This window comes from Pseudomonas sp. RIT-PI-S, from assembly GCF_025642975.1.
In the GTDB taxonomy this organism is placed as follows: Bacteria; Pseudomonadota; Gammaproteobacteria; order Pseudomonadales; family Pseudomonadaceae; genus Aquipseudomonas.
Map to the genome: position 1 here is coordinate 680,672 of NZ_JANZKJ010000001.1, position 55,390 is coordinate 736,061.

General features: G+C 62.0%; 54 protein-coding genes and 8 tRNA genes (2 of these 62 cut by a window edge). 48 read left to right on the forward strand and 14 right to left on the reverse strand.

The genetic code is table 11. The features are described 5' to 3' along the window. Positions 1-206, forward strand: partial view of a 50S ribosomal protein L3 N(5)-glutamine methyltransferase gene (prmB, locus tag OGL93_RS03125; protein ID WP_263260905.1) — the end only. Its footprint begins 703 nt before the window's first position; only the last 206 of its 909 coding nucleotides appear in the window; its start codon lies beyond the left edge, outside the window; it ends in the stop codon at positions 204-206. Between the two features lie 478 nt (positions 207-684). On the opposite strand, the gene OGL93_RS03130 is transcribed toward prmB, so the two are convergent. Continuing rightward, a complete protein-coding gene (locus tag OGL93_RS03130; protein ID WP_263260906.1) occupies positions 685-1,482 on the reverse strand; it encodes a hypothetical protein in 798 nt (265 codons plus the stop codon). Between the two features lie 59 nt (positions 1,483-1,541). Continuing rightward, a complete protein-coding gene (locus OGL93_RS03135) occupies positions 1,542-2,510 on the reverse strand; it encodes a lysophospholipase (protein WP_263260907.1) in 969 nt (322 codons plus the stop codon). Positions 2,511-2,644: 134 nt separating this feature from the next. Between OGL93_RS03135 and aroC the strand changes: the two genes are divergently transcribed. From aroC to mtnC, 5 genes are read left to right on the forward strand one after another with little or no spacing between them, the layout of a single operon-like run. Then, positions 2,645-3,739, forward strand: a complete 1,095-nt coding sequence (gene aroC, locus OGL93_RS03140) for a chorismate synthase (RefSeq protein ID WP_263260908.1) — start codon at positions 2,645-2,647, stop codon at positions 3,737-3,739. A 25-nt stretch (positions 3,740-3,764) separates the two neighbouring features. Continuing rightward, complete coding sequence (locus OGL93_RS03145; protein ID WP_263261104.1) at positions 3,765-4,925, forward strand: MFS transporter; 1,161 nt, start codon at positions 3,765-3,767, stop codon at positions 4,923-4,925. Then, a complete protein-coding gene (locus OGL93_RS03150; protein WP_263260909.1) occupies positions 4,922-5,536 on the forward strand; it encodes a methylthioribulose 1-phosphate dehydratase in 615 nt (204 codons plus the stop codon). The genes OGL93_RS03145 and OGL93_RS03150 overlap by 4 nt, the downstream gene beginning before the upstream one ends. A gap of 26 nt (positions 5,537-5,562) precedes the next feature. Beyond that, complete coding sequence (locus OGL93_RS03155) at positions 5,563-6,108, forward strand: acireductone dioxygenase (RefSeq protein ID WP_263260910.1); 546 nt, start codon at positions 5,563-5,565, stop codon at positions 6,106-6,108. Positions 6,109-6,122: 14 nt separating this feature from the next. Then, positions 6,123-6,806, forward strand: coding sequence for an acireductone synthase (gene mtnC, locus OGL93_RS03160; RefSeq protein ID WP_263260911.1), 684 nt, complete (start codon positions 6,123-6,125; stop codon positions 6,804-6,806). 76 nt (positions 6,807-6,882) lie between these two features. Here mtnC and OGL93_RS03165 read toward each other — a convergent pair whose 3' ends face one another. Further along, complete coding sequence (locus OGL93_RS03165) at positions 6,883-7,161, reverse strand: DUF3509 domain-containing protein (protein ID WP_263260912.1); 279 nt, start codon at positions 7,159-7,161, stop codon at positions 6,883-6,885. 328 nt (positions 7,162-7,489) lie between these two features. Between OGL93_RS03165 and OGL93_RS03170 the strand changes: the two genes are divergently transcribed. The 5 genes from OGL93_RS03170 to OGL93_RS03190 all read left to right on the forward strand — a co-directional run bounded on the left by OGL93_RS03170 (position 7,490) and on the right by OGL93_RS03190 (position 12,101). Then, positions 7,490-8,017, forward strand: a complete 528-nt coding sequence (locus OGL93_RS03170; RefSeq protein ID WP_263260913.1) for an ankyrin repeat domain-containing protein — start codon at positions 7,490-7,492, stop codon at positions 8,015-8,017. Between the two features lie 89 nt (positions 8,018-8,106). Then, a complete protein-coding gene (locus OGL93_RS03175; protein ID WP_263260914.1) occupies positions 8,107-8,640 on the forward strand; it encodes a hypothetical protein in 534 nt (177 codons plus the stop codon). Between the two features lie 57 nt (positions 8,641-8,697). Beyond that, complete coding sequence (locus OGL93_RS03180; protein WP_263260915.1) at positions 8,698-8,895, forward strand: PLD nuclease N-terminal domain-containing protein; 198 nt, start codon at positions 8,698-8,700, stop codon at positions 8,893-8,895. 134 nt (positions 8,896-9,029) lie between these two features. Continuing rightward, positions 9,030-9,890, forward strand: coding sequence for a polyamine aminopropyltransferase (speE, locus tag OGL93_RS03185; RefSeq protein ID WP_263260916.1), 861 nt, complete (start codon positions 9,030-9,032; stop codon positions 9,888-9,890). 135 nt (positions 9,891-10,025) lie between these two features. Continuing rightward, a complete protein-coding gene (locus OGL93_RS03190; protein WP_263260917.1) occupies positions 10,026-12,101 on the forward strand; it encodes an LTA synthase family protein in 2,076 nt (691 codons plus the stop codon). A gap of 139 nt (positions 12,102-12,240) precedes the next feature. On the opposite strand, the gene OGL93_RS03195 is transcribed toward OGL93_RS03190, so the two are convergent. Beyond that, positions 12,241-12,447, reverse strand: coding sequence for an SEC-C metal-binding domain-containing protein (locus OGL93_RS03195; RefSeq protein ID WP_263260918.1), 207 nt, complete (start codon positions 12,445-12,447; stop codon positions 12,241-12,243). 5 nt (positions 12,448-12,452) lie between these two features. After that, the gene (locus tag OGL93_RS03200) at positions 12,453-12,938 is read right to left on the reverse strand and encodes an LEA type 2 family protein (RefSeq protein ID WP_263260919.1); all 486 of its coding nucleotides are present in this window, start codon (positions 12,936-12,938) and stop codon (positions 12,453-12,455) included. A gap of 89 nt (positions 12,939-13,027) precedes the next feature. On the opposite strand from OGL93_RS03200, the gene OGL93_RS03205 reads away from it, so the two are divergent. Next, positions 13,028-13,543 carry a hypothetical protein gene (locus OGL93_RS03205; RefSeq protein ID WP_263260920.1) on the forward strand — a complete coding sequence of 172 codons (516 nt, stop codon included), beginning with the start codon at positions 13,028-13,030 and terminating at the stop codon, positions 13,541-13,543. Here the strand turns inward: OGL93_RS03205 and OGL93_RS03210 are convergent. Both OGL93_RS03210 and OGL93_RS03215 read right to left on the reverse strand, forming a co-directional pair. Further along, on the reverse strand, positions 13,540-14,022 hold the full coding sequence (locus OGL93_RS03210) for a YchJ family protein (RefSeq protein WP_263260921.1): 483 nt from the start codon (positions 14,020-14,022) through the stop codon (positions 13,540-13,542). The two genes, OGL93_RS03205 and OGL93_RS03210, sit on opposite strands and share 4 nt — an antisense overlap. A 5-nt stretch (positions 14,023-14,027) precedes the next feature. Next, positions 14,028-14,519: a DUF6231 family protein gene (locus OGL93_RS03215; RefSeq protein ID WP_263260922.1), complete on the reverse strand. Its 492-nt coding sequence runs from the start codon at positions 14,517-14,519 to the stop codon at positions 14,028-14,030. 150 nt (positions 14,520-14,669) lie between these two features. Between OGL93_RS03215 and OGL93_RS03220 the strand changes: the two genes are divergently transcribed. From OGL93_RS03220 to OGL93_RS03235, 4 genes are all read left to right on the forward strand, one after another. Then, positions 14,670-15,404: an OmpA family protein gene (locus OGL93_RS03220; protein WP_263260923.1), complete on the forward strand. Its 735-nt coding sequence runs from the start codon at positions 14,670-14,672 to the stop codon at positions 15,402-15,404. Between the two features lie 64 nt (positions 15,405-15,468). Further along, positions 15,469-15,753: a DUF1145 domain-containing protein gene (locus OGL93_RS03225; RefSeq protein ID WP_263260924.1), complete on the forward strand. Its 285-nt coding sequence runs from the start codon at positions 15,469-15,471 to the stop codon at positions 15,751-15,753. Between the two features lie 78 nt (positions 15,754-15,831). Then, positions 15,832-16,434, forward strand: coding sequence for a DUF4823 domain-containing protein (locus tag OGL93_RS03230; RefSeq protein ID WP_263260925.1), 603 nt, complete (start codon positions 15,832-15,834; stop codon positions 16,432-16,434). A 10-nt stretch (positions 16,435-16,444) separates the two neighbouring features. Continuing rightward, positions 16,445-17,002, forward strand: coding sequence for a DUF1285 domain-containing protein (locus OGL93_RS03235; protein WP_263260926.1), 558 nt, complete (start codon positions 16,445-16,447; stop codon positions 17,000-17,002). Between the two features lie 9 nt (positions 17,003-17,011). Here OGL93_RS03235 and OGL93_RS03240 read toward each other — a convergent pair whose 3' ends face one another. From OGL93_RS03240 to OGL93_RS03250, 3 genes are all read right to left on the reverse strand, one after another. Beyond that, complete coding sequence (locus OGL93_RS03240; protein WP_263260927.1) at positions 17,012-17,389, reverse strand: hypothetical protein; 378 nt, start codon at positions 17,387-17,389, stop codon at positions 17,012-17,014. A gap of 126 nt (positions 17,390-17,515) precedes the next feature. Beyond that, positions 17,516-17,591, reverse strand: a tRNA-Asn gene (locus OGL93_RS03245). Between the two features lie 105 nt (positions 17,592-17,696). Continuing rightward, entirely contained in the window at positions 17,697-18,893 is a 1,197-nt protein-coding gene (locus OGL93_RS03250) for an amino acid aminotransferase (RefSeq protein WP_263260928.1), read from the reverse strand. 248 nt (positions 18,894-19,141) lie between these two features. Between OGL93_RS03250 and uvrB the strand changes: the two genes are divergently transcribed. The 9 genes from uvrB (at position 19,142) to OGL93_RS03295 (ending at position 25,564) form a co-directional block, all read left to right on the forward strand. After that, positions 19,142-21,157 carry an excinuclease ABC subunit UvrB gene (gene uvrB / locus OGL93_RS03255; protein WP_263260929.1) on the forward strand — a complete coding sequence of 672 codons (2,016 nt, stop codon included), beginning with the start codon at positions 19,142-19,144 and terminating at the stop codon, positions 21,155-21,157. 87 nt (positions 21,158-21,244) lie between these two features. Continuing rightward, positions 21,245-22,726, forward strand: coding sequence for a glutamate--tRNA ligase (gene gltX / locus OGL93_RS03260; protein WP_263260930.1), 1,482 nt, complete (start codon positions 21,245-21,247; stop codon positions 22,724-22,726). Positions 22,727-22,933: 207 nt separating this feature from the next. Beyond that, positions 22,934-23,009, forward strand: a tRNA-Ala gene (locus OGL93_RS03265). 67 nt (positions 23,010-23,076) lie between these two features. Then, a tRNA-Glu gene (locus OGL93_RS03270) sits at positions 23,077-23,152 on the forward strand. 50 nt (positions 23,153-23,202) lie between these two features. Then, positions 23,203-23,278: transfer RNA gene (locus tag OGL93_RS03275), tRNA-Ala, on the forward strand. A 42-nt stretch (positions 23,279-23,320) separates the two neighbouring features. Further along, a tRNA-Glu gene (locus OGL93_RS03280) sits at positions 23,321-23,396 on the forward strand. A 90-nt stretch (positions 23,397-23,486) separates the two neighbouring features. Further along, positions 23,487-23,936: a thioesterase family protein gene (locus tag OGL93_RS03285; RefSeq protein ID WP_263260931.1), complete on the forward strand. Its 450-nt coding sequence runs from the start codon at positions 23,487-23,489 to the stop codon at positions 23,934-23,936. Between the two features lie 5 nt (positions 23,937-23,941). Next, the gene (locus tag OGL93_RS03290) at positions 23,942-24,901 is read left to right on the forward strand and encodes a tRNA-dihydrouridine synthase (protein WP_263260932.1); all 960 of its coding nucleotides are present in this window, start codon (positions 23,942-23,944) and stop codon (positions 24,899-24,901) included. Between the two features lie 213 nt (positions 24,902-25,114). Further along, positions 25,115-25,564, forward strand: a complete 450-nt coding sequence (locus OGL93_RS03295; RefSeq protein WP_263260933.1) for an Hsp20 family protein — start codon at positions 25,115-25,117, stop codon at positions 25,562-25,564. A gap of 72 nt (positions 25,565-25,636) precedes the next feature. Here the strand turns inward: OGL93_RS03295 and OGL93_RS03300 are convergent, their stop codons facing one another. Together OGL93_RS03300 and OGL93_RS03305 are read right to left on the reverse strand one after the other, a co-directional pair. Continuing rightward, positions 25,637-28,546, reverse strand: a complete 2,910-nt coding sequence (locus OGL93_RS03300) for an EAL domain-containing protein (RefSeq protein WP_263260934.1) — start codon at positions 28,544-28,546, stop codon at positions 25,637-25,639. A 39-nt stretch (positions 28,547-28,585) separates the two neighbouring features. Continuing rightward, on the reverse strand, positions 28,586-29,464 hold the full coding sequence (locus OGL93_RS03305; RefSeq protein ID WP_263260935.1) for a LysR family transcriptional regulator: 879 nt from the start codon (positions 29,462-29,464) through the stop codon (positions 28,586-28,588). 163 nt (positions 29,465-29,627) lie between these two features. Between OGL93_RS03305 and leuC the strand changes: the two genes are divergently transcribed. From leuC to OGL93_RS03415, 22 genes are all read left to right on the forward strand, one after another. Then, on the forward strand, positions 29,628-31,061 hold the full coding sequence (gene leuC / locus OGL93_RS03310) for a 3-isopropylmalate dehydratase large subunit (RefSeq protein WP_263260936.1): 1,434 nt from the start codon (positions 29,628-29,630) through the stop codon (positions 31,059-31,061). Beyond that, entirely contained in the window at positions 31,058-31,696 is a 639-nt protein-coding gene (gene leuD / locus OGL93_RS03315) for a 3-isopropylmalate dehydratase small subunit (protein ID WP_263260937.1), read from the forward strand. The genes leuC and leuD overlap by 4 nt, the downstream gene beginning before the upstream one ends. Before the next feature lie 65 nt (positions 31,697-31,761). Further along, entirely contained in the window at positions 31,762-32,844 is a 1,083-nt protein-coding gene (gene leuB / locus OGL93_RS03320) for a 3-isopropylmalate dehydrogenase (protein WP_263260938.1), read from the forward strand. A 63-nt stretch (positions 32,845-32,907) separates the two neighbouring features. After that, positions 32,908-34,020, forward strand: coding sequence for an aspartate-semialdehyde dehydrogenase (asd, locus tag OGL93_RS03325; RefSeq protein ID WP_263260939.1), 1,113 nt, complete (start codon positions 32,908-32,910; stop codon positions 34,018-34,020). Between the two features lie 96 nt (positions 34,021-34,116). Continuing rightward, positions 34,117-35,118: an aspartate-semialdehyde dehydrogenase gene (locus OGL93_RS03330; RefSeq protein WP_263260940.1), complete on the forward strand. Its 1,002-nt coding sequence runs from the start codon at positions 34,117-34,119 to the stop codon at positions 35,116-35,118. Positions 35,119-35,193: 75 nt separating this feature from the next. Continuing rightward, positions 35,194-37,812, forward strand: a complete 2,619-nt coding sequence (locus OGL93_RS03335) for a FimV/HubP family polar landmark protein (protein WP_263260941.1) — start codon at positions 35,194-35,196, stop codon at positions 37,810-37,812. 58 nt (positions 37,813-37,870) lie between these two features. Beyond that, positions 37,871-38,740 (forward strand): tRNA pseudouridine(38-40) synthase TruA, encoded by an 870-nt coding sequence (truA, locus tag OGL93_RS03340; RefSeq protein WP_263260942.1) that lies wholly within the window; start codon positions 37,871-37,873, stop codon positions 38,738-38,740. A 63-nt stretch (positions 38,741-38,803) separates the two neighbouring features. Further along, positions 38,804-39,427, forward strand: a complete 624-nt coding sequence (locus OGL93_RS03345) for a phosphoribosylanthranilate isomerase (RefSeq protein ID WP_263260943.1) — start codon at positions 38,804-38,806, stop codon at positions 39,425-39,427. Between the two features lie 229 nt (positions 39,428-39,656). Next, positions 39,657-40,589 carry an acetyl-CoA carboxylase, carboxyltransferase subunit beta gene (accD, locus tag OGL93_RS03350; protein ID WP_263260944.1) on the forward strand — a complete coding sequence of 311 codons (933 nt, stop codon included), beginning with the start codon at positions 39,657-39,659 and terminating at the stop codon, positions 40,587-40,589. Then, positions 40,586-41,893 carry a bifunctional tetrahydrofolate synthase/dihydrofolate synthase gene (gene folC / locus OGL93_RS03355; protein WP_263260945.1) on the forward strand — a complete coding sequence of 436 codons (1,308 nt, stop codon included), beginning with the start codon at positions 40,586-40,588 and terminating at the stop codon, positions 41,891-41,893. The genes accD and folC overlap by 4 nt, the downstream gene beginning before the upstream one ends. Further along, complete coding sequence (locus tag OGL93_RS03360; RefSeq protein ID WP_263260946.1) at positions 41,877-42,533, forward strand: SPOR domain-containing protein; 657 nt, start codon at positions 41,877-41,879, stop codon at positions 42,531-42,533. The genes folC and OGL93_RS03360 overlap by 17 nt, the downstream gene beginning before the upstream one ends. A 121-nt stretch (positions 42,534-42,654) precedes the next feature. Next, positions 42,655-43,212 carry a CvpA family protein gene (locus OGL93_RS03365; protein ID WP_263260947.1) on the forward strand — a complete coding sequence of 186 codons (558 nt, stop codon included), beginning with the start codon at positions 42,655-42,657 and terminating at the stop codon, positions 43,210-43,212. 41 nt (positions 43,213-43,253) lie between these two features. After that, positions 43,254-44,759 (forward strand): amidophosphoribosyltransferase, encoded by a 1,506-nt coding sequence (purF, locus tag OGL93_RS03370; RefSeq protein ID WP_263260948.1) that lies wholly within the window; start codon positions 43,254-43,256, stop codon positions 44,757-44,759. A gap of 11 nt (positions 44,760-44,770) precedes the next feature. Then, a complete protein-coding gene (locus OGL93_RS03375) occupies positions 44,771-45,985 on the forward strand; it encodes an O-succinylhomoserine sulfhydrylase (protein WP_263260949.1) in 1,215 nt (404 codons plus the stop codon). Positions 45,986-45,990: 5 nt separating this feature from the next. Further along, positions 45,991-46,758, forward strand: coding sequence for an SDR family oxidoreductase (locus OGL93_RS03380; RefSeq protein WP_263260950.1), 768 nt, complete (start codon positions 45,991-45,993; stop codon positions 46,756-46,758). 93 nt (positions 46,759-46,851) lie between these two features. Next, positions 46,852-46,927 (forward strand) — tRNA-Val (locus tag OGL93_RS03385). 45 nt (positions 46,928-46,972) lie between these two features. Beyond that, positions 46,973-47,049: transfer RNA gene (locus OGL93_RS03390), tRNA-Asp, on the forward strand. Positions 47,050-47,142: 93 nt separating this feature from the next. Then, positions 47,143-47,219 (forward strand) — tRNA-Asp (locus OGL93_RS03395). A 118-nt stretch (positions 47,220-47,337) separates the two neighbouring features. After that, positions 47,338-48,285 carry a pca operon transcription factor PcaQ gene (pcaQ, locus tag OGL93_RS03400; RefSeq protein ID WP_263260951.1) on the forward strand — a complete coding sequence of 316 codons (948 nt, stop codon included), beginning with the start codon at positions 47,338-47,340 and terminating at the stop codon, positions 48,283-48,285. Positions 48,286-48,439: 154 nt separating this feature from the next. After that, entirely contained in the window at positions 48,440-49,219 is a 780-nt protein-coding gene (locus tag OGL93_RS03405) for an FKBP-type peptidyl-prolyl cis-trans isomerase (protein WP_263260952.1), read from the forward strand. A gap of 289 nt (positions 49,220-49,508) precedes the next feature. Continuing rightward, positions 49,509-49,958 carry a DUF1232 domain-containing protein gene (locus OGL93_RS03410; RefSeq protein ID WP_263260953.1) on the forward strand — a complete coding sequence of 150 codons (450 nt, stop codon included), beginning with the start codon at positions 49,509-49,511 and terminating at the stop codon, positions 49,956-49,958. Between the two features lie 195 nt (positions 49,959-50,153). After that, on the forward strand, positions 50,154-50,525 hold the full coding sequence (locus OGL93_RS03415; protein ID WP_263260954.1) for a hypothetical protein: 372 nt from the start codon (positions 50,154-50,156) through the stop codon (positions 50,523-50,525). Here OGL93_RS03415 and OGL93_RS03420 read toward each other — a convergent pair. Continuing rightward, positions 50,522-52,279, reverse strand: a complete 1,758-nt coding sequence (locus tag OGL93_RS03420; RefSeq protein WP_263260955.1) for a bifunctional diguanylate cyclase/phosphodiesterase — start codon at positions 52,277-52,279, stop codon at positions 50,522-50,524. The two genes, OGL93_RS03415 and OGL93_RS03420, sit on opposite strands and share 4 nt — an antisense overlap. A 107-nt stretch (positions 52,280-52,386) precedes the next feature. Next, complete coding sequence (locus tag OGL93_RS03425) at positions 52,387-54,462, reverse strand: carboxy terminal-processing peptidase (protein WP_263260956.1); 2,076 nt, start codon at positions 54,460-54,462, stop codon at positions 52,387-52,389. Positions 54,463-54,634: 172 nt separating this feature from the next. Here OGL93_RS03425 and OGL93_RS03430 point away from each other — a divergent pair, with 172 nt between their 5' ends. Then, positions 54,635-55,390, forward strand: partial view of an NAD(P)H-quinone oxidoreductase gene (locus tag OGL93_RS03430; RefSeq protein ID WP_263260957.1) — the 5' portion only. The gene runs 207 nt beyond the window's last position; only the first 756 of its 963 coding nucleotides appear in the window; its start codon is at positions 54,635-54,637; the stop codon falls past the right edge of the window.

The following is a 55,390-nucleotide window of genomic DNA, read 5'->3' on the forward strand; positions in this document are numbered from 1 at the left end:
GACGGATGCTCGCCGAGGCGGCCGACCATCTCACCGAACAGGGGCTGCTGGTGGTGGAAGTGGGCAATAGCCAGGTGCATGTAGAGGCTCTCTACCCCGAAGTGGACTTCACTTGGTTCGAGTTCGAACAGGGTGGGCACGGGGTGTTTGGATTGACCGCCGCCCAATGCCGGCAACACCAGGCGCTGTTTGCCTCGCGGGTATAGGCCCCCAGCCAACTGGACGCAGGGTTCGCAGGCTGTCGCCAGCTCCTACCTGATTCTCACCGACGGGGGGTAGGCGCGTGCGAAGCCCGCGAACAGGTGTTTACGGTTCGGTTCGCAGGCTGTCGCCAGCTCCTACCTGATTTCTCACCGACGGGGGGTAGGAGCGTGCGAAGCCCGCGAACAGGTGTTTACGGTTCGGTTCGCCGGTTACCGCCAGCTCCTACCTGACTTTCACCGACGGGGTAGGAGCGTGCGAAGCCCGCGAACAGGTGTTCATGATTCGGTTCGCCGGCTGTCGCCAGCTCCTACCTGATTCGCACCGACGGGGGTAGGAGCGTGCGAGGCCCGCGAACAGGTGTTCACGGTTCGGTTCGCAGGCTACCGCCAGCGCCTACCTGATTTTCACCGACGGGGGGTAGGAGCGTGCGAAGCCCGCGAACAGGTATTTACGGTTCGGTTCGCCGGCTACCGCCAGCACCTACCGATGCGTTGCTATCCAGATCAGCAACGCCGCCTGGAACACCGCAAAGGCGATCAGGCAACCGATGGTAAAGCGCAGGCCCCCATCCTCTCGGCGGTATTTGTTGATCCGCTCCTCATGCTTGCGCAGTTTTACCTCCAGCTCCTGCAGGCTTTTATCGGCCAGTTGCAGCAAGGTGGCGCTATCCAGCGTGTTTACCCGCTGCAGCTTCTCCGCATTCCAGGAAGGCAGAAGGGCACTGACGCGGGTATCTTTGTAGCGCCCCTTCAGGTGCTGAGCGTCGGCGTATTCCACATCCAGGCCATGGGTACGCAGCACGTGATCGCGACGCTGACGGGTATCCTCCACCAGCGCATCACGGTTGGGCAGTTCAACGCCATCGATTCGATACGCCGGCCAGCGCGCAGTTGCCCAACTGGCCGCCTGGGCCAGAAGGAAGCGGCCAAGGCCGCGGTTAGGGGGCTCGATGCTGAGGGTCTCCGGTACACTCCACACCCGTTGCTCCAAGTGATCGGCCCACAGGTCGAGGCAGTTCTGCTCTTTGCGTACGCGTTGGCCTGGCAATTCGATGTTCAAGCGCAGCAGGCTGTAGCGCTCGCCATGCCGCTCGGCCCAACCGAACTGTACGAAGCGCAACGGCCGTGGGCCCGTTGTGCGGTCGCTGGGTTGGGCGGCCAGGCGCAGCAATTCATAGTGTTCGGGGGCTACTTCAGCCCAAGGAAGGTTTGGCAGCTCGGCTTCCGGCGCCGCCACGGCCTCCTCGGCTGGCGCCTCGTGCAAAGGGGTTTCAGACATATCGGCGATCCTCTAACTACACAAGGTATCGGCGATCGATACAAATTCTGAAGCACCCTTCAGGGGTTCGCCTTGATGAAGGTCGCCAACGCTTCGGCCAAACCCGCTGCCAACGGCAGGCCAGGATTGTTGTAGGAGGCAAGCTGCTGTTTCAGGTCCATGGGTACGATACGCAGGACATGGTTCATACCCGGGATCAATACCTTGTGGGCGCGCGGGTTGGCAGCCGTCAGCGCGTCGGCGTCTGCCACGCTCACCTGAATATCGTGTTCGCCCTGGATTACCAGCACCGGCACCTGCAAGGCAGCAAACGCCTGCGCCGGATCCTGGCGGAACAGGGAGATCAAGTAAGGCTGCACGCTGGGGCGGAACACCACCTGCAAAGGCGGCGGCACCTGGTCGTCAAGCTGGCCGGCTTTCAACTCCGCCAGCAACTGCTCGCTACGGGCATAGAGGTCGGCGGGCAGCCGCTCGTGCAGTTGCTCTCGCAGCACCTGGTCGATTGGCCGGCCGCTGCCCGCAAGGGTCACCACTGCCACCGCGCAGGTGTGCGGCGCTGCCAGCGTGGCGATCAGCGCGCCTTCGCTATGCCCAAGCAGGGTCAGTGCGCCGAAGCGCGGATCCTGGCTCAGCAAGCGAGCCCACGCCGCCGCGTCCGCGACGTATTGTTCAACGCTGAGGCTACGCTCATCTGGCGCCAGGGGTAGGCCGCTGGCCACCCCGCGTTTGTCATAGCGCACGCTGGCGATCCCTGCTCTCGCCAGCGCCCAGGCGAGCTTTTTCAGGCTATCGGTGCGCCCGGCGTCGCTATTGTTGCCATCGCGGTCGGTGGCTCCGGAGCCCGAAATAATCAATACCACTGGCACTGGCTGGCTAGCGCGCGGCAGCAAGAGGCTGCCATGCAGAGTGCCGCTACCGGTGTCGAGGTCAATAGGCCGCTGCAAAATGGATGCAGCCGCAGTGCTAGGCGCGGCCTGGACCAGGGAAGTTAGAAACAGGGCAAGCAGGATCAAAAAGCGCGACATCATGGGCCATCGTGACAGGGGAAGGGTTGGACCGAAGCGGCCCGGCGAAGGTTCGGCAAAGGGTGAACTGGCTCGCCACCCTGCGTATACTGGCCGGCCCCATGTTTCATCCAGATTCATCTCGCGGAGCCTCTCGCATGTCTGGCAATACCTTCGGCAAGCTGTTCACCGTCACCACCGCTGGCGAAAGCCATGGCCCTGGGCTGCTGGCCATCGTCGACGGTTGCCCGCCAGGTCTTGCGTTGGATGTTGCCGACCTGCAGCGTGATCTGGATCGCCGCAAACCCGGCACCAGCCGCCACACTACGCAGCGGCAGGAGGCGGACGAGGTGGAAATTCTTTCCGGGGTTTTCGAGGGGCATACCACCGGTACGCCAATCGGCCTGCTGATCCGCAACACCGACCAGAAGTCCAAGGACTACTCGGCGATCAAGGACATCTTCCGTCCCGCTCATGCGGACTACACCTACCATCATAAATATGGCGTGCGGGACTACCGTGGGGGTGGTCGCAGTTCGGCACGGGAGACAGCCATGCGTGTGGCGGCAGGGGCAATCGCCAAGAAATACCTTGCCACCCGCGGCATCGAGGTCCGCGGCTACATGAGCCAGCTCGGCCCCATCGAGATTCCTTTCGTAAGCTGGGATAGCGTGGGGCAGAACGCGTTCTTCAGCGCCGACCCGGCCAAGGTCCCTGAACTCGAAGCCTACATGGACCAACTGCGCCGTGATCAGGATTCGGTCGGGGCGAAAATCACCGTGGTCGCCGATGGAGTAATGCCAGGCTTGGGAGAGCCAATCTTCGACCGCCTGGATGCCGACCTCGCTCACGCCCTGATGAGCATCAACGCGGTCAAGGGCGTGGAGATAGGCGCAGGTTTCGCCAGCGTGGCCCAACGGGGCAGCGAGCATCGTGATGCGTTGACCCCGGGCGGGTTCTTGGGCAACAACGCCGGCGGCATCCTCGGTGGCATTTCCTCCGGCCAGCCGATCATTGCCCACCTGGCACTCAAGCCCACGTCCAGCATCACTACGCCGGGGCAGTCGATCGACGCCCATGGCCAGCCCGTGGACATGATCACCAAGGGCCGTCACGACCCCTGCGTGGGCATCCGCGCGACGCCGATCGCCGAGGCAATGATGGCCATCGTGTTGATGGACCATCTGTTGCGCCATCGCGGGCAGAACGCGGACGTTCAAGTCACTACCCCCGTGCTGGGCCAGCGGGCATGACGTCGGCCCCTGCCGCCTGCCGGGCCTGACCGGCGTGGCGGCTCCCTACTGGCGGTTATCGGGCTTTTACTTTTTCTATTTCGCCTTGCTGGGCGCCACCGCCCCGTTCCTCGCGCCTTACCTCGCCTACCTGGGCTTCGCACCGGCTCGGATCGGCGAGCTGGTGGCCATTCCCATGGCGATGCGTTGCGTTGCGCCGCACCTGTGGGGTTGGCTAGGCGACCGCAGCGGCCAGCGGCTGCGCATCGTGCGCTTCGGCGCGGCCGCGACCCTGGCAAGCTTTGCCTTGATCTTCCTGGATAAAAGCTACGCCTGGTTGGCATTGGTCATGGGGCTGCATGCGTTCTTCTGGCATGCGGTATTGCCCCAGTTCGAAGTGATTACCCTGGCGCACTTGCATCAGCAGCCCACTCGTTATGGGCAGGTGCGGCTGTGGGGCTCCATCGGCTTTATCGCTGCGGTGGTCGCGCTGGGCAAATGGATCGAGCTGCACGGGCCGGGCGGGTATCCCTACACGGTGGTAATCATCATGGCGGGCATCCTTCTGGCCAGTGCCTGGGTGCCAGCGCCCGCGCGCGGGGCTGAGGAGATCGCCCAGGCGCTTGCAGGCGATGGATTCCTCGCCCGCTTGCGCCAGCCCGGGGTGGTGAATTTCTATCTCTGCGTGGGGCTGTTGACCCTGAGCCACGGCCCGTATTACACCTTCTTCAGTATTCACCTCGCGCAGCTAGGGTACAGCGGCGCAATGATCGGCTTGTGCTGGGCCCTAGGGGTCGCCGCGGAGGTGGTGATGTTCATGGTCATGCCTCGGCTGCTCGGGCGCTGGTCGGTCGATACCATTCTCGCCGCGAGTTTTATCCTTGCCGCATTGCGCTGGCTGCTGCTCGGCGGGCTGGCTGGGGAGCTGTGGGTACTGCTGGTGGCGCAGCTGCTGCACGCCGCAACCTTTGGCAGTTTCCACGCGGCGGCCATCCAGAAAGTACGAGTGACCTTTGGGTTACGGTACCAAGGGCAAGGGCAGGCGCTTTATGCCGCGCTTGCAGGGGTCGGTGGCGCATTGGGCGCACTGTATTCAGGCTACGCCTGGCAGGCTTTGGGGGCGTTTGGCACCTTCGCCTTAGGCAGCGTGGCCGCGCTGGCCGCCGCCGTTATGATCGTAGTTTTCAACAAGAAGGAGCCGGTATGACCCCGGATCGCGCAACGCTGGCCCGGCAAATTATCGAGGCCGGTCGCTTCCTCTATTCCCGCGGCTGGTCTCCTGCAACCAGCAGCAATTACTCTACGCGGTTGTCGGCCAGCGAGGCACTGCTGACAGTGTCGGGCAAGCACAAGGGCCAGCTGACCGAAGAGGACGTGCTGGCCACCGACATGGCCGGCAACAGCCTCGAGCCGGGCAAGCGGCCGTCGGCTGAAACCCTTTTGCATACCCAGCTGTACAGCTGGGATTCGCGCATCAAGGCTGTGCTGCATACCCATTCGGTCAACGCCACCGTGCTGTCGCGCGCAACCGAGGGTATGCAACTGGTCTTCGAAGACTACGAGCTGCAAAAGGCGTTCAGCGGCATCGCCACCCATGAAAGCCGAGTGGTTGTGCCGATCTTCGAAAACGACCAGGACATTGCCCGCCTGGCTAGCCACGTGCAACCCTGGCTTGCCGCGCATCCTGACTGCGTGGGCTACCTGATTCGCGGGCACGGGTTGTACACCTGGGGCGGCTCGATGCAGGACACGCTGCGTCAGGTCGAGGCGTTCGAGTTCCTGTTCGAATGTGAATTAAAGATGCGCGCGGTACGCTGAGAACCGCTCAACCGAGGAGCCGCAAGATGAGCTGCCTGACCGTTTACCACGAAAGCACGCCGGATATCCCCAATAAGGTGCTCACCCATATAGAGGACATCGCCGCCACGCTGGCCGAGCATAACGTGCGGTTCGAGCGCTGGCAGGCATCGGCCCCGATCCAGCCCGGAGCAAGCCCGGAGGTGGTGATCGATGCTTATCGTGACCAGATCGACCGGTTGATGACTGAGTGCGGCTATATCACCGTGGATGTGGTGAGCCTGGCCAGCGATCATCCAGACAAAGCGGCGCTGCGTGAAAAGTTTCTCGAAGAACACCGCCACGGCGAGGATGAGGTTCGCTTTTTCGTCGCCGGGCGGGGCCTGTTCACCCTGCACTTGGGTGAATACGTGTATGCCGTTCTTTGTGAAAAGAACGACCTTATTTCCGTCCCTGCCGGGACGCCCCATTGGTTTGACATGGGCGAGCATCCACACTTTGTAGCAATCCGCTTGTTCAATAATGCCGAAGGGTGGGTCGCCCAGTTCACTGGCGAATCCATAGCCCAGCGCTTCCCCCGCCTCGACGATTAACCAAGGACTTTTTCATGCCGATCAAGGCCATACTCACTGACATCGAAGGCACCACCAGCGCGGTCAGCTTCGTCTACGACGTGCTGTTTCCCTATGCCGCGGCCAAGCTGCCCGGGTTTATTCGGGCGAGCTACGGGGATGCCGAAGTGGCCGTGCAATTGGCTGCCGTGCGGGCGGAAGCAGCGGAGCCGGCAGCCAACCTGGAGCGAATCCTCGAGATTTTGCTCGGCTGGATGCAGGAGGATCGCAAGTCCACCCCCCTCAAGGCTCTGCAAGGCAAGGTGTGGCAACAAGGTTATGCAAGCGGCGAGCTGAGAGGGCATGTTTATCCAGACGCGGTAGAAGCGCTTCAGCGCTGGTACGAACATGGCTATGGGCTTTACGTGTACTCCTCCGGCTCGATCCAGGCGCAAAAACTGATTTTTGGCTGTTCTGAAGCTGGAGATTTGACCGGGCTGTTTTCGGGATATTTCGATACCACCAGCGGTGGCAAGCGGGAGCCGGAGGCGTATCGCGGCATCGCCCAGGCGATTGGGCTGCCAACGCAGAATATTCTGTTCTTGTCTGATGTGGCGGCGGAGCTAGATGCGGCAAAAGCCGCTGGGATGAGAACCTGCGGGCTGGCTCGGGAGGGCGCGTTGGTTGCGGATCATCCCGTGGTCGTCAGTTTCAGCGATATCGAGCCGTCGCGGATGTAGCAGGTTCGTCATTATAAATTCGCCGTTGGCTCCTCCGCGAAAACCTGGCTGCGGGGAGTCAGCGACGAAAAACCGCTCAGGCCGAATGATAGGTCGGCAGGGCAAAGCGATTCTGGCTTTGCAGCAGATGGATGTCCGGCAGTTGGCTGACTTCACCAGCCAGATCGCGACGGATCGCATTGATGACCCAGGACAGCTGCTCAGGGGTATTGAGTTGGGAATACGAGATGGAGCGGCGAGTCTGTCTGCCGTCGGCGCCACGCAGGGTAAGCAGTACGGCACCGTCGGGGCGGGGCTGGGTGACAACGTCATACTCAGCGAACAGGCTAGCGAATTTTTCTTGGAGGAATTCCATCTGGCGACTCCTTGGCGTATCCAATGGGCAGGCTTTGCAAGGAGAGTTGCAGCGAATGTGCCAAGTTTTACATAAAAGTAAATTCCTTTGATTTCAGCCACTTAGCTGAATTGAGGAATTTCCCCTGTCGTGCAAACTGCAAGGTAGGGGGGAGGGAAGGATGCATTTTGCGTGATCGCCGTCACAGTTCATCCGGCTTATGATCGGGCTTACAACGTTTGACATCATTTTGCCCATAAATTCCCTTGCCCCTCCTCATAGACGTGCGCTGTTGACCAGCGGTTGGGGTCTCGTGAACACTGCGCCAACCGTTAAGCAGGAGGCAGAGATGTCCGAGTCAACCGCACCCCATGTCATGACCGAAGATGAAGCCGCGGAATTCGCCGCGCAGGTGTTCGATGTGGCCCGTACAGGCGACGCCGATACCCTGCAGAAGTTGCTGGAACGCGGGTTGCCGGTAAACCTGCGCAACCAGAATGGCGATACCTTGTTGATGCTGGCGAGTTACCACGGCCATCTCTCGGCGGCTGAAACGCTGTTGAAGGCCGGCGCCGACGCCAATATCGCTAACGATAAGAACCAGCTCCCATTGGCCGGGGCGGCCTTCAAGGGCAATCTGGACATGGCTCGGTTGCTGATAAGCCATGGGGCCCAAGTGAACGGTTGCGCGGCGGACGGCCGTACCGCACTGATGATGGCGGCGATGTTCAATCGCACGGATTTTGTAACCTACTTGCTTGAACAGGGCGCGGACCTACATGCCCGGGACATCGGCGGAATAGACGCACTGGGGGCGGCACGGGCGATGGGTGCGCAAGCGACCCTCGCCCAGCTTGGCGATTTGGCAAGCAACTAAGGCACGCCTGCGGCCACCCGGCCTTGCACGTCAAATGGGTTACGGCGGTTCTGGTATGCTGGGCCGCCTTGTAACCGACAGACCGTCTCATGCAAAGCCTGCTGACCGACCTCATCACCTGCATCAGTTCCGGGTGCATGGCCGACGACCAGATCGCCCGTGTCGCTACCGAGGCCGCGGCCGCCTATGCGGACCCGGAGGCCTTCCTGGCCGCCAACCCGGACGTCAACTACGACGACAGCTTTCCTATTCCTCTGGGGGAGTGGGTCGTTGTGGGGAGCCTCCCCGATACCGTCCTGTTCCAGGCTGATTCCTATGCTGAGCTGCTCGAACAGATCATCAGCTCGTTCGGCCCCGATGTGCCGTTCAACATCAAGCCGAAGCAATTGCTGAAGGTGGAGCCGCTAACGGCAGCGAATCGCTTACAGATCCAGCTGTCGAGCATGAACCGGGAGGCCGGTGGTTACGTGCTCCTCAACTTCAGTCGGTTGCTGGACACCGAGCTGCAAGCAGTGCTGGTGTACGGAAACGATCTGCCGAGGGTTCTGGCCCTGTGCGAGCAGGCCTTCATCTATGCCGTTCCGGCGCTCGAGGCGCTCAAGGCCGGGGACGCAGAGGCCTGACGGAACCGCCGGCCAATGGAATGACCTAACGGCGGTATATCCCAACCGGAGCGCATCATGGGTGCAACGTTCAACGGCCTGTTCGGCCTTATTGTTCTGGCCCTGGATATCTGGGCCATCCTTCACGTGCTCAAGAGCGGGGAAGAGGTTGGCATCAAGGTGCTATGGGTGCTGCTGATCGCGATCGTTCCAGTCTTGGGGCTGATTATCTGGGCTATCCTCGGCCCGCGCGGCAACCTCCGCCGGGGGCTGTAAGAAATACTTCCCCTGAAAACATTTCGTACAGACCCGCCGGTTCCCGGGTTCGCCATGCGCCCGGGTACGTCGTAGAATGCGCCCCTTTCTAATGTCGGCGGCCGTGCTGCCGTCGAGTGACCGGGGGCATGAACATGAGCGAATACCAGGAAACCCTCTACGAGGGCTATGGCCAGCGTTTCCGCATGGAGAAGCTGCTGCACGAAGTGCGGACCGAGCATCAGCACCTGGTGATTTTCCAGAACCCGGTCATGGGCCGGGTAATGGCGCTGGATGGCGTGATCCAGACCACCGAGGCCGATGAGTTCATCTATCACGAGATGCTTACCCATCTGCCCTTGCTGGCCCACGGAGCGGCGCGTCGGGTACTGATCATCGGCGGCGGCGATGGCGGCATGCTCCGGGAGGTGGCCAAGCACCCGGGTGTGGAGCACATCACCATGGTCGAGATCGACGGGACCGTGGTCGAGATGTGCAAGACGTTCCTGCCCAACCATTCCAGTGGCGCCTTCGAAGATTCCCGACTGAACCTGGTGATCGACGACGGCATGCGCTTCGTTTCGACCACTGACGAAAAGTTCGACGTCATCATTTCAGACTCCACCGATCCGATCGGGCCGGGTGAAATCTTATTCACCGAAAACTTTTATCAGGCGTGCCATCGTTGCCTAGCCGACGGCGGCATCCTGGTGACTCAGAACGGCACGCCCTTCATGCAGCTCGAGGGGGTCCGCACGACTGCCGGGCGCCTGCGTGGGCTATTTGCCGACTGGCATTTCTACCATGCGGCGGTGCCCACCTATATCGGCGGGGCCATGACCTTCGCCTGGGGCGCGACCCGGCCGGAATACCGCAAGCTTTCGCTGGAAACGCTGCGTGCCCGCTTCGCCGGCAGTGGCATCGTTACCCGTTACTACAACCCGGAGATTCACCTTGGTGCCTTCGCCTTGCCCCAATACGTGCTGCAGGCCGTGAACAAACCGAGCAACGACTGAGCCGGCGCCCAGGGCTCGGCTTTACGCGACCGCTGATACGGGCGCAGACCTGTACGGAATTTTCACCGATACCGTTGCAGAATCCGCGCCCGTCTTGCCCCTCAACCGCCAACCTGTACGGATACCCGACGAAACATGGCCACCCTGGACCCGAGCCTGCAACGCGCACCGGCGCGCCGACTGCAGCCCTCTCTTAAATCGCATATTGCGTATACGCTGCTTTGCGGCCTTGTCTTGATGCTGCTGCTGAGCGGCCTGCGTACGGCCTTGCTGGCCTACAACATGGAATCCGCTGGCGATGCCTCGGGCCCGGCCCTGTTCGAAGCCTTCGCCAACGGCCTGCGCTTCGACCTCAGGCTGGCCGTGTACTTGCTGATCCCGCTGATCCTGGCTACGGTGAGCGCCCGCGCCATCGCCGCCCGGGGCGTCTTCCGCGCATGGCTCACGGTAACTTCGAGCCTGGTTCTGTTCGCTGGCCTGCTGGAAATGGACTTCTATCGTGAATTCCACCAGCGGCTGAACGGTTTGGTTTTCCAGTATGTGAAGGAAGACCCGAAAACCGTCATGAGCATGATCTGGTACGGCTACCCGGTGGTGCGCTATCTGTTGGCGTGGGCCCTGGGCACCCTGGTGCTCACGCTGGCGTTCAAGGGAATCGACCGGCTAACGCGCGGCCGCCAAGAGGGCGTCGCCGCAGGCCGCATAGCGCCGTGGTATGGGCGCGTCGCACTGTTCGTGATCCTTCTGGCCGTCGCCGTGGTCGCTGCCCGGGGCACCTTGCGTCAAGGCCCGCCGCTGCGGTGGGGCGACGCCTACACCACTGATTCGAATTTCGCCAACCAGTTGGGCCTCAACGGCATCCTGACCCTGGCCACTGCTGCCAAAAGCCGGATGTCGGAAGATCGCGACAATATCTGGCAAGCCACCCTGCCACAGGCGCAGGCCACCCGAACCGTCCGCGACATGCTGGTCACTGCCAACGAGCAACTGATCGATACAGACAGCGCAGCGGTTCGCCGGGTGTTCACACCGCCGGCTGGCAATACCTTGCCGATCCGCAACGTCGTGGTCATTCTGCTCGAGAGTTTCGCTGGCCACTCCGTTGGCGCCCTCGGGAGCGACGCGGGCATCACCCCGTATTTCGACCAGCTGAGTAAAGAAGGGCTGCTGTTCGATCACTTCTTCTCCAACGGCACGCACACTCATCAGGGGATGTTCGCCACCATGGGCTGCTTCCCCAACCTGCCAGGTTTCGAATACCTGATGCAGACGCCCGAAGGCAGCCACAAGCTCTCGGGCTTGCCGGCAATGCTCAGCCCACGGGACTACAACGATGTGTATGTCTATAACGGCGACTTCGCGTGGGACAACCAGTCCGGGTTCTTCAGCAACCAGGGGATGACGACGTTCATTGGCCGTGACGATTTCGTCAATCCAGTATTCTCCGACCCTACCTGGGGCGTGTCCGACCAAGACATGTTCAACCGCGGCAATGAGGAACTCGACAAGCTGGCAGGTGCCGGCAAGCCGTTCTACGCACTGCTGCAGTCGCTTTCCAACCATACGCCTTATGCGCTTCCCAAGGACCTGCCAGTCGAGCCGGTGACCGGGCGCGGCAACCTCGACCAACACCTCACCGCAATGCGCTACTCGGATTGGGCTCTGGGGCAGTTCTTCGAAAAAGCCAAAAAGTCGCCGTACTACAACCAGACCCTGTTCGTGATCGTGGGAGACCACGGCTTTGGTAACGAGCGGCAACTGACCGAGATGGACCTGAGCCGCTTCAATGTGCCCCTGCTGTTGATTGCGCCGGGCATCCAGGAGAAGTTCGGTGCAGTGAACCATACCGTGGGCACGCAGATCGACATCGTGCCCACCATCATGGGGCGTGTGGGCGGTGAAACGCAGCATCAGTGCTGGGGCCGTGACCTGCTCAACCTCCAGCAGGGCGACCAAGGCTTTGGCGTGATCAAGCCGTCCGGCAGCGAGCAGAGCGTGGCCATCGTGACCGGCGACCGCATCCTGATCGAATCCCGGGACATGGAACCCAAGCTCTATCGCTATAGCCTTGGCCGGGAACCGAAGGCGGAGGTGATTCCTGAAACAGCGGATGTGCCTGCACTTCGTAACAAGCTTGATGCCTTCATCCAGACGGCAACCAAGAGCTTGCTGGACAACACCGCTGGCGCGGTGCAAAGCAAAACCGAGTAAAGGCCTGTAAAGGAGCGCGGGGCCGGCCCCGGCGAAGCTTGCGAACCGGGGGCCGGTTCGCTGGCTTGCCCCGGCCTCCTATCGGCAGATCCTTAGCCTAGAGGCCCGGCCGGCCGCTACAAACGGTCGAACGCCGATCTCAGGCACCGTGGCACTTCTTGAATTTCTTGTTGCTGCCGCAGGGGCACGGGTCGTTACGGCCGACGTCCTTGAGCGCGTTGCGTACTGGCTCTTGTGGTTCATGGTTGCAGTGCGGGCCATGGACATGCCCATGATGGCCATGATCGTGGGTGTGGTCGTGATCGTGGTTGCAATCTGGGCCGTGCACGTGAGGTTGCTGCGACATCTGTACTACTCCGGAAGCAAGCCTGCGGGAGTGATTTCACCCGTTCGCCGCAGGGAAAGGTTGTGACCGAATAATACCCCGGTGCGCAGCTCTCCCTCCAGCCGATAGTGCAAGGGCCCCGCGGGATGGCGCAGCATTTTTGCCAGCGGCTTGAGGTTCTCCCACAAGTTGGTCCGCACCTCGACCACATGGACAGCCTGGCTATGACCACCCACACTGAACCAGCTGTCGTCTTCGCCCTCTGCGAGTACCAGGCCTTCCAGGCTGACCTTATAGGTAAGCCCGCGAATCGGTAGGTCGCCGGCATTTGGGTTGGTAATCAAAAAGTGAAGCTTGAAGCGCTGTTCGAGCAATTTGGCCTTGACCACCTCGACCTGCTTGAGGTGAATCTCGGGGTCGTCATAATTACCCGTGATCCAAGTCGAGCAGCCGCCCAGCGCTAACAACAGGGTAAGTGTGATGAACCGTGCTTTGCATGGCGCGAATCGCATCTACCGCCTCCCTTGAGTGAGGGGTGGCCAACCCGGAAGGGTCGGCGGTCATCGACGAACTACTATGCCGAGTTGCAGGAGAACATAGCATGGCACTGTACGAAATTGCTTTCAGCGGCCAATGCCTGCCGGGTACTGATCGCGAAGCGGTAAAGGCCAAGGTGGGGCAGTTGTTCCGTGCCGATGCGCAGCGCATAGAATTGCTGTTCTCCGGCCGCCGCTTAGTGATCAAGAGCCAGCTGGACGCAGCCGGGGCTGAGCGATTCCGCCAGGCGCTGGAGCGGGCCGGGGCGGTGGGCGAAGTGTGCGCGATGGCAAGCGTCGAGGCCATTGACCTGGCACCGCCACCGCCAGTGGATCGGGGACCACGCGCCCAGGTGATCCCGCGGGATCGCTATATGGCAGCGTTCGTGGATGTGGACGCGCCCGCCTATGACATTGCCGAAGCGGGCGCCCTGATGCAGGTGGAGTCCGCGCCAGTGCAAGCGCCCCGTCTAGACCTCAGCCAACTGAGCCTGGCGCCAGTGGGCGCTGACCTAGGCACTAGCGCCCGCCCCGCGGCACCTGCCGCGCCAGACGTCTCACACCTCAAGCTCGCGCCCTAGGCGGCCGAGCGGGTGAAGTAGCCAGAACAGCACTTCTTGAACTTTTGCCCGCTTGCGCAAGGGCAGGGATCATTGCGCCCGCTGTCGAGCGAGACGGTGGGGTCGATGAAATACCAGCGGCTACCATGCTGCACGAACGCCGAGCGCTCTCGGTGGCTGTGCTCACCCTGCTCGTCATGCCAGCGGGCGACGAACGTCACAAACGCATGCTCGGGTTTGCCGCCGATGACGTCGGCCTGCTCTACCTCCAGCCCCAGCCACGTCGCCTGTGCGCTCCACGCCGCGATAGCCTCACGGTCGAGCTTGGCCTGCTGCGCAGGTAATGTGGTTGCTACGAGGTAATCCACCAGCCCTAGCACATAGGCGCTATAGCGGGAACGCATCAGCCGTTGGGCGTCGGGTGCAGAGTAATCCAGATGAAACCGGCCGCAGCAGCTATCCAGAAGGCTGCCACTGCCGCAAGGGCATATCGATAACATCCTGCTTACCACCAATATTTTCCGAAATGTTGCGGGTTAGCCCAGAATCGCGCATTGAGCCAGTCCGGTACCTGCTTGTATTCGCGCAGATCGTACGTGAACAACCCCAGCGTCTGCTCACCGCGCTGGAACGTTGCCGCTTTTTGAAGCGCCAGTGCGTAGAAGTCGGTTTCTTTCCAAGGGCTAGCGGCGAGGTCCGCCAATACGGCCAGGCGGCTTGCGTTCAAGTTGCGAATACCGCCGAGCAATTCCAGCCCTTCGCGCCGCGTAAGGTGTTCGAGGCAGTCCACGATCACAGCCAGGTCAAAGCGCTGGCCGGCAAGCTCGGCCGGCAACGGGCCAGGGGCGGCCATCCCCAATGTGGCGTGGGGATGCGCTTGGAGGAAGGCGTCCAGCGCGGGAAATCCGCTGGCAGCTATCACCAGTAGGCGCGATGGCTGCAGCTCGTCCAGCAAGGCCGCGAGTGCCTGTTGGGGGGTATGGGTCGAAACGGTCATGCCTTGAATCCTCTTTTCTGCAAACAAAGACTAGCCGTCCGGAACCTTAACGCCTAGTGCGCAATCAATTTGCCTGTACTGCGGCAGAGTGACCTGCCTTGGGCTTTAATCCTCATACCGGCATCGGCCGGGGACACAGGAGTTTCGACGATGAGAATGATCGTGCGGGCGCTGCTGCCCGTTCTTCTGGTCAGTAGTGTTCTGGCTGGTTGTGCATCGCGCAGTGATGGGACGGCGCCGCTCAACCAGGGGAACTGGCCCATTTGCAGTGCAATCGGGGGTGTGGCAGGGGCAGGGCTCGGGGCGCTCGAAAGCAGCGCATGGGCAGCTGGCGGCGGAGTGGCAGGCGTTATCGCCGGAGGCCTGATCTGTTACGCGCATGATGGCGATGAGGATGGAGATGGCGTATTCGACCGCCGCGACCGCTGCCCGGGAACCCCGCCTCGCACGCCGGTTTCTCACAATGGATGCCCGCTGCCGGCCGTTCCTGCACCGGCGCCAGCTGCCGTAGAGGCTCCGCCGCCGCCGCCCAAGGAAGAAGTGATTACCCTGAGCGATGCGGGCGACGTGCTGTTCGAGTTCGATAAGTCCAACCTCACGGCCGAAGCGCAAAGTCAACTGACGGCGCTGCTCGATCGGCTGAAGGCCGCAGACGTGGTAAGCGTCAAGGTCGAGGGTCATACCGACAGCATGGGGACGGACCGCTATAACCAAGGCTTGTCCGAGCGGCGTGCCGCGAGCGTGGTGACCTTCCTGGTCGAGCATGGCGTGTCCCAGGCCAAGCTCAGTAGCCAAGGCTACGGGGAAAGCCGGCCGGTCGCGGACAACGACACGTCCGAGGGCCGTGCCCAGAACCGCCGGGTGGAACTGCACCTGAACCGCTGAAGGGACTGCCCGCGGCTTTTTTAGTAGAGTGTGATTCTTCTAGAAAAGCCGCGAGGCTCCTGTAATGCCCTTCCCACGTCGGCTTGCCCTCGGTATCGCCAAAGCCCTGACACTGATGTTCTGGTGGCTGGTGCTCCTCAACCTGCTGTCGCCCTTCCCTAAACCGTTTTCCGCCTGGCTCACCTTGGCGGGGGCTGGCCTGCTCGCGCTACACCTCGGCGAAGCAGTGGTGTTCAACAAACGGCTTCAACGTCGTTCGCATCGCTGGCTCGATCGCCTGCAAATTCTTGTGCTCGGCATATTTCATGTGCAGTCGCTCCCGGCCGAGGCCCTGCCGGCGCAGGATTGAGACGGGCCGTGCATTGGCGCAAAAGCTGCATTGAGGAAAACATTCGCCGGGTTTCCGTCGCGGCTTTCGGAGAGAACGATGCACAGGTTGTGGGTGATATTGGCGCTGGCAGTACTGGGCGGCTGCATGAGCGTGAGCGATATGGGTGTGGTGGCGCGGGATCAGCTCAGTGATGCCGGCGTGCTCGATCATAGCCAAACCCGGCGCTCCACGAATTTCCGGCTTCAGGCAGATTCCTTTATCTATATCGCCCAAGGCGCGTTCGTTCCGCCGGGGGGCGCCTATCCGCGGCCTAACGTAGTGGCCGAAGAGGCGTTCCGGGGCTTCGTCGAGTATTTCCCGATGGTGCGTCGCGCCGCTCAGCCCGAGGGATTGGAACAGGCCTTGAGCGAGGCTCGCGGAGTGGGTGCCCATTACGTGCTCTATACCCGCTTCGCCAAGGCGGACGACCGCATCGGTAACCTTGACGAGTGGTCCGACCAGGAAGCGGTTGACCGCCTGGGCATCGACAGTGGCGTGGTGCAGATGATGCTGATTGAAACCAGCACCCGCTACTTGATCGACACCGCGACCATTCGTAGCCGTGGGGGCCTGCTGACTTTCCATGACAAGAAGCCTGAGGATTTGCTTGGGCCGCCCTTCGAAGACTACGCTCAGCGCCTTCTAGGTATGAGTCAGTAAGGAGTTGGCCATGAGCGGCCCAACAGCCAATGATTTGCTAGGGCAGATCCCCAAAGCCCAGGGTTTACCTCCGGTACACCTGTGGAACCCTGCGTTTTGCGGGGACATCGATATGCGCATCGCTCGCGACGGCACTTGGTATTACCTTGGTACGCCTATTGGCCGTAAGCCCATGGTGCGGCTGTTCTCCACCATCTTGCGCCGTGATGGCGATGCATGGTTTTTGGTCACGCCAGTGGAAAAGGTCGGCATCACAGTCGATGACGCCCCCTTTGTGGCAGTGCTGCTCGAGGTAGAAGGGGAGGGCGAGCGCCAGCGGCTGCACTTCACCGACAATGTCGAGAACCGCTTTACCGCTGGCGCCGCGCATCCGCTGCGGGTGGAAACCGACGCCGGCACTGGCGAGCCGGCGCCCTATGTGCTGGTTCGGGACAACCTTGAGGCGCTGGTCCATCGCAACGTGTTTTACCAGCTGGTAGAGCTGGCGGTTACTCGGGAGATCAATGGGCAGCAGTGCCTCGGCGTGTGGAGTGCGGGGGAATTCTTCTCCTTGGGCGAGGCGCCCTAGGCAGCCTAGTCAGGGTTTGGCCACATGCCAGACCCCACCCTTGCCGTCGCCACCCGTATCGCCAGGCTTGGCGTCTTTCTTCCAGGTGTACAACGGCTTGTCGTTATAGGCCCATTGTTGGCGGCCGTCTTCACGCGTGACCAGTGACCACTTCCCCTCGGCCATGGCGCCAGCCTCTGCCACGAAGGCGGGCCAGTTTTCCTCACATGCTCCTCCGCACATGGACATGCCGGTCATGTCCTTGTCGTAGGTGTACAAGGCCTGGCCCTTGCCGTCGACGAGAATGGTGCCTTTGTCGCTATTCGCCTGGCTGGCAGGCGCGGCCGCTTGTGCGTTACCGGCAAGGCAGGCGAGGACGAACAGTGCGGTGATTCCGATACGTGTCATGGGAACTCCGGTTGTGGTTCATGAAGTGCGTGCTGGCCGGCGACTGTGCCGGAATCATGCGTAGCGCTGATCCTGGAGCCGGTAGAAAAACAGTAGGGGATGCTGCGAGGGATAGCGAGGGGAAAGTGGCTCCGCGACCTGGACTCGAACCAGGGACCCAATGATTAACAGTCATTTGCTCTACCGACTGAGCTATCGCGGAACGACGGGCCTATCTTACGAATAAAACCAATGAAGTCAACGAGTTGAAGGCTTACGTAGCGCCCCAGGGGCGGGTGGCAGAGCCTGCCCCTGGCGCGCTGCAGCCTTACAGTACCTTGATGATAGCTTGGGTTACCGCTTCAAGATTTCCGCGATTCAACGCCGCGGCGCAGATGCGGCCAGTATCGAGCGCATAGATGCCGAACTCATCCCGCAGCCGATGAACCTGAGCCGTGGTCAAGCCCGAGTAGGAGAACATGCCGCGCTGTTGTTTGATGAAGCTGAAGTCCTGCATGGCGCCCAGGGCTGCCAGGCGGTCGACCATGCCCAGGCGCATGTCGCGAATACGACTGCGCATCTCGGCAAGCTCCGCTTCCCACATTGCCCGCAGTTCAGGGCTGTTGAGGACGGTAGCGACGATGGTCGCGCCGTGGGTCGGCGGGTTGGAATAGTTAGTGCGGATGACTCGCTTGACCTGCGACAGCACCCGAGTGCTTTCCTCGCGGGAGGCGGTGACGATCGACAGCGCCCCCACTCGCTCGCCATACAGCGAGAACGACTTGGAGAACGAGCTGGAGACAAAGAAGGTCAGGCCGGCATCGGCGAATAGCCGTACCGCTTCGGCGTCTTCGGCAATGCCGTCGCCGAAGCCCTGATAGGCGATATCCAGGAAAGGGATATGGCCCCTGGCGCGCACTACGTCCAGCACCTGCTGCCAGTCTTCGCGGGTCAGGTCAACCCCGGTAGGGTTATGGCAGCAAGCATGTAGCACAACCACCGAGCCGCTTGGCAAGGCGTTGAGGTCTTCCAGCAAGCCGGAACGGTTTACCCCATGGCTGGTCGCATCATAGTAGCGGTAGTCCCGCACCGGGAAACCGGCGGTTTCGAACAGGGCGCGGTGGTTTTCCCAGCTCGGGTCGCTGATGGCGACTACGGCGTCTGGGCGCAGGCGCTTGATGAAGTCCGCCCCAAGCTTCAGGGCGCCGGTGCCACCCACGGCCTGGACGGTGACCACCCGTCCATCGGCGAGCAGCGAAGATTCAGCCCCGAAGAGCAGGGCCTGCACGGCCTTGTCATAGGCCGCGATGCCCTCGATCGGCAGATACCCGCGCGCCGCCTGCTGTGCGACCCGCGCCTGTTCGGCCTGAATGACCGCACGCATCAAAGGGATCTTGCCTTCTTCGTTGTAATAAACGCCTACACCCAGGTTGACCTTGTAGGCGCGAGGGTCGGCGTTGAAGGCTTCGTTGAGGCCGAGGATAGGATCGCGGGGCGCCAATTCGACAGCGGAAAACAGGCTCATTATGGACCGTGGCTCTGTGGAGGAGGGATGAAAAGTCCGCACCAATGCGGTGCGCCAACGGTCGATGAGTATAGAGAGCCTGAGCGGCCTTCGCGACAAGTTGTACCTGCTTTGTTCAGTTTTTTTTACACCCTTTCCGCTTTCGAGCGGCTTGTGGTGGAGTTGGCCTATCCGAAGGGCGTTTGACGGCGCCGGGGTCGGCCAAGTACTGTTTATGGATACAGCCCTTTGGGCCATTGAGGATACCCATGTCTGAATTCCAGCTTGTCACCCAGTATCGGCCCGCCGGGGACCAGCCCGAAGCTATCCGGCAACTGGTCGAGGGTATCGACGCCGGGCTCGCGCACCAGACGCTCCTAGGCGTGACGGGCTCGGGTAAGACATTCAGCATCGCCAACGTGATTTCCCAGGTGAAACGCCCTACGCTCGTGCTGGCGCCCAACAAGACCCTGGCTGCGCAGTTGTATGGCGAATTCAAGGCGTTCTTCCCCAATAACGCAGTGGAATACTTCGTTTCCTATTACGACTACTACCAGCCGGAAGCCTATGTGCCGTCGTCGGACACCTTTATCGAGAAGGATGCTTCGATCAACGACCATATCGAACAGATGCGGCTGTCGGCGACCAAGGCGCTGATAGAGCGGCGAGATGCGATCATCGTCACCACGGTGTCATGTATTTACGGCTTGGGCAGCCCGGAAACCTACCTGCGCATGGTGTTGCACCTGGACCGCGGGGACCGCTTCGACCAGCGCGAACTGCTGCGGCGCCTGGCCGAGCTGCAGTACACCCGCAACGAGATGGACTTCGCCCGGGCGACGTTCCGCGTGCGCGGTGACGTGATAGACGTGTTCCCTGCTGAATCAGACCTGGAAGCCATTCGCATCGAGCTGTTCGATGATGAAGTAGAGAATATTTCATCCTTCGACCCCCTCACTGGCGAGGTCATCCGGCGCCTGCCGCGCTACACCTTCTACCCCAAGACTCACTACGTCACGCCGCGGGAAACCTTGGTGTCCGCCATCGAAAATATCAAGGCGGAACTGCAGGAGCGGCTGGAGTACCTGCGCGGGGCCAACAAGTTGGTGGAAGCGCAACGGCTGGAGCAACGCACCCGCTTCGACCTGGAAATGATGCTCGAGCTCGGCTATTGCAACGGCATCGAAAACTATTCCCGCTACCTGTCCGGTCGCCCGGCCGGTGCGCCGCCCCCCACGCTGTATGACTACCTTCCGCCGGAAGCCTTGCTGGTCATCGACGAGTCTCACGTCAGCGTTCCGCAAGTGGGAGCGATGTACAAGGGTGACCGCTCGCGCAAGGAAACCCTCGTTGAGTACGGCTTCCGCCTGCCCTCCGCCCTGGACAACCGGCCGATGCGCTTCGACGAGTGGGAGGCGATCATGCCACAGACCATTTTCGTCTCTGCCACGCCGGGGCCCTATGAACAGGAACATGCCGGCCGGGTAGTGGAGCAAGTGGTACGGCCGACCGGCCTGGTCGACCCGCAGATCGAAATCCGCCCGGCGTCCACGCAGGTGGATGACCTGCTCTCGGAAATTCACAAGCGCGTGGCGCTCGACCAGCGGGTATTGGTCACCACGCTGACCAAGCGGATGTCCGAGGACCTCACGGACTACCTGGCCGACCACGACGTGCGGGTGCGCTACCTGCACTCGGACATCGACACCGTGGAGCGTGTTGAGATCATCCGTGACCTTCGCCTGGGCACCTTTGACGTCTTGGTAGGCATCAACCTGCTGCGCGAGGGGTTGGACATGCCTGAAGTGGCCCTGGTGGCCATCCTCGACGCCGACAAAGAGGGCTTCCTGCGCTCGGAGCGCTCGCTGATCCAAACCATCGGCCGCGCCGCGCGTAACCTCAATGGCCGGGCGATTCTCTATGCAGACAACATGACTGGCTCCATGGAGCGGGCCATCAACGAAACCGAGCGGCGGCGAGAGAAGCAGATCGCATTCAACGAGGCCAATGGCATCGTGCCAAAGGGTGTGGTGCGAGATATCGCCGACATCCTCGAAGGCGCCAACATTCCTGGGGGGCGGAGCAAAAAGCGCAAGGGCATGGCCAAGGCCGCCGAGGAGAGCGCTCGCTATGAGGCCGAACTGCGCAGCCCTAGCGAGATCAGCAAGCGTATCCGCCAGTTGGAAGAGAAGATGCTGCAACTGGCACGGGACCTGGAGTTCGAAGCTGCCGCGCAAACCCGCGACGAGATTGCCAAGCTGCGGGAGCGCCTGCTGGCGGTATGATTGCGGCCTCTGGGCGCATGACTGGAGCAGGACATGCCGGCCCTGCTACCATTCGCCGCTTTGTACTGTCCTGTCCGAGAACTCTCCATGAGCACCGTTCGCACCCGAATCGCGCCTTCGCCTACTGGCGACCCCCACGTTGGCACGGCCTATATCGCCCTGTTCAACTATTGCTTCGCCAAAAAGCACGGCGGCGAATTCATCTTGCGCATCGAGGACACCGACCAGCTGCGCTCGACTCGAGAGTCCGAACAGCAGATTTTCGACGCCTTGCGCTGGCTTGGCATCGAGTGGAGCGAGGGCCCGGACGTTGGCGGCCCGCATGGCCCCTATCGGCAAAGCGAGCGCGGTGATATCTACCGTGGCTATGCCCAGCAACTGGTGGATGCCGGCCATGCCTTCCCCTGCTTCTGCACCGCGCAGGAGCTGGACCAGATGCGCGCCGAGCAGCTGGCCCGCGGCGAAACCCCGCGCTACGACGGCCGTGCGCTGCTGCTTTCGGCAGAAGAGGTGCAGCGCCGCCTCGCCGCTGGCGAGCCTCATGTGATCCGCATGAAGGTTCCTGGCGAAGGGATCTGCGTGGTGCCGGACATGCTTCGTGGCGATGTGGAGATTCCGTGGGACCGCATGGACATGCAGGTGTTGATCAAGACCGATGGCCTGCCGACCTACTTCCTGGCGAACGTGGTGGATGACCATCTCATGGGAATCACCCATGTGCTGCGCGGCGAAGAGTGGTTGCCGTCGGCGCCCAAGCTGATGAAGCTGTATGAGTACTTCGGCTGGGAGCAGCCGAAGCTGTGTTACATGCCATTGCTGCGTAACCCGGATAAATCCAAGCTCTCCAAGCGCAAGAATCCCACCTCGGTGACCTTCTATGAGCGCATGGGCTTCATGCCGGAGGCCATGCTCAACTATCTGGGGCGCATGGGCTGGTCCATGCCAGACGAGCGCGAAAAGTTTTCCCTGGCCGAGATGGTAGAGCACTTCGACCTTTCGCGCGTGTCGCTGGGCGGGCCGATCTTCGACATCGAAAAACTCTCCTGGCTCAATGGCCAGTGGTTGCGTGAGCTGTCGCTCGAGGACTTCGCCGGCCGAGTTCAGCAATGGGCGTTCAACCGCGATTACCTGATGCAAATCGCCCCGCTGGTGCAGGGCAGGGTAGAAACCTTCAGCCAAGTTGCGCCGCTGGGCGGTTTCTTCTTCGAAGGAGGAGTCCGCCCGGATCCAGCCTTGTTCGCCCACAAGAAGCTTGCCGCCGATCAAGTGCGCCAGGTCATCCAACTCATCTTGTGGAAGCTCGAGGCGCTACGCCAATGGGAGAAGGAGCGGATCACCGGCTGCATCCAAGCGGTAGTCGATGCCTTGGGCTTCAAGCTGCGTGATGCGATGCCGCTGATGTTCGCGGCGATCACCGGTCAAGCGAGCTCGGTGTCGGTCCTCGATGCCATGGAAATCCTCGGCCCGGACCTGACCCGTTATCGCTTGCGCCAGGCGCTGGACCTGCTGGGTGGGGTGTCGAAGAAAGAAAACAAGGAATGGGAAAAGCTGCTGGCCGATATAGGCTGAGGGCTGGGTTTGCGGCCCCGAACGCTCCTGCCGATATTCTCCGTCCGGCGGGAGCTGGCACCAGGCTGCAAACGATGGCAGGGCTAACTCCTTGAATGCCGGGAAATTTTATTTAAAAATTTCTGAAATTTCGTTTGACAGGGTAGGGGCGGCGTCTTAATATGCGCCCCGTCCACGACATGGTGCTGAAACAAAGCGCCGCACTGTGGGGCTATAGCTCAGCTGGGAGAGCGCTTGCATGGCATGCAAGAGGTCGACGGTTCGATCCCGTCTAGCTCCACCAAATTCCTCGCCCGAGGTGTTTCAAGCCTAGGGCAGGCCGGTTACCAGGCCGGTCGGAAAGAAGGTATGTCCCCTTCGTCTAGTGGCCTAGGACACCGCCCTTTCACGGCGGTAACAGGGGTTCGAGTCCCCTAGGGGACGCCACTTCACCCTGTATCGCCCTGCGGCGGTACACGCCGCAGGGCGTTAAATTCGGGGCTATAGCTCAGCTGGGAGAGCGCTTGCATGGCATGCAAGAGGTCGACGGTTCGATCCCGTCTAGCTCCACCAATTTGCCAGGGTCCGCTGCGGCGGGCCTGCTCGAAGGTTTGCGTCCCCTTCGTCTAGTGGCCTAGGACACCGCCCTTTCACGGCGGTAACAGGGGTTCGAGTCCCCTAGGGGACGCCACGTTTACCCCGATCTCCGGGAATCAAGGCTCATTCGATCATTGAATGGGCCTTTTGTTTTTCCGGCCATGCGGTGAGCGCAGGAGAGCATATGAACTGGGATCTGCCATCACCTTTCACCCTTGACCTTCGTGTCGCCGCCGATGACATAGACGGGCTTGGGCACGCCAATAACGCCGTCTATGTGACCTGGCTCGAACGCTGCGCCTGGCAGCATTCACGCTACCTTGGGCTGGACCTGGTCGAATATCGCCGCCTCGATCGCGCCATGGCTGTGCTGCGCCACGAAATAGACTACCTGGCTAGCGCCTATGAAAGTGACGAGTTGACCATGGCGACCTGGATCGTCGATTGGGATCAACGGCTGAAAATGAACCGCCGCTTCCAGCTGGTCCGTCCTCGGGACGGTGTAACGCTGCTACGCGCGCAAACCACTTTCGTATGCATCGAACTCTCCAGCGGTCGCCCCAAGCGGATGCCCGCCGAGTTTATCGACGGCTACGGCCCGGCCATCCCGACGCCTGGACGACCTGAGAACTGAACACTATGCAATTAGCCTTGGCGCCAATGGAGGGGTTGGTCGACAACATCCTGCGCGACGTGCTTACACGTGTTGGCGGCATTGACTGGTGTGTCACCGAGTTCATCCGGGTGTCTGACCGGGCATTGCCGCCGTCGTCCTTCCTCAAGCTGGCGCCGGAGCTGGAGCATGGCAGCCAGACCCGCGCTGGCACGCCCTTGCACGTGCAACTGCTGGGTTCAGACCCGGTTCTGTTGGGCGACAGCGCGGCGGTGGCCTGCGAGTTGGGCGCGCCGGTCATCGACCTGAATTTCGGGTGCCCCGCCAAGACGGTGAACCGGTCCCGTGGGGGCGCGGTGCTGCTTAACGAGCCCGAACTGCTCCACGCCATCGTAAGCGAGGTGCGTCGCAGCACGCCCGCGCACGTGCCCGTCACCGCCAAGATGCGCCTGGGCTACGCCAGCCCGTCGGGCGCTCTGGACTGCGCTCGAGCGCTAGCTGAGGGCGGGGCGGAGCGGCTCGTGGTGCACGCTCGGACCAAACTGGATGGGTATAAGCCCCCGGCACACTGGGAATGGGTTGCCCGTGTGCAGGACGCGGTCAAGGTGCCTGTGTATGCCAACGGCGAGATCTGGACCGTCGAAGACTGGCGCCGCTGCCAAGAGGTGAGCGGTGCACGGCATTTCATGTTGGGAAGAGGCCTGGTTTCATGCCCGGACCTTGCCCTGCAGATCGCGGCGACGTCCGAGGGGAGGGCGCTGCAGCCGATGACCTGGGGCGATCTGCTGCCGCTGCTGCAAGACTTCTGGCGCCAGGCCACGGCCAAGCTGTCCCCGCGCTACGCCCCGGGCCGGCTCAAGCAGTGGGTGGCCATGCTCACGCGGACCTATCCCGGCGCGGTGGAACTCTTCACCGCCCTGCGCAAGGAAACCGACTGCGCGCGGATCAGCGCCATGCTTGGCCTGAACGAAGCAGCTCTGGCCTGATCGTCCCAACGGCGTAGGGGCCTGGCCTGCGCTGAGGCCTGATCGCGCCGGGCATTGCGCGCCCGCCAAAACCTCGACGAAAACTTGTTATGCGGCCAGAAAAAATGCCGACGAACGGTCTTGAAAGCAGCCAGCGGGCCCCTATCTGTTAGTTACGCGATGCCGAAGTCGGGTCGCGGAATCAACTACTCGCTGAAATCTCAGGAGATCGTCATGAGCACTGCATTTTCCTTGGCTCCACTGTTCCGTCATTCCGTTGGCTTCGATCGTTTCAACGATCTGTTCGAGTCGGCGTTGCGTAACGAGTCGGGTAGCACCTACCCACCCTACAACGTCGAGAAACATGGCGATAACGAATACCGTATCGTCGTAGCCGCGGCAGGCTTCCAGGAGCAGGACCTCGACCTGCAGGTCGAGAAGGGTGTGTTGACCGTCACCGGCGGCAAAAACCGTGAGGGCGACGCCAGCAGCATCACCTACCTGCATCAAGGCATTGCTCAGCGAGCCTTCAAGCTGTCCTTCCGCCTGGCTGACCATATCGAGGTCAAGGCGGCTGGCCTGCAGAACGGCCTGCTGAACATCGACCTGCTGCGCCAGGTGCCGGAAGAGGCCAAGCCAAAACGCATCCCGATCGGTGGCGCGCAGCCCGTGCTGGAACATTGATCGCTCGACGCGAGAAGTAAAAGGGGCGCCTGGTGGGGCGCCCCTTTTTTTGTTCTCCGTATCACGGCGCGTCTACGGCGCCACCAACATGTCCCGGAATTGCTCCAGCGGCACAGCCCTGCTGTACAGATAACCCTGGTAGTAGTGACAGCCCAAACCGTCCAGAAACTCCAGCTGCTCCGTCAACTCTACCCCCTCGGCAATGACTGTCAGCTCAAGGCTGCGCGCCATGGCGACTATCGCCCGGATGATTTCCGCGTCATTGGGATCATGCGTGCAGTCGCGGACGAAGGACTGGTCGATCTTCAGGGTATCCACAGGCAGCCGCTTGAGGTAGGTCAGCGAGGAGTAGCCGGTCCCGAAGTCGTCCATGGCAAAGCTCACGCCGAGCTTCTTCAGTGCGCGCATCTTGCTGATGGTGTCGTCCAGGTTCTGGATCACGATGCCCTCGGTGATCTCTAGCTTGAGCAGGCTGCACGGCAGCTGGTTGTGGCTGAGGCTGCGCTCGATACGGGCAACGAAATCGGTCTGCCGGAACTGCCTGGGGCTGATATTGACGCACAGGCTGAACCCACTGGCGTCGATCAACCCGGCCTGAAGCAGGCGAGCGCAGGCGCCGCAGGCTTCGTCGAGAATCCAGTTGCCGACATCCAGGATCATCCCGCTTTCTTCCAGTACCTGGATAAATTGCGCTGGAGATTGTTGCCCAAGTTGCGGGTGCAGCCAGCGCAACAATACTTCTGCGCCGATGATACGGTCGTCGCGGGCATCTACCTGCGGCTGGAAATGCAGCTGCAATTCGCCGCGGCCGAGCGCCATGCGCAGGTCGTTTTCCATGCGCAGCCGTTCGCTGGCTGCTTTCTGCATGGCGCTATGAAACATCTGCGCGGTGTTGCGGCCCGAATCCTTGGCGCGGTAAAGGGCGATATCTGCCCGCTTTAGCAGGTCCGCTGGTGTTGTTCCGTGGTCCGGAATCAGCGCCATGCCGATGCTGGGCGTGACCCTCAGGCGATGCCCGTCCAGCGACATGGGCTCAGCCAACAGTTCGCGAAGGGTATCTGCCAGCTGCCGTACCTCTCGGGTAACCTCGCTGCGGCTGCCTTCCAGCCCACCGATGAGGATTACGAACTCATCGCCGCCCAAGCGTGCCACAGTATCTTCGAGCCGCACGCTGGCCTCCAGCCGTGCGGTAACGATCTTAAGCACGGTATCGCCGACCGGATGCCCGAGCGAGTCGTTGATGTGCTTGAAGTGATCGAGGTCGAGAAACAGCAGCGCCCCGCGCTGGCTGTAGCGCTTGAGCGAGGCGACCTGGTGGCTGATGCGGTCCATCAGCAGCGCTCGGTTGGGCAGGTTGGTCAGTGGGTCGTGGTAGGCCAGGTGTTGGATCTGCGCTTGGGCATTCTTCAGCTGGCTCACGTCACGGGCAGTCATCAGCAGGCAGGTGGTGCTTTCCAGCGTGATCGGTTCTAGGGTGATTTCCAGGATCAATGGCTCGCCGGTCTTCCGCCGGCCGATCACCTCTCGGTGACGCACCCGGCCGTAGCGTTTCAATTCTTCCTTGAGCATTTCGCGATGGTGCACATCGGGCCATAGGTCAAGCTCCTCGGCGGTGCGTCCGATCACTTCCTCGGCGGTCCATCCGAAGGTCTCGCAGAAGGTCGGGTTCACCTCCACGAAGCGGCCGCTGGGCAGCTCGCTGACACATACCGGGTAGGGGCTGGCTTGAAACAGCCGGACGAATTTGTCCTCGGAGTTTTGCAAGCGTTGTTCGCGTTCAACCTGGTCGGTGATGTCCAGCAGCGTGCCGGCCATGCGCATGGGCGCACCGGTGGAATCGCGGTAGAGGCGGGCGCGTGTTTCAAGGAAGCGGGTGGCGCCTTGTGGCAGGGTAACGCGGTAGGTGACCTGATATTGCGCCGCGGCGCCGCTGAGCACTTGGCGGAACATCCGCCGCATCAATTGCCGGTCCTGCGCGTTGATGTGCTTGAAAAAAGCCGCGAAGGCTTCGTGGAAAGGAGCCGGAGGCAGCCCGTGGAGCTGCGCCGCGCGCGCCGACCCATAGAGCATGCCGCTGGGGATGTGCCAGTCCCAGGTGCCCAGCCGTGCCGACTCCAAGGCAAGGTCCAGGCGCTCTTGGCTGTCCTTGAGGAGTTGCTCGGCGCGTATGCGCTCGCTGGTGTCGACAAAGGTGCTGAGCAGGTACGCGCGGCCGTCCAGCTCGATGTTCTGGCTGCAAAGGATGCCTTCGAGCAGTTGCCCTGTGGCCGAGCGCAGGCGCACTTCGCTGATGACCGGCCCATTGTTGGCGAGGGTCGCCAGCATCAGTTGCGTGCGCTGCGGCGGGTCCGCCCAGAGGCCCAGTTCCTCGGTAGTCATGTTGACTACTTGGGCCGCGGGCCAGCCCAGCACTTTTTCGAAATGATGGTTTACTTCGTAGATCAAGCCATCGCTGCGGCGGGTAAGGAGTACGGCGTTCGGGCTGAGATGGAACAGCGCGGCAAAGCGCTTTTCCGAGGCGATCAGCGCCGCCTCGCGCTCCCGCTGCTGAGTGATTTCACGCACCACGCCGACCATGTGTGGGCGGCCGTCGCGGCCGGTGATCAGGCTGCCGCTGATCTCGATCCAATGCAGGCTGCCGTCCGGCCAACGAATGCGATGGCGCATGGCCTGGTCTCGTGGCTCGCCACGTAGCACGGCCTCGAAGGCCTGCACCGTGCGGTCCCGGTCTTCTTCAGGCAAAAGGTCAAGGTAGTCGATGTCGGCCGCCAGCCGCACGTGAGGATCGAAGCCGAACAGCGCCTGAGTGCCCCGCGACCAATTGATCAGCCCTCGCTCGATGTCCCAGAACCAGGCACCGAGCCGAGCACCGTTAAGCGCTGCCAGCAGTTGCGAGGCGCTCTCCCATGACGCTTCCGCTTGCTTGGGGTCCACCGCCTGGATGCGCGGCAGGCGCGCGCGTGCTTTAACGCTCTTGGGCATGAGGCCGGGCTTCCTTGATCGGGCGATCGCCAGTGGCATTCAAGAAGAGACAATTTCCCCTTCCAGTAATGCCATAAATGCACGTGCGGCGTTGGAGAGTGTCCTTTCGGTATGCACGATGTAGCCTAGCTGGCGACTCAGCTGAACGCCCGCGAGCGACAGGCGGGTGACCTGTTCGTCGAGCATGGTACGTGGCAGCACGCTCCACGCCAGCCCGATGGACACCATCATCTTGATCGTCTCCAGGTAGTTGGTACTCATGGCGATGTTCGGCGTCAGCCCTTGGGCTTGGAACAGGTGCTGGACGATATGGTGAGTGAAGGTGTTGCCGCCAGGGAACACTGCCGGGTGTCGGGCGATGTCTTCCAGAGAAACCTGCGGTTGACGCGCGAGGGCATGCTCGGGTGCCGCGACCAGGTCCAGCGGGTCGTCCCAGATCTGTACGGCCTTGACCAGGCCGTAGGGCTCGGGCGCCAGGGTGATGACCGCCAACTCGGCGCGACCATGCAGGATTTCCTCGTAAGCCACCTCCGAATCGAGAAACTGGATGTCCAGCGCCACATTCGGGTAGCGCCGGGTGAAAGCCCGCAACAGCGGAGGCAGGCGATGCAGGCCGATGTGATGGCTGGTAGCCAATGTCAACCGGCCAGTGACTTCCCCGTTGAGGTTGCTCAATGCACGACGCGTATCGTCCAGCACATTGAGGATCTGGTAGGCGCGCGGCAGCAAGGCGCGGCCCGCTTCGGTCAGGCTAACTTCGCGGCCCAGGCGGTCGAACAGGCGGGTATCGAGCTGGGACTCCAGCCCAGCGATGCGCTTGCTGATAGCCGGTTGGGTCAGATGGAGGCGCTCGCCTGCATTGGAAAAGCTTCCTGTTTCGGCCACGCTGATGAAAGCAGTAAGGTTCGCCAGATCCACGAAGTGGGATTCCTTGTTGTTATCCAGAAGATAAAAATTATGAATTTGAGTTATTCAATCTAACCTCATAGCATTTCCACTACAAGCGTGGGCCTATTACTCGAGCAGCGACAAAAACGCAGCCATGCCAACGCGATAGTCACGCCTGACGAGGAGTTATTCGATGGCCGGTAAAACCCTTTATGACAAGCTCTGGGATTCCCATTTGGTCAAACAGCGCGATGATGGCTCGGCCCTGATCTACATCGACCGCCATATCGTCCATGAAGTGACCTCGCCCCAGGCTTTCGAAGGGCTGCGCCTGGCGGGGCGTGCCCCGTGGCGCGTCGACAGCATTGTTGCCACCCCAGACCACAACGTGCCCACTACCCCAGAACGCAAGGGTGGGATCGAGGCGATCGAAGACCAGGTTTCGCGCCTCCAAGTGCAGACCCTCGACGACAACTGCGATGAATACGGCATTACCGAATTCAAGATGAACGATGTGCGCCAGGGCATCGTGCATGTGATTGGCCCGGAGCAGGGCGCCACCTTGCCTGGCATGACGGTTGTGTGCGGCGACTCGCACACCTCTACCCACGGTGCCTTCGGCGCGCTCGCCCATGGCATCGGCACCTCGGAAGTCGAGCATGTGCTCGCGACCCAGTGCCTTGTGGCCAAGAAGATGAAGAACATGCAGGTGCTGGTGGAAGGCACCTTGCCCTTCGGCGTAACCGCCAAGGACATCGTGCTGGCGGTCATCGGCAAGATCGGTACCGCGGGGGGTAATGGACATGCCATCGAGTTCGCCGGCAGCGCGATCCGCGAGCTCTCGGTAGAGGGCCGCATGACCATTTGCAACATGTCCATCGAGGCCGGTGCCCGGGTTGGCCTGGTGGCCTGCGATGAAAAAACCGTCGCTTATGTGGAGGGTCGGCCCTTTGCGCCCAAAGGCGAGCATTGGGACAAAGCGGTGCAAGCCTGGCGGGCGCTGAAATCCGATGATGACGCCCAGTTCGATACCGTGGTGCGGTTGGACGCGGCTCAGATCAAGCCGCAGGTCAGCTGGGGCACCTCGCCCGAGATGGTGCTGGCGGTGGATCAAACGGTGCCGGATCCGGCTGCAGAGGCAGACTTGGTCAAGCGCGGCTCTATCGAGCGTGCTCTCAAATACATGGGTTTGCGCCCTAACCAGCCGATCACCGAGATTCGCCTGGATCGTATCTTTATCGGCTCGTGCACCAACTCGCGTATCGAAGACCTGCGCGCCGCGGCCGAAGTGGCCAAGGGGCGCAAGGTCGCACAAAGCGTGAAGCAGGCGATCGTGGTGCCGGGTTCGGGCCTGGTCAAGGCTCAGGCCGAGCAAGAAGGGTTGGATCGGATCTTCATCGAGGCGGGCTTCGAATGGCGTGAACCCGGCTGCTCCATGTGCCTGGCGATGAACCCGGATCGCCTGGAGTCCGGCGAGCATTGCGCGTCCACTTCCAACCGTAACTTCGAAGGCCGCCAGGGCGCCGGCGGCCGTACCCACTTGGTGAGCCCGGCCATGGCTGCAGCCGCGGCGGTGGTCGGTCACTTCATTGACGTTCGTGAATTGTCCCAGGAGAGCGCAGCATGAAAGCCTTTACTCAACACACCGGGCTGACTGCGCCCCTGGACCGCGCAAACGTCGATACCGATCAGATCATCCCGAAGCAGTTCCTTAAGTCGATCAAGCGCACCGGTTTCGGGCCCAACCTGTTCGATGAATGGCGCTACCTGGATGTCGGCGAGCCTTATCAAGACAACTCCAAGCGGCCGCTAAACATGGACTTCGTCCTCAACCAGCCGCGGTATCAGGGCGCTAGCGTGTTGCTGGCGCGGGAGAACTTCGGCTGCGGCTCCAGCCGCGAACACGCTCCTTGGGCGCTGGATGAATACGGCTTCCGCTGCGTGATCGCGCCGAGCTTTGCCGACATCTTCTTCAACAACAGCTTCAAGAATGGGCTGTTGCCAATCATCCTCAAGCCAGCAGAGGTCGACGAGCTGTTCGGTCAGGTCGAAGCGGAGCCAGGCTACCAGTTGGCGATCGATCTGCAGGCTCAGACCGTCACTCGCCCGGACGGCAAGGCTTATGGTTTCGAGATCGATGAGTTTCGCAAGCACTGCCTGCTGCATGGCTTGGATGACATCGGCCTGACCCTGCAGGATGCGGACGCCATTCGAACTTTCGAAGCCCGGCACCAGGCGAGCCAGCCCTGGCTGTTCCGCTGACCCCTACTCGCGCCACGTACACACCGGCACCCCTAGGGGTGCCGCTCGCACTTAATGAGGTAAGCATGAGCAAGCAGATCCTGATTCTCCCCGGCGACGGCATTGGTCCGGAAATCATGGCCGAGGCGGTCAAGGTACTGAACCTGGCCAACGACAGATTCCAGCTGGGCCTGGCCTTGACTGAAGATGTGATCGGCGGCGCCGCCATCGACCGTTATGGCGTGCCGTTGGCCGATGAAACCCTGGCCCGCGCGCGTGCCGCCGACGCCGTGCTGCTGGGCGCAGTGGGCGGGCCGAAGTGGGACAGGATCGAGCGTGACATCCGCCCGGAACGCGGCTTGCTGAAAATCCGCTCTCAGTTGGGGCTTTTCGCCAACCTGCGGCCGGCCATTCTTTACCCACAGTTGGCCGATGCGTCCTCGCTCAAGCCAGAAGTCGTCGCTGGGCTGGACATTCTGATCGTTCGTGAACTCACCGGCGGCATCTACTTCGGCGCGCCACGCGGGACCCGCGAGCTGGAAAATGGCGAACGGCAGGCTTACGACACGCTGCCTTACAGCGAAAGCGAGATCCGCCGGATCGCCCGCGTCGGCTTCGAGATGGCTCAGGTGCGTGGCAAGAAGCTTTGCTCCGTTGACAAGGCCAACGTACTTGCCTCCAGCCAGCTATGGAGAGAGGTAGTCGAGGACCTTGCGAAGGATTATCCTGAGGTCGAACTCAGCCACATGTACGTGGATAACGCTGCGATGCAGCTGGTCCGTGCACCCAAGCAGTTCGATGTGATGGTGACCGACAACATGTTCGGAGACATCCTCTCCGACGAGGCTTCGATGCTTACCGGTTCGATTGGCATGCTGCCCTCGGCGTCGCTTGACGCCAACAACAAGGGCATGTACGAACCGTGCCATGGTTCGGCGCCGGATATCGCCGGCCAGGGCATCGCCAACCCACTGGCGACCATCCTTTCGGTGTCCATGATGCTGCGTTACAGCTTCAACCAGACCGAAGCGGCGCAGGCCATCGAGACGGCCGTCGGCAAGGTCCTGGACCAAGGCGTACGCACCGGCGACATCTGGTCAGCGGGCTGTACGAAGGTCGGTACGCAGGAAATGGGCGACGCAGTAGTCGCGGCCCTGCGAAATCTGTAATCTCTCGGGCCCGCCGCAAGGTCTGCAAGGCGGCGGCCCACTTTTTTCAAGGGTGTAGTTGCGATGAAACGTGTAGGTCTGATCGGTTGGCGCGGTATGGTCGGTTCCGTGCTCATGCAGCGGATGCTGGAAGAGCAGGACTTCGACCTGATCGAACCGGTGTTTTTCACTACCTCCAATGTAGGTGGCGAGGGTCCTGCCGTGGGCAAGGACGTGGCGCCCCTCAAGGATGCGTACAGCATCGAGGAGCTGAAAAGCCTGGACGTCATCCTCACCTGCCAGGGCGGCGACTACACCAGCGAGGTATTCCCCAAGCTGCGTGAAGCCGGCTGGCGCGGCTACTGGATCGACGCAGCCTCCACTCTGCGGATGCAGGACGACGCGGTAATCGTGCTCGACCCGGTCAATCGCAAGGTCATCGACCAGCAGCTCGACGCCGGCACCCGCAACTACATCGGCGGCAACTGCACCGTCAGCCTCATGCTCATGGGGCTGGGTGGCCTGTTCGAGGCGGGCCTGGTGGAATGGATGAGCGCCATGACCTACCAGGCGGCATCCGGCGCTGGGGCCCAGAACATGCGCGAGCTGATCCGTCAGATGGGCGCCACCCAGGCGGCGGTGGCCGATGAGCTGGCCAACCCCGCCAGCGCCATTCTCGAGATCGACCGCAAGGTGGCCGACGCCATGCGTGGCGAGAGCTTCCCTACCGAGCAGTTCGGCGTGCCGCTGGCAGGCAGCCTGATCCCCTGGATCGACAAAGAATTGCCTAACGGCCAGAGCCGCGAGGAATGGAAAGGCCAGGCCGAGACCAACAAGATTCTCGGCCGCTTCAAGAACCCTGTTCCAGTGGACGGCATCTGCGTGCGCATCGGCGCCATGCGTTGCCACAGCCAGGCGCTGACCATCAAGCTGAACAAAGACGTGCCGATCGCCGACATCGAAGGGATGATCAGCCAGCATAACCCTTGGGTGAAACTGGTCCCGAACCATCGCGAGGCCAGCATCCATGAGCTGACCCCAACCCAGGTAACCGGTACCCTCAATGTGCCCGTAGGTCGCCTGCGCAAGCTGAACATGGGTTCTCAATACCTAGGCGCTTTCACGGTTGGGGATCAACTTCTGTGGGGCGCCGCCGAACCGCTGCGGCGGATGCTGCGTATCCTGCTCGAACGCTGATACAGGCTGTGGCCCATCGCGGCTGGTAGCGACGCCCATTGATCGGGGCGTATCGCGGCCAGCCGCGTTTTCGTTTTCTTCGCTACAGGAACAAGCATGTCCGTGACCTTTGATGTGGCCGTTATTGGCGCCACCGGTACCGTAGGCGAAACCCTGGTGCAGGTGCTCGAAGAGCGCGACTTCCCGCTCGGCCAGCTGCACCTGCTCGCCAGCGAGGCTTCGGTTGCCCAGTCTGTGCCGTTCCGAGGGCGCAACCTGCGGGTCAAGGCCCTCGAAGGGTTCGACTTCAGCCAAGTCAGGATCGCGTTCTTCTGCGCTGGCGAAGTGGTAAGTGAGGCATTCGCCCGCAAGGCAAGCGCCGCCGGTTGCGCGGTCATCGATCTGGCAGCGGGGCAGGGTGCCCCGCTAGTGGTGGCAGAGGTTAACCCTGATCGCCTTGAGCTGCTTCAGGCGCCGCTGCGCGTAGGCAATCCGGGAAGTATCGCCACCGCGCTCGCCTTGGCGCTGGCCCCCCTTCGGTCATTGCTTGACCTTGAGCAGGTTACGGTGACTGCCTGTCTCCCGATGTCCGCGGCTGGGCGTGACGCCGTCCGCGAGCTTGCCCGGCAAACCACCGAGCTGCTCAATGCCCGGCCACTGGAGCCGCGCGTATTCGACCGCCAAGTAGCGTTCAATATGCTTGCCCAGGTAGGCACTCCTGATACCGCTGGTCACCTGGCCCTGGAAAAACGTGCGCACCTGGAATTGCGTGAATTGCTGCAACTGCCTTTACTTAAAGTGGCCGTCAGTTGCATCCAAGCGCCGGTATTCTTTGGCGATAGCCTCAGCGTAAGCGTTCGCTCAGGCAGCCCCGTCGATATCGAAGCTGTCTGCGCCGCGCTTTCGCAGGCGCCTGGCGTGGAGTGGACGGGCAACGACGACTACCCGACGGCGGTCGGGGACGCGGTGGGGCAAGATGTGCTCTATATCGGCCGCATAAGAGCTGGGTTGGATGATCCCTGCCAGTTAAACCTGTGGTTGACCCTGGATAACGTTCGCAAAGGCGCTGCGCTGAATGCCGTCCAGTCGGCGGAATTGTTGATAAAACGCCTTTCCTAAAAGATACTTGGGAACACTTTGTATAAAGTTTCTTGAATTACGTTGTAAGTCCGGCACGCACAAAAGGATCTGGCCATGGTTCAAGTTCGCAAACTGGTATTGGCGATAGCCGCTGCGACGGCCCTGTCATCCGGTCTGGCGCAAGCTCTGGAACTGGGTGAGCTGACGTTGAAGTCGGCAGCCAACCAGCCTCTTGTGGCGGAGATCGAGCTGCGGGATGTCGCGGCGCTCACGGCTCCGGAGATCGTGCCCGGGCTTGCTTCTCCGGAAGAGTTCGCCCGCGCCGGGCTGGATCGACAGGCCTTCCTCAATCAGCTGAGTTTCACGCCGGTGATCAATCCCGGGGGGCGCAGCGTGATCCAGGTCACCTCGTCGGCACCTCTGAACGAGCCGCTGCTCAAGTTTCTGGTGCAGGTGATCTATCCTAGCGGCCGGCTGATGCGTGACTACAGTGTGCTGGTGGACGCTTCCAAGTTCTCGCCACCAGCGGCCGATACCGCCCAAGCGCCAGCGGCCACCCCGCCAGTGACCGCGCCCAGCTCGGCGGGCACGAAGGAATACACCACGACCAACCGCGACACCTTGTGGGAAATCGCCGCAAGGTTCCGTCAGGAAGCGTCCGTTCAGCAGACCATGCTCGCCATCCAGGCGTTGAACCCGGCAGCGTTCCAGGACAGCAACATCAACCGCTTGCGCGCGGGCCAGGTGTTGCGCCTGCCGGACAACAACGATGCAACCGCTCTAGCCCAGCCGCAGGCCGTGGCCGAGGTTGCCCGGCAGAATGCCGCCTGGCGCGAAGGGCGTCGGCTGGGCCCGCGCGCGCAACAGCTCGATGCCACGCGGCGCAACGGAAATGGCACCGCGCCCGCGCCGGCTCAGCGCGACAATCTGCGCCTGGTGTCTGGCGAGGCGGCTAACGAGCGCGCCAAGGGCCTGGCCGGGGACAACAAGGTCCTCACTGACAAACTGGCGGTGACCCAGGAAAGCCTGGACACCGCGCGGCGTGAAAATGGCGAGCTGAAAAGCCGACTGACGGATCTGCAAAGCCAGTTGGACAAGGCTCAGCGCCTGCTGCAACTCAAGAGTGATCAACTGGCACGGCTGGAGGCCGGGGCTGCTGCGGCGCCGACCGCCGCCGCCCCGAATGCCGTTCAGCCAAGCGCGCCGGTTGAAGGTCCTCCCCCAGGCGGTGAACAGCCAGCGATCAATGCCCAACTGACGCCACCCCCGGAAGGGCAGGCCGCGCCGGCCACGGCGCCTGCTCCTACCCAAGCGGGCAATGATCCAGCCGCCTCGCTACCCGCCGTCCAGGCCTTGCCGAACGAGCGCGAGCAGGCCTCCAACCCCTGGGTGCTGGGCGGTGCGGGCGGGCTGGCGGTGGCAGTGGTATTGCTTGCCGCTTGGCTATTGGCACGTCGACGCAAGGCGCAGCAGGAATCCGAGAGGCACCTGCGCATGGCAAAGGAGCTGTCTGAGGCCCAGGAACTGCGCGCGGATGACTTCGATCTTCCAGCGACGAGTTTCGACGGCCTCGGCACCGCGGCACCGTCAGTCCGTCTAGCTCCGGCCATGGTCGCCGCCTCCGCAGCCGCCGCCACGGCAGCCACGGCGCCGGTCTACGAGCGCCCTAGCCGGCCTGCACCGCGCGACGAGTTGCCCTCGGTGGCTTCGCTGGTCGTTGCGCCTGCCGCCGACGATCCCCTCACCCAAGCCGAGGAACACATCGCCCGTGGCCGCTATAGCCGCGCCAGCGACGTCCTCGAGGCGGCAATCGAGGCCGAGCCCGAGCGCAGCGACCTGCGACTCAAATTGATGGAAGTGTATGGTCATCAAGGCGATCGCGATGGTTTCGTTGCCCAGGAGCGCCGCTTGATGGCGAGTGGGGCGAATCACGCCCGGGTGGATGAACTCAAGACGCGTTTCCCGGCGATGGCCGGCTTGGCGGCGGGCCTGAGCGCTGCCGCGGTGGCTGCCGAGCTGGATGCTCAATACGTCAAAGATCTGCTGCTGGATGAAGCTGATGCGCCCGAGCCTATCGGTGACGTATTCGATACCGATTTCGACCTGAGCCTGGATGGCATCGAGACCACGCCCGAGGAGCCGGCAGCGGCCCCGCCGCCTGCCGCCCCCACTCGATCGGTGCCGCGTGACGAACTGGATTTCGAAGCCTTGCTGCGAGAAAGCACCGTGGAGCAGGCGTCGACCGACCCTGACCTGGATCTCGACCTGGAACCAGCCGAACCTACTCCGTCGCCCGTGGATGATTTGGACGATCTCGATCCGCTGGACCCGGAGCAGGGCCCAGAGGAAGCGCCCGACGACACCGCGCTGCCCGGTGACCGCGAGCGCCTCGACGATTTCGACCTGTCGCTGTCGGAGGAACAGCAGGACGACCAGGATCGCTTCGCAGCCGATGTCCATGACGTCAATTCACAGCTTGACCAGCTGTCCCGTAGCCTGAGCCAAGCGTCGGCGAACAACAGCCTGCATAGCGCCAATGGCATGGGCGAGGCTCTCGACGAATTCGATTTCCTGGCTGACTCGGATGAGGTCACCACCAAGCTTGACCTCGCCCGCGCCTACATCGAGATGGCCGATGCCGATGGCGCCCGCGATATTCTCGACGAGGTGCTCAAGGAGGGGACCATGGCCCAGCAGAAAGAAGCGCGCAAGATGCTCGCCGCCTTGAGCTGAGAGTGGTCGCATTTCCCCGACGGCAGCCGCGCAGGCTGCCGTTGTCGTTTTACTGAAGATGGGTTTAAAGGCTGTGGACATTTACCAAAGCGCGGCGGATGAAGTCGCCGCCGAAGGCTACGCCCGCATCGCCCTCGGCGTGGAATACAAGGGCTCGCGCTATCAAGGCTGGCAGCGTCAGATCGACGGCGTGCGCAGCGTGCAGGAAACCCTGGAGAAGGCCCTGTCCAAGGTGGCCGCGAGTCCCATATCGGTCTTGTGCGCTGGCCGAACGGACGCCGGAGTCCATGCCTGCGGCCAAGTGGTTCATTTCGATACCCGCGTCGCGCGGCCCGAACGAGCATGGGTCATGGGCGCCAATAGCGAGTTGCCCCGCGATATCAGCGTTACCTGGGCTCGCCCAATGCCCTCCGACTTCCATGCCCGCTTCAAGGCGATGGCGCGGCGTTACCGATACGTGATTTATAACGACCCGATCCGCCCGGCGCACCTGGCCGAGGAAGTGACCTGGAACCACCGGCCGTTGGACGTTACGCGCATGGCCGCAGCGGCTGCATCGCTGGTGGGGACCCATGATTTCAGTGCCTTCCGCGCCAGCCAATGCCAAGCCAAGTCCCCGATCAAGCAACTGCATCACTTGAGGGTCAGCCAGCACGGCCGAATGATCGTGATCGACGTGAGGGCCAATGCGTTCCTTCACCACATGGTGCGTAACCTGGCTGGCGTATTGATGGCAATCGGCACCGGCGATAAGCCCGTGGAGTGGGCCGAACAGGTGCTTCAGAGTCGCGAGCGGCGCAGCGGTGGCGTGACGGCGCATCCTTATGGGCTGTATCTGGTAGATGTTGAATACCCGGATGCTTATGAATTGCCCTCCCGATACATCGGGCCACATTTCCTTACGGGCTTCGAAGGTCTTGCGGGCTGACGGGGTCATGGGCATTTGCTACCATCGCCCAACTTTTTCCGAACAGCTGGAGGTTGTTGCGTCATGGCCGCCGTTCGCAGCAAGATCTGCGGTATTACCCGCATAGAGGATGCCCTCGTCGCCGCCCACGCCGGGGCGGACGCCATCGGGTTGGTGTTTTACCCACCAAGCCCGCGGGCCGTGAGCATCCACCAGGCGCGAGAAATCGTCGCTGCACTTCCCCCATTCGTGACCGTGGTTGGCCTGTTCGTGAATGCCAGCCGCTGCGAGATAAACGAAACCCTCGATGCCGTGTCGCTCGATCTGCTCCAGTTCCATGGCGACGAAACGCCCGAACAATGCGCGGGCTACCCCCGCCCGTACATCAAGGCGCTGCGAGTGCGCCCCGGCGACGACATTGCCGCGGCTTGCGAACGATACCGGGACGCACGCGGGTTGCTGCTCGATGCGTTCGTCGAGGGTGTGCCTGGCGGTACCGGTTCGGCCTTCGATTGGAACCTGGTGCCAGCGAACCTGCCCAAACCAATCATCCTGGCGGGGGGGCTGACGCCTGAGAACGTTACTACTGCCATCGAGAAGGTGCGCCCCTATGGGGTCGATGTGAGTGGCGGCGTCGAGCAAAGCAAAGGCATCAAGAGCAGTCTTCGGGTGAAAGCCTTCGTCGAAGCGGTGCGTCGCACCAATTGACCGGGCCGTTATGTGGCAATGTGACGGTAGCGATGCAATGGCCGTCCAACTTCTTCAGCGCGCCTGTGGTGCCTCGGTTGGCTTGAAGCCGCCGTGGACGGTCCCAGGCGCGCATCAGCATTTTCGAGAGGGTGAAGCGTCCCGCGCTCCCCCTGGTTTAAATGCCGTGGCGGCCTCTGACGCCCGGCCCGGCCCGCGCAGGGTTCGCCCAGTTACTGGAGAGACAAGCATGAGCAACTGGTTGGTAGACAAACTGATCCCTTCGATCATGCGTTCCGAAGTGAAGAAGAGTTCGGTTCCCGAGGGGCTGTGGCACAAGTGCCCGAACTGCGAGGCAGTCTTGTATCGGCCCGAGCTGGAGAAGACCCTCGACGTTTGCCCCAAGTGCAACCATCACATGCGCATCGGTGCCCGTGCACGCCTGGACATCTTCCTTGACGCCGAAGGTCGCGAGGAGCTGGGCGCTGACCTGGAGCCGGTGGACCGTCTGAAATTTCGGGACGGAAAGAAATACAAGGATCGCCTGACTGCTGCCCAGAAACAGACGGGCGAGAAAGACGCGCTGATTTCCATGAGCGGCACGCTCATGGGTATGCCTATCGTGGCCAGTGCCTTCGAATTCAGCTTCATGGGTGGCTCGATGGGCGCCATCGTTGGCGAACGCTTCGTCCGCGCGGCGAACCATGCCTTGGAAAATCGTTGCCCAATGGTGTGCTTCTCGGCCTCCGGTGGCGCGCGCATGCAAGAGGCGCTGATTTCCCTTATGCAGATGGCCAAGACTTCCGCGGTGCTGGCCCGCCTGCGCGAGGAGGGCATCCCCTTCATCTCGGTACTGACCGATCCCGTTTACGGCGGTGTGTCAGCCAGCCTGGCGATGCTTGGAGACGTTATCGTGGGCGAGCCCAAGGCGCTGATCGGTTTTGCCGGCCCACGGGTGATCGAGCAAACCGTGCGCGAGAAGCTGCCTGAAGGCTTCCAGCGCAGTGAATTCCTGCTTGAGCATGGCGCAATCGACCTGATCATCCATCGTCAGGAGTTGCGCCCCCGCCTGGCACGCCTCTTGGCCCAGATGATGAACCTCGCAACGCCTGGCCAAGCGGCCATTTCCCTGCAGTCGAACGAAGCTGAACCGGTGCCCGCGGTTGCGCCCGTAACGGTATGAAGCCTCGCACCCTTAGCGAGTGGCTGGCTTACCTCGAGCAGTTACATCCTGTTGCCATTGACATGGGCCTTGAGCGTTCGCGAGAAGTGCTCGCTCGGTTGCGCCTGGGGCCGCTGGCACCCAAGGTTGTTACGGTAACCGGGACCAACGGCAAGGGCTCGACCTGTGCCTTCCTTGCCAGCCTGCTTGCGTCGCGGGGTTTGCGAGTTGGCGTATACAGCTCGCCACATCTCCTGCGCTACAACGAGCGCGTTCGTGTGGATGGTATCGAGGCCACTGACGCCCAGCTGTGCGCCGCGTTCGAGGCCGTCGAGGCGGTGCGCGGCGAAATTTCGCTGACGTATTTTGAAATGGGTACCCTGGCAGCCTTCTGGTTGTTTGCCAGGGCAGGATTGGATGCAGTGGTCCTGGAGGTCGGTCTCGGCGGCCGCCTCGACACTGTCAACTTGATTGACGCCGACTTGGCGTTGATTACCAGCATCGGCGTCGATCACGCCGACTGGCTGGGTGATACCCGCGAATCGGTAGCATTCGAAAAAGCAGGCATCTTGCGCCCAGGGCGCCCCGCAGTATGCGGTGACCCCGAACCGCCTGCGCCATTGCTTGAAGCCGCACAGGGGCATGGTTCGCCATTGCTTATTCGTGGCCAGGCGTTCGACCTGAGCGTGCGCGTGAATCACTGGGATTGGCACGGTGTATCCAGCGATGGTCAAGTGCTTACCCTGGAAGGGCTGAAGCTGCTCGACCTGCCGATGGAAAACGCCGCGCTGGCGTTGCAGGCGTTCGCCTTGCTCGGGCTACCCTGGCAGCCGGCCTCGATCGCTGACGCCCTGCAGCGAACCCGGCTCACCGGTCGGCTCGATCGGCGCCGGTTACAGTGGCGGGGCAAGCCACTGTGGATGCTCCTTGATGTGGCTCATAACCCTCACGCCGCCGAATACTTGCGCGGGCGCCTGCCGGCCATGGCGCAGCCCAATGTGCGTCGGGCAGTGTTCGGGTTGCTCGCCGACAAGGACCTCGCTGGGGTTATCGAACCCCTGTTGGCTAGCGTGGCGGGCTGGGCAGTCGCGACCTTGCCATCCCCGCGCAGCCGCTCCGCCGCTCAATTGCAAGCGGCACTGGCGAACCTTGGCGCAACGGCAACGTCACATGGCAGTGTCGAGGCAGCGCTGGAGCATCAGTGCGAACTGGCTTCGGCCGAGGATGAACTACTGGTGTTCGGATCTTTCTTTTGTGTCGCCGATGCCTTGCTCTGGCTGGAGCGGCACGGCCTGGAGGTAGCCGCGGATGGCTCTGCTGGATAACGTCTTCAAGCAACGCATGGTAGGTGCCCTGGTGCTGATCGCGCTGGCGGTGGTGTTCCTGCCCATGTTGTTCAGCCGGCCGGACGAGCTCCGTGAAGTACGGGTCAACGCGCCGTCTGCGCCCACGGCACCGGTTGTGCCGGAGGTAAAGGTCGAGCCAGCCCCAGTGCCTGATGCCCCCGCGCCTGTGGAGGAGCCCCGTCCGCCGGCCCAGGTAACGGCTCACGCCCCTGCCCAGGCACAGGCGCCGAGCATGCCGATCGCTCCTGCGCCCACGGTCACTGCCCCCGCACCTGCTCAGGCGAAGCCTGTGCCACAACCTGCGGCACCTGCCCAGGCAGCGCAGCCGGCTCCTGCTCAGGCTAAGGCCGATCCCGGTAATAAACTCGACGGCAACGGCGTGCCTGTGAGTTGGTCGGTACAGCTCGCCAGCCTCTCCAGCCGCGCCAGTGCCGACAGCCTGCAGAAGACCCTCCGCAGCCAGGGCTACAACGCCTATGTCCGCTCCGCTGAAGGGAAGAATCGGGTATTCGTGGGCCCCTTGATCGATCGGGCTGAAGCCGAGCGGCTGCGAGACGTGATCAACCGTCAGCAAAACCTGAAGGGCTTCGTGGTGCGTTTCGAACCGGAGCGCGCCTGAAGCGCTCCCGGCCGCAAGGGTTCCATTGCAATCGCTAATGGTACCGATCCGATAATCCCTGCTTAACCGCAACACTGCTCTCTGCTAAAATGCGCGGCCTTATCCGTGTGCAGGCCGAAAAGTGGCATTTACCTGGGTTGACTGGGCGATCGTTGCCATCGTCGCCATCTCTGCGTTGATCAGCTTGAAACGTGGTTTCGTCAAGGAAGCCCTGTCGCTGCTCACCTGGATAGTCGCCGGCGCCGTGGCCTGGATGTTCGGTGGCGGCCTGGCCCAGTACCTCGAGAGCTATATTCAAACGCCTTCGGCGCGGGTCATCGCCAGCTGCGCCATTCTTTTCGTGGCCACGCTGCTGGTGGGCGCGATGGTCAACTTCCTCATCGGTGAGCTGATCCGGGTGACGGGTTTGTCAGGTACCGACCGTTTTCTGGGGATGGTCTTCGGTGCTGCACGGGGTGGGTTATTGGTAGTGATCGGCGCAGGGCTGCTTAGCCTGGGGCCGGTTCAGCAGGATCCCTGGTGGCAGCAGTCTCAGTTGCTACCGCGTTTTCTTCTTGTTGCGGACTGGTCGAAGAACCTCATTTTGGGGATGAGCAGTCAGTGGCTGGCGGCCGGGATAACTTCGCCGGTCGAGATTCCATTCAAGGAGCATCTCTTGCCTACGCCGCAGAGGCCATGAGCAAGGGTCCTTTCAGGTTCACTCAGTAGGGGTTGTGTCGCATGTGTGGCATCGTCGGTATCGTCGGTAAGTCGAACGTCAATCAGGCGCTGTATGACGCGTTAACCGTCTTGCAGCATCGCGGCCAGGACGCTGCCGGTATTGTGACCAGCCATGACGGCCGGTTATTCCTGCGCAAAGACAACGGGCTGGTCCGTGACGTCTTCCAGCAGCGGCACATGCAGCGGCTGGTCGGGCACATGGGCATAGGCCACGTGCGCTATCCCACCGCTGGCAGCTCGACCTCGGCCGAGGCGCAGCCGTTCTACGTCAACTCCCCCTACGGGATCACCCTGGCCCACAACGGCAACCTCACCAACGTCGAGCAGTTGGCCAAGGAGATCTACGAGTCGGACCTGCGCCACGTCAATACCAGTTCGGACTCCGAAGTGCTGCTCAACGTGTTCGCTCATGAGCTGGCCGTGCGCGGCAAGCTGCAGCCGACCGAGGAAGACGTGTTCGCTGCGGTGAAGGACACGCACAAGCGCTGCCGTGGTGGCTATGCGGTGGTGGCGATGATCACCGGCTACGGCATCGTCGGCTTCCGCGACCCCAATGCGATCCGCCCGATCGTGTTCGGTCAGCGCCATACCGATGAAGGCGTCGAGTACATGATCGCCTCGGAGAGCGTGGCGCTGGATGTCCTCGGCTTCACCCTGATCCGCGACCTGGCGCCGGGCGAAGCGGTCTACATCACCGAAGACGGCAAGCTGCATACCCGCCAGTGCGCGCCGAACCCGCATTACGCACCCTGCATCTTCGAGCACGTGTACCTGGCTCGTCCGGATTCGATCATCGACGGTATTTCCGTGTACAAGGCGCGCCTGCGCATGGGCGAAAAGCTCGCGGAAAAAATCCTCCGTGAGCGCCCGGAACACGACATCGACGTGGTCATTCCAATTCCCGATACCAGCCGCACCTCCGCGCTGGAACTGGCCAACCAGCTTGGAGTGAAGTTCCGCGAGGGCTTCGTCAAGAACCGCTACATCGGCCGCACCTTCATCATGCCGGGGCAGGCGGCCCGGAAGAAATCGGTACGCCAGAAGCTCAACGCCATCGAGCTGGAATTCCGTGGCAAGAACGTGATGCTGGTGGATGACTCGATCGTGCGCGGCACCACCTGCAAGCAGATCATCCAGATGGCTCGCGAGGCGGGCGCCAAGAAGGTGTACTTCTGCTCCGCAGCACCTGCCGTGCGCTATCCGAACGTATACGGCATCGATATGCCAAGTGCGCATGAACTCATCGCCCATAACCGCAGCACTCAGGAAGTAGCAGACCTGATCGGTGCCGATTGGCTGATCTATCAAGATCTTCCCGACCTGATCGACGCGGTTGGCGGAGGCAAGGTGAAGATCGACCACTTCGATTGCGCGGTTTTCGATGGCAACTATGTTACCGGCGATGTGGACGAGGCCTACTTGAGCAAGATCGACACCGCCCGCAACGATCTGGCCAAGGTGAAAACCCAGGCTGTGAGCGCAATCATCGACCTTTACAACAACTGAAGGAGCAGGCCATGAGCCGGGAATGGGATGCAGGGCGCCTCGACAGTGATCTCGAGGGCACAAGCTTCGACACCCTGGCCGTGCGTGCCGGCCAGCACCGGTCGCCGGAGGGGGAGCACAGCGATGCGCTGTTCTTCACCTCCAGCTACGTGTTTCGCACCGCCGCGGATGCCGCTGCCCGTTTTGCCGGAGAAGTGCCAGGGAACGTGTACTCGCGCTACACCAACCCTACCGTGCGCGCCTTCGAGGAGCGCATCGCAGCCCTGGAAGGGGCCGAGCAGGCAGTGGGCTTTGCCACCGGCATGGCGGCGATCACCGCCGTGGCCATGGGCCTTTGCAGTGCTGGCGATCATGTGTTGATTTCGCAGAGCGTGTTCGGCTCGACCATTAGCCTGTTCGACAAGTACTTCAAGCGCTTCGGCATCGAAGTGGACTACGTTCCGCTGGTCGACCTGGCTGGATGGGAGCGCGCGATCAAGCCCAACACCAAACTGCTGTTCGTGGAATCGCCCTCCAACCCACTGGCTGAACTGGTCGACATCGCCGCCTTGGCGGAGATCGCCCACGCCAAGGGAACCTTGCTGGTCGTCGACAATTGCTTCAGTACGCCAGCGCTTCAGCAACCGCTCAAGCTCGGTGCAGACATCGTGGTGCACTCGGCAACCAAGTTCATCGACGGCCAGGGCCGTTGCATGGGCGGGGTCGTAGCCGGGCGTGCCGAGCACATGAAAGAGATGGTCGGCGTGGTACGCACCGCTGGTGCTTCCCTCAGCCCCTTCAACGCCTGGGTGTTCCTCAAGGGGCTGGAAACGCTGAGCCTGCGGATGCGCGCTCATTGTGCTAACGCCCAAGCGCTGGCGGAGTGGTTGGAAAACCAGGCCGGCATCGAGAAAGTGCACTATGCCGGCCTGTCGAGCCACCCGCAGCATGAACTGGCCAAACGCCAGATGCGCGGCGGCTTCGGCGGTGTGGTGAGTTTCGAAGTCAAGGGCGGCAAGGCTGGCGCCTGGGCCTTCATCGACGCCACGCGGCTGGTCTCCATCACGGCCAACTTGGGCGACAGCAAAACCACCATTACCCACCCGGCAACCACGTCCCATGGCCGCTTGTCTCCACAGGAGCGCGAGGCCGCCGGTATCCGCGATAGCCTGATCCGCGTGGCGGTGGGTTTGGAAGACATCGCTGACCTGCAGGCAGACATGGCTCGCGGCCTGGCCGCGTTGTGATTCCGATGGAAATCGCCAGCACCGGCTTTCGCGATGCGCGGGTGGCCCTGGTGACTGGTGGTGCGCGTGGCATCGGCCTGGGCATTGCCGCCTGGCTGCTGGTCGAAGGCTGGAAGGTGATATTGGCCGACGTCGATGCGCCGCGTGGGCAGCAGGTCGCCGAAGCCTTGGGGGAGGGCGCTGCTTTCGTAGCCATGGACGTCGCTGATGACCGTCAGGTGGCGGCGGGCGTAGCGGCCACGCTGACGCGGTTTGGTCGCCTCGACGCGCTGGTGTGCAATGCGGCCATTGCCACTGCGCATAGCGGGCCGCTGGAGAGCCTGCCGCTGGCACACTGGCAACAGGTCATCGGCGTCAACCTGACCGGAACCATGTTGCTGGCCAGGCATTGCGCGCCTTACCTGCGGGCGCGAAACGGCGCGATCGTCAATATTTGCTCAACCCGCGCCCATCAGTCCGAGCCTGACAGCGAAGCCTATGCGGCGAGCAAGGGCGGCGTGCTATCGCTTACCCATGCCCTGGCTATCAGCCTGGCGCCGGAAATTCGGGTGAATGCAATAAGCCCTGGCTGGATCGATGCTCGCGATCCTCACCAACGCCGTGCCGAGCCCCTGAGCGAGGCCGATCATGCCCAGCATCCCAGCGGACGCGTTGGTACCGTAGAAGACGTTGCCGCAGCTACGTCCTGGTTGCTTTCGCCCAATGCGGGCTTCGTGACCGGGCAGGAGTTGATCGTCGACGGTGGGATGACCCGCAAGATGATCTATCGATAATCCGCAGCGTGGCTTTTTGAAAAAAACTTCAAGCAGGGTATTGACTTACATTCGCTCGATGTCCAAAATGCGCACCACTTCGACGCAGTACACGGGTGATTAGCTCAGCTGGGAGAGCATCTGCCTTACAAGCAGAGGGTCGGCGGTTCGATCCCGTCATCACCCACCACTTCGAAGTGCTCTGATTCTAGAGCGGACGAAAGTCCACCGACGCGCAGCGGTAGTTCAGTCGGTTAGAATACCGGCCTGTCACGCCGGGGGTCGCGGGTTCGAGTCCCGTCCGCTGCGCCATTTTCTCCAGGTGTCGTTCACACGTCGCCTGAGATCGAAGCAAACCCCGCTTCGGTCAGTCAGTTTCACATTGGGCGAAAGCCTGAGCGATACGCAGCGGTAGTTCAGTCGGTTAGAATACCGGCCTGTCACGCCGGGGGTCGCGGGTTCGAGTCCCGTCCGCTGCGCCATCTTGGGTTCGAAACAGCTGAACGGTTTCGAGCCACTGAAAAAGCGACCTTCGGGTCGCTTTTTTTATGGCCGGCAAAAATACGCAACTTGCCATGAATGGCCAGTAGAATCCCTGCCATGAACCTCGATACCCGCATCAAATTCCGCCACCTGCTGTGTTTCCTCGAAATCGCCCGCCATGGCAGCTTTGCCAAGGCCGCCGATGCCGTGGCGATCAGCCAGCCTGCGATATCCAAGACGCTCAAGGAGCTCGAAGACCTCCTCGAAACTCGGCTGTTCGAGCGCAGTAAGGGTGGCGTGGCGCTGACCGCCGCCGGGGTACGCTTCATGCGCTATGCAGGGCCCTGCGTGCAGGCCTTGCGCGACGGCGTCAGCACCCTGCGTGGCAGCAGCCACGAGCCGCCACATGTGCGGGTAGGGGCTTTATCTACGGTGGAGAGCCAGTTCATGGCGCAGGTGCTCGGCCTGCTGCATCAGCGCCATAGCGCCTTGGTGGTCAGTGTGGCCACCGGGCCTGGGGCCTACCTGCTGGGCCAACTGCATGTGGGCGAGCTGGACGTGGTAATCGGGCGTGTGGCGGATAACCCGCAGATCCAAGGGCTGACCTTCGAGCACCTGTATAGCGAAGCGATGACACTGGTAGTGCGCCCGGATCATCCTCTTCTAGGGCCGATACCCGTGGATGTCAGCCGGATTGCCACGTTCCCCGTGGTGCTGCCCCTGGCGGGAACGACAATCCGTAAGCATGCGGATAGCTTGTTCGTGCAGTGCGGCATACCGCCTTCGGCGCAACGCCTTGAAACCCTGTCGCCCACCCTCAGCCGCCGGTACGTGCAGGGCAGCGATGCCATCTGGGTGGCCCCGCGCGACGCGGTACATCTGGATATCCGCCAGGGCGAGCTGCGCGAACTGGACCTGGGCGTGCGTGAACCTGGTGGTTCGGTGGGCATCTGCGGTAACGCCGCCTTGCCCTTATCCTTACCCGGCCAGTGGCTGTGTGACGTGGTGCGGGAAGTGGCCGCGCAGTATCGGCAAGGGGAGGAGCGGATGCCCGCCGGCGGCTAAACGAAGTTTCACCTGCCAGATTGAAATTCCTTTGGTAGCTTGAACTTATCTGATCTTTCCACCTCCTATGGCATAGCCATTGGTCGGGACTGCCTGATAAGCTCGCGGCTTAACTCGACCGCCCCTCGTATGGCGCCCCTCACAAGGAAACAGCATGAAACAGCATCGGTTGGCGGCTGCGATCGCCCTGGTTGGCTTGGTTCTCGCCGGTTGCGATAAGCAGACCAGCAGCGTCGAGCTGAAAACCCCAGCCCAGAAGGCTTCCTACGGGATCGGCCTGAACATGGGCAAGAGCCTGGCCCAAGAAGGCATGGACGACCTCGACTCCAAGGCTGTAGCCCTCGGCATCGAGGACGCCGTTGGCAAGAAAGAGCAGAAGCTCAAGGATGACGAGCTGGTCGAGGCTTTCGCGGCCTTGCAAAAGCGCGCTGAAGAACGCATGACCAAGATGAGCGAGGAATCCCTGGCCGCTGGCAAGAAATTCCTCGACGAGAACGCCAAGAAAGACGGCGTGGTGACGACCGCTTCTGGCCTGCAGTATCAGGTTGTGCAGAAGGCCGATGGCCCGCAGCCCAAGCCGACCGATGTAGTGACCGTTCATTACACCGGCAAGCTGATCGACGGCAAGGTGTTCGACAGCTCCGTCGAGCGTGGCAGCCCTATCGACCTGCCTGTCAGCGGCGTGATCCCAGGTTGGGTCGAAGGCCTGCAGTTGATGCACGTGGGTGAAAAGGTCAAGTTGTTCATTCCGAGCGACCTGGCGTACGGCGCCCAAAGCCCAAGCCCGACCATTCCGGCTAACTCGGTGCTGGTGTTCGATCTCGAGCTGCTCGGCATCAAGGACCCAGCCAAGGCCCAGCCTGAAGGTGACGACGCTGACCAGGCCGCCCCGGCGGACGAGGCTCCTGCAGAAGCGCCGGCGAAGAAGAAGTAAGCGCCAAGGCCTGCTGCACTGTGCAACGCCCCGCATAGCCGGGGCGTTGTCGTTTCTGATGAACACCGGGCAATACCAGGCGAACCCTCGATAGCTTGCCAAGTCAGAGTCTTGGGTGGGGCTTGTGCGAGGGTTTTAGGCCTGATACGGCCATCGCAAGTGAGCGAAAAAACGCCGATTTGACCTTCCCCCTAGAGTGCTGGGGCTTACAGCCCGATCTGGCACTGCTGTTCACATGGTTATCCACAAATATTGTGGATATCCTTTTCAACGAATGCCCGGAGGCTTCATGAAGGCACCATTCGGCTTCAACCAATTCCTGCCGCTTGCCGAGCGCCTGATAGCGCGGGGCCGCTTGCCCGCGTTGGCCATTGCGGTGGCCCGCAAAGTGCGCGGCAAACGCCTTGGTCAGCTCAAGGATGATGTCGCGCTACTGCAAGCCCTTTGCCTTGCCTACTGGCGCGGCGAATACCGTGCAATCAGCCCGAAGGCGGTCTTATCGATCGTCGCTGGCCTGCTGTATTTCGTCAGCCCTATCGATGCCATCCCTGACTGGCTGCTGGGCGTGGGGATGCTCGACGACATCGCCGTACTCGGCTGGGTGATGAAAATGCTTCAGGGCGAGCTGGATGCGTTTCGCGCCTGGCGCTCGCGGCAGGCGCCTGAAGTGCTGAGCGTGGTCGAGCGTGTGCCCGAGCAAAGCGTGCCGCTGGAGGGGGAATACCTGCGCCGTCCCTGAAGGGCGGCGAACGTATGTCGGGCAACGGCGCGGGGAGGCGCCATGGAAAGGATTCCGCTGTTAAGATAGTCGCCTGCCAGCGACGACCCGTTCGGTTGCAGGGTCATCAAGGAGGGTGCAAATGACAAAAGCTAATGGGTTTCACGGGCGCTTGCCCGCCATGCCTCGGCCAGGGTATGGCAAGGAAGGCCGTGGATGAGCGTAAAGATTAGCCGGCAACACTGGGATGGCCTGCTCAGCGAACTGGATCTGGCACGCCGCCAGCGGCACCTGCTGACCTACCGCGCCCTGCTTGAACGCTTGCAGCTTCCAAGCCCGGCCATGCAAACCCTTACCGCCGCCCTCGAGCATCTGGCCATGCTCGATGCCCGCGCCGAACAGCCCCTGCGAAGCTCGTTGGTCATCAGCCAGGGCGCCAGCCGCTTGCCCCGTACCGGTTTCTTTGAATGCGTCGAACGCCTGGGCCGCTTCTCGGGGCCGGTCGATGGCGTGGCGGCTGCCTCATGGCATGCCTCCGAGGTGGTCCGGGTGTTTGAATACAGCTACCCCAGCCAGCTTGCGGGCTAGGCACAGGCGCTGGACAAGTTCCCGACGAATACGCACGATCCTGCTGTCTCTTTGGCGCTGTGCTTGGCTTCGGATGCCCGCGCGGCCAGCTGTTCGGCATCCAGGCCGGCGCACTCCGAGCCCTGCAGATGGACCACGCCGATCGACAGCGAGAGCAAGCCGAACGTCTGTTGCAGCCCTAGGCGGTTGTGAGAGGTGAAGCAGCCGGCCGTTAAGTGCTCCGCACGGTAGAAGCGCCGGCATTGCTGGGTGAAGTCCTCGACCAGGCGATCCACTCGTGGGCGCCAGTCGCCCGAGCCTAATACCAGCATGAAGTCGTCGCCGCCGATATGGCCGAGAAAGTCCCTGCTGGGGTCCACTCGCTCACTGAGGCAGTGAGCCAGGCACAGCAGCACCTCATCGCCGCGGCTGTAGCCATAGAGGTCATTGAAGGGCTTGAAATTGTCGATGTCGATGTAACACACCGCAACTTCGCGTCCCTGGGCCAGCACACGCTCAAGGCATTGGCGGATCGGCACGTTGCCCGGCAACAGGGTCAGCGGGTTGGCGTAGCGGGCCTGTTCGATTTTCAGCTCAGTGATCAGTTTGAGCACGTCGATCACCCTGCCCAGGCCGCGGTAGGTGCCGCCCTCGGTAATGATGAAATCCTCCTCGATACGCTGCCTCGCCCGGCTAGTCAGCAACCGGCTGACCTGCTGCAAGGACTGTCCCAGCTCCACCGCCAGGAAGTCATCGCTCATCAGCCGGCTGATCGGCTTGCGGGCAAAGAGATCAGTGGCGAATGGCTTGAGCAGGGCTTCGGAGAGCGAGTGGCGGTGCACGATGCCGCAGGGTCGCCGTTCGCCATCGAGCACCGCTACCGAGTTCAGGTTGGCCTGCAGGCGGAATGCTTCCAGCACCCGTGCGGTAGGGGTGTCGTGGGCTACCGCAGCCTGTTCCAGCAGCAAGTTACGAAGGTCTCGGCTTTCTTCGGCGATGGTGGGTGGCGCTTCCACTTGGGGCAGCATGCCGCCCGCATCGCGGGGTGGCCGCTCCTGTGGCCGAGCGAGCAGGTAGCCTTGCACCAGGTCCACGCCCATTTCGCTCAACACAGCCAATTCCTCGACTTGCTCGATGCCTTCGGCGATGACCTGGGCCTGTGAGCGGCGAGCGATCTGCAGGATGGAGCCGACGAACTCGCGCTTGAGCGCGTCCTGGTGGATGCCCTCGATGAAATGCCGGTCGATCTTAACGTAGTCCGGGCGCAGCTCGGACCACAGCCGCAAGCTTGAGTAGCCGGCGCCGAGGTCATCCAAGGCAATGGTGAAGCCCATGGCGCGGTAGTGATGCAATGCCCGTGACAGCAGCTGAAAGTCGTCCGTAGGGGTTTGTTCGGTCAGCTCGATCACTACTTGGTCCGGGGATAGGCCATAGCGGTGTAGCAACTGCAGGGTAAGGCCGGAAGGGTGGATCGGCTCCAGCAAGGACTCTGGTGAAACGTTGAGAAACAGCTTGCCCTGCAGCCGCTGCTGGCTGAAGCCGCGGCACGCGGTCTGCCGGCATAACATCTCCAGCTCACTGAGGTGACCGGTTTGCCGCGCCACGGCAAAGAGGTTTAGCGGGGAATGCAGGGGGCTGTTGGAAGGGCCGCGGCTCAGCGCTTCGTACCCCAACAGGCGGCGCTGGGCCAAGGACACGATTGGCTGGAACAGGGTATGGACGTTGCCCTGGGCCAGTATGGCACCTAAGGCGCCGAGCTGTTCGGTGATGGTCATGTTGCCCCGCTGCCACAAATAAGAAGGCCAGCCCTTAAAGGCTGGCCTTCTATTTCACGACAGTCCGATGACAGGATGATGACTAAAAAGCCATCACCTGGGCTCCATCAGTGCTTGGCCACTTGGGTATTGAGGCGCAAGTAGTCGATGAGGATCCGCCCCGTTTCGCTCAAATAGGCGTCGTCTTCCGGCTTGGTATCGTCTGGTGCGCCGGCCAATGGATCTTCGTCCTCTTTCTTCAGCTCCTTGAGCGGCTCTTGGCCCTTGGCCTTGCGCCGGGCGTTTTCCAGGGCCAGTTGCTGGGCCTCGATAGAAGTGTGCTCGGCGCGGCGTTGAGCCTCGTTGAGGCTCACGGTCTTTTCGTCGGCCAGCTTTTGGCTGAGGGCCAGGCGGTCGCGGATATAGGTGAACTCCGCGTCCCCCTCAGTACGCTTGTCGTGCAGCGTTTTGAGCTGGGCGAGGAAAGGCTTGAACGGATCGGTTTCCGGTTTCACCGCAGGCTTGATGGTGTCCCACGGCATGGCTTCAGGCAGCGCGCTCTCGCCGATTTCCTTGGTGTCGATGATCGACGGATAGGCGATGTCCGGCAGCACGCCCTGGTGCTGCGTGCTCTGGCCAGACACCCGGTAGAACTTGGCCAGGGTCAGTTTCAGCTCGCCATGGTTGAGCGGTTGAATAGTCTGCACCGTGCCCTTGCCGAAGGTCTGGCCGCCGATGATCAGTGCGCGGTGGTAGTCTTGCATGGCTCCGGCGAAAATTTCCGAGGCCGAGGCGGACAGGCGGTTGACCAGCAACGCCAGTGGCCCCTTGTAGAAGGCTCCTGGGTTTTCGTCCTCGAGCACGTCCACTTTGCCGTCGCTGTTACGTACCAGCACGGTGGGGCCCTTCTCGATGAACAGGCTGGTCAACTCGGTGGCTTCCTGGAGGGAGCCTCCGCCGTTGTTGCGAAGGTCGATGACCACGCCGTCGACTTTCTCCTTCTGCAACTCGCTGAGCAGCTTCTTCACGTCCCTGGTCGTCGACTTGTAGTCTGGGTCCCCGGCGCGGAAGGCCTTGAAGTCGAGGTAGAACGCAGGGATCTCGATCACCCCAAGCTTGTAGTCGTGGCCGTCCTGGTTCAGGTGCAGCACTGACTTCTTCGCCGCCTGCTCCTCGAGCTTGACCGCCTCGCGGGTGATGGAAACGATCTTGCTGCTCTGGTCGTTCGGCGCATTGGTGTGCGGGATGACCTCCAGGCGCACGACCGAACCCTTGGGCCCACGGATCAGCTTGACCACTTCATCCAGGCGCCAGCCGACTACGTCGACCATTTCCTTGTCGCCCTGGGCCACGCCGATGATCTTGTCCGAAGGCGCGACTTGCTTGGTCTTGTCCGCAGGGCCGGCAGGTACCAGCCGCACGATCTTCACTTGATCGTTGTCGCTTTGCAGCACTGCGCCAATACCTTCGAGCGACAGGCTCATGTTGATATCGAAGTTTTCCGCGTTGTCCGGCGACAAGTAATTGGTGTGCGGGTCATACGATTGGGCGAAGGTATTGATATACGCCTGGAAGATATCTTCGGCGCGGGTCTGGTCGAGCCGTGCCAGCTGATTCTTGTAACGCTTGGTCAGGGTGTCCTGAATCTGCTTGGAATCCTTGCCAGCCAGCTTCATGCGCAGCACTTCGTCCTTCAAACGCTTGTGCCACAAGTCGTCGAGGTCTTTCTCACTGGCCAGCCAGTCTGCGTCCTTGCGGTCCACTTCCAGGGTTTCGTCAGTGGAGAAGTCGAGCTTGTCCACGCCATCGTCGAGCAGGTCCAGCGCGTAGTCCAGGCGGGACTTCACGCGATCGAGGTAGCGTTTGTAGATGGTGAAACCGGGGTCGAGGTTGCCGCTTTTGAGGAAGTCGTCGAACTGGGTTTTCCACTTGTCGAATTCGGCGATGTCGCTGGCGAGAAAGTAGCTGCGCGACGGATCCAGCAGCTTGATATAGCTGTCGTAGATGATGGCCGAGCGGGCATCGTTCAGTGGGGGTTTGCTGTAGTGGTGGCGCTTGAGCAATTCCACGACATTGAGGCTGGCGATCACCTCGTCACGGTCGGGCTGAAGCTTGTTCCAGCTATTGGCCGCGAAGCCTGGGGCTGACAGCAGGCTGAGGCTGATGCCTAACGCCAGGGCGGTACCGGGGAATAGTTGCTTCATGCTTATTCGACGAGGGGACAATTGATCACGCATATTAGGCCGTCTGTGAATGGACCGGTTCCAGTGTCGCTACATTAAATCCTGTTCATGCAGCGGCCTGTCACTTGGTCACATTATGCAAAAAACCCCGCGCCATGCGCGGGGCTCAGTCTGAGTCAACTATGGAGGCAGCGTGAAGGCATTGCAAGGCATGGAAGGGCATGTGGAATGGGCCGAGTATCCGGCACCTGCGTGTGATGTAGGGCAGGTGCGCATACGCGTGGCCGCCGCTGGGCTCAATCGCGCCGACCTGTTGCAGCGCGCCGGTCATTACCCACCGCCAGCCGGCGCCAGCGAAGCGCTGGGCCTGGAGTGCGCTGGGGTGATCAGCGAAGTCGGCGCCGGCGTGGCCTGGAACGTAGGGGATCGCGTGTGTACGTTACTGGCGGGCGGGGGGATGGCCGAAGAAGTGGTGGTCGATGCCCGCCACGTGCTGCCGGTCCCCGAGGGCCTGAGCCTGGTGCAGGCCGCTGGCATTCTGGAAGTGTATGCCACGGTGTGGCTCAACCTGTTCCAGTTGGCAGCGCTGCAACCTGGGCAAAAGGTCTTGCTGCATGCGGGTGCCAGCGGCATCGGCTCAGCCGCCATCCAGCTGTGCAAGGCTTTCGGCAACCCGGTATGGGTGACCGTAGGGTCGGCAGAGCGGCTGGCCTATTGTGAGCAGCTCGGTGCCCAAGGCGGTGTGTTGCGTGGCGAAGGCCTCGAAGCGCTCAAGGACCTGGGGCCCTTCGATGTGATTCTCGACCCTGTAGGTGGAGGCTATGCCGACCTTAACCTGCAAGTAGCTGCCCAGGACGCCCGTTGGGTGCTGATCGGGCTAATGGGTGGGCGCCAGGCGCAGATCGACCTTGGGGCCCTGCTGGGTAAGCGTATTCAACTGATCGGTTCG

Bases quoted from the DNA above. Each gene is read 5' to 3' on its own strand.
- pcaQ (WP_263260951.1), top strand. From the start codon at position 47,338: ATGAACCTCGATACCCGCATCAAATTCCGCCACCTGCTGTGTTTCCTC.
- OGL93_RS03425 (WP_263260956.1), bottom strand. From the start codon at position 54,462: ATGAAGCAACTATTCCCCGGTACCGCCCTGGCGTTAGGCATCAGCCTC.
- OGL93_RS03375 (WP_263260949.1), top strand. From the start codon at position 44,771: ATGAGCCGGGAATGGGATGCAGGGCGCCTCGACAGTGATCTCGAGGGC.
- leuB (WP_263260938.1), top strand. From the start codon at position 31,762: ATGAGCAAGCAGATCCTGATTCTCCCCGGCGACGGCATTGGTCCGGAA.
- OGL93_RS03250 (WP_263260928.1), bottom strand. From the start codon at position 18,893: ATGAGCCTGTTTTCCGCTGTCGAATTGGCGCCCCGCGATCCTATCCTC.
- purF (WP_263260948.1), top strand. From the start codon at position 43,254: ATGTGTGGCATCGTCGGTATCGTCGGTAAGTCGAACGTCAATCAGGCG.
- OGL93_RS03290 (WP_263260932.1), top strand. From the start codon at position 23,942: ATGCAATTAGCCTTGGCGCCAATGGAGGGGTTGGTCGACAACATCCTG.
- OGL93_RS03240 (WP_263260927.1), bottom strand. From the start codon at position 17,389: ATGACACGTATCGGAATCACCGCACTGTTCGTCCTCGCCTGCCTTGCC.
- leuD (WP_263260937.1), top strand. From the start codon at position 31,058: ATGAAAGCCTTTACTCAACACACCGGGCTGACTGCGCCCCTGGACCGC.
- OGL93_RS03165 (WP_263260912.1), bottom strand. From the start codon at position 7,161: ATGGAATTCCTCCAAGAAAAATTCGCTAGCCTGTTCGCTGAGTATGAC.
- OGL93_RS03130 (WP_263260906.1), bottom strand. From the start codon at position 1,482: ATGTCTGAAACCCCTTTGCACGAGGCGCCAGCCGAGGAGGCCGTGGCG.
- OGL93_RS03150 (WP_263260909.1), top strand. From the start codon at position 4,922: ATGACCCCGGATCGCGCAACGCTGGCCCGGCAAATTATCGAGGCCGGT.
- accD (WP_263260944.1), top strand. From the start codon at position 39,657: ATGAGCAACTGGTTGGTAGACAAACTGATCCCTTCGATCATGCGTTCC.
- aroC (WP_263260908.1), top strand. From the start codon at position 2,645: ATGTCTGGCAATACCTTCGGCAAGCTGTTCACCGTCACCACCGCTGGC.
- OGL93_RS03335 (WP_263260941.1), top strand. From the start codon at position 35,194: ATGGTTCAAGTTCGCAAACTGGTATTGGCGATAGCCGCTGCGACGGCC.
- OGL93_RS03285 (WP_263260931.1), top strand. From the start codon at position 23,487: ATGAACTGGGATCTGCCATCACCTTTCACCCTTGACCTTCGTGTCGCC.
- asd (WP_263260939.1), top strand. From the start codon at position 32,908: ATGAAACGTGTAGGTCTGATCGGTTGGCGCGGTATGGTCGGTTCCGTG.
- OGL93_RS03330 (WP_263260940.1), top strand. From the start codon at position 34,117: ATGTCCGTGACCTTTGATGTGGCCGTTATTGGCGCCACCGGTACCGTA.
- OGL93_RS03230 (WP_263260925.1), top strand. From the start codon at position 15,832: ATGCACAGGTTGTGGGTGATATTGGCGCTGGCAGTACTGGGCGGCTGC.
- OGL93_RS03410 (WP_263260953.1), top strand. From the start codon at position 49,509: ATGAAGGCACCATTCGGCTTCAACCAATTCCTGCCGCTTGCCGAGCGC.
- OGL93_RS03170 (WP_263260913.1), top strand. From the start codon at position 7,490: ATGTCCGAGTCAACCGCACCCCATGTCATGACCGAAGATGAAGCCGCG.
- gltX (WP_263260930.1), top strand. From the start codon at position 21,245: ATGAGCACCGTTCGCACCCGAATCGCGCCTTCGCCTACTGGCGACCCC.
- folC (WP_263260945.1), top strand. From the start codon at position 40,586: ATGAAGCCTCGCACCCTTAGCGAGTGGCTGGCTTACCTCGAGCAGTTA.
- OGL93_RS03190 (WP_263260917.1), top strand. From the start codon at position 10,026: ATGGCCACCCTGGACCCGAGCCTGCAACGCGCACCGGCGCGCCGACTG.
- OGL93_RS03235 (WP_263260926.1), top strand. From the start codon at position 16,445: ATGAGCGGCCCAACAGCCAATGATTTGCTAGGGCAGATCCCCAAAGCC.
- OGL93_RS03215 (WP_263260922.1), bottom strand. From the start codon at position 14,519: ATGACCGTTTCGACCCATACCCCCCAACAGGCACTCGCGGCCTTGCTG.
- OGL93_RS03360 (WP_263260946.1), top strand. From the start codon at position 41,877: ATGGCTCTGCTGGATAACGTCTTCAAGCAACGCATGGTAGGTGCCCTG.
- OGL93_RS03380 (WP_263260950.1), top strand. From the start codon at position 45,991: ATGGAAATCGCCAGCACCGGCTTTCGCGATGCGCGGGTGGCCCTGGTG.
- OGL93_RS03175 (WP_263260914.1), top strand. From the start codon at position 8,107: ATGCAAAGCCTGCTGACCGACCTCATCACCTGCATCAGTTCCGGGTGC.
- OGL93_RS03180 (WP_263260915.1), top strand. From the start codon at position 8,698: ATGGGTGCAACGTTCAACGGCCTGTTCGGCCTTATTGTTCTGGCCCTG.
- truA (WP_263260942.1), top strand. From the start codon at position 37,871: ATGGGTTTAAAGGCTGTGGACATTTACCAAAGCGCGGCGGATGAAGTC.
- OGL93_RS03415 (WP_263260954.1), top strand. From the start codon at position 50,154: ATGAGCGTAAAGATTAGCCGGCAACACTGGGATGGCCTGCTCAGCGAA.
- speE (WP_263260916.1), top strand. From the start codon at position 9,030: ATGAGCGAATACCAGGAAACCCTCTACGAGGGCTATGGCCAGCGTTTC.
- OGL93_RS03210 (WP_263260921.1), bottom strand. From the start codon at position 14,022: ATGTTATCGATATGCCCTTGCGGCAGTGGCAGCCTTCTGGATAGCTGC.
- leuC (WP_263260936.1), top strand. From the start codon at position 29,628: ATGGCCGGTAAAACCCTTTATGACAAGCTCTGGGATTCCCATTTGGTC.
- OGL93_RS03295 (WP_263260933.1), top strand. From the start codon at position 25,115: ATGAGCACTGCATTTTCCTTGGCTCCACTGTTCCGTCATTCCGTTGGC.
- OGL93_RS03300 (WP_263260934.1), bottom strand. From the start codon at position 28,546: ATGCCCAAGAGCGTTAAAGCACGCGCGCGCCTGCCGCGCATCCAGGCG.
- OGL93_RS03155 (WP_263260910.1), top strand. From the start codon at position 5,563: ATGAGCTGCCTGACCGTTTACCACGAAAGCACGCCGGATATCCCCAAT.
- OGL93_RS03205 (WP_263260920.1), top strand. From the start codon at position 13,028: ATGGCACTGTACGAAATTGCTTTCAGCGGCCAATGCCTGCCGGGTACT.
- OGL93_RS03195 (WP_263260918.1), bottom strand. From the start codon at position 12,447: ATGTCGCAGCAACCTCACGTGCACGGCCCAGATTGCAACCACGATCAC.
- OGL93_RS03220 (WP_263260923.1), top strand. From the start codon at position 14,670: ATGAGAATGATCGTGCGGGCGCTGCTGCCCGTTCTTCTGGTCAGTAGT.
- OGL93_RS03405 (WP_263260952.1), top strand. From the start codon at position 48,440: ATGAAACAGCATCGGTTGGCGGCTGCGATCGCCCTGGTTGGCTTGGTT.
- OGL93_RS03200 (WP_263260919.1), bottom strand. From the start codon at position 12,938: ATGCGATTCGCGCCATGCAAAGCACGGTTCATCACACTTACCCTGTTG.
- mtnC (WP_263260911.1), top strand. From the start codon at position 6,123: ATGCCGATCAAGGCCATACTCACTGACATCGAAGGCACCACCAGCGCG.
- OGL93_RS03420 (WP_263260955.1), bottom strand. From the start codon at position 52,279: ATGACCATCACCGAACAGCTCGGCGCCTTAGGTGCCATACTGGCCCAG.
- OGL93_RS03345 (WP_263260943.1), top strand. From the start codon at position 38,804: ATGGCCGCCGTTCGCAGCAAGATCTGCGGTATTACCCGCATAGAGGAT.
- uvrB (WP_263260929.1), top strand. From the start codon at position 19,142: ATGTCTGAATTCCAGCTTGTCACCCAGTATCGGCCCGCCGGGGACCAG.
- OGL93_RS03225 (WP_263260924.1), top strand. From the start codon at position 15,469: ATGCCCTTCCCACGTCGGCTTGCCCTCGGTATCGCCAAAGCCCTGACA.
- OGL93_RS03135 (WP_263260907.1), bottom strand. From the start codon at position 2,510: ATGATGTCGCGCTTTTTGATCCTGCTTGCCCTGTTTCTAACTTCCCTG.